49 protein-coding genes (2 of these 49 only partly in view) are annotated in these 57,671 nt (G+C 51.6%); 24 read left to right on the forward strand and 25 right to left on the reverse strand.

Annotated elements, in window-relative coordinates:
- Positions 1 to 154, forward strand: the final stretch of a protein-coding gene (locus tag J4E05_RS00265) for a bifunctional alpha/beta hydrolase/OsmC family protein (protein WP_349591574.1). It extends 1,100 nt beyond the left edge of the window; only the last 154 of its 1,254 coding nucleotides appear in the window; the start codon falls outside the window, past its left edge; it ends in the stop codon at positions 152 to 154.
- Between the two features lie 544 nt (positions 155 to 698).
- On the opposite strand, the gene J4E05_RS00270 is transcribed toward J4E05_RS00265, so the two are convergent.
- The 10 genes from J4E05_RS00270 to J4E05_RS00315 form a co-directional block, all read right to left on the reverse strand.
- Positions 699 to 1,046, reverse strand: a complete 348-nt coding sequence (locus tag J4E05_RS00270) for a RidA family protein (protein WP_349591576.1) — start codon at positions 1,044 to 1,046, stop codon at positions 699 to 701.
- A 42-nt stretch (positions 1,047 to 1,088) separates the two neighbouring features.
- Positions 1,089 to 2,378 carry a M20 family metallopeptidase gene (locus J4E05_RS00275; protein ID WP_349591578.1) on the reverse strand — a complete coding sequence of 430 codons (1,290 nt, stop codon included), beginning with the start codon at positions 2,376 to 2,378 and terminating at the stop codon, positions 1,089 to 1,091.
- An 18-nt stretch (positions 2,379 to 2,396) separates the two neighbouring features.
- The gene (locus J4E05_RS00280) at positions 2,397 to 3,533 is read right to left on the reverse strand and encodes an NAD(P)/FAD-dependent oxidoreductase (protein ID WP_349591580.1); all 1,137 of its coding nucleotides are present in this window, start codon (positions 3,531 to 3,533) and stop codon (positions 2,397 to 2,399) included.
- On the reverse strand, positions 3,530 to 4,561 hold the full coding sequence (locus tag J4E05_RS00285; protein ID WP_349591582.1) for a histone deacetylase family protein: 1,032 nt from the start codon (positions 4,559 to 4,561) through the stop codon (positions 3,530 to 3,532). Before J4E05_RS00285 ends, J4E05_RS00280 begins: the two co-directional genes overlap by 4 nt.
- Positions 4,562 to 4,620: 59 nt before the next feature.
- Entirely contained in the window at positions 4,621 to 5,550 is a 930-nt protein-coding gene (gene kce / locus J4E05_RS00290) for a 3,5-dioxohexanoate:acetyl-CoA acetone transferase (protein WP_349591584.1), read from the reverse strand.
- Complete coding sequence (locus J4E05_RS00295) at positions 5,543 to 6,934, reverse strand: aminotransferase family protein (RefSeq protein ID WP_349591586.1); 1,392 nt, start codon at positions 6,932 to 6,934, stop codon at positions 5,543 to 5,545. Before J4E05_RS00295 ends, kce begins: the two co-directional genes overlap by 8 nt.
- Before the next feature lie 27 nt (positions 6,935 to 6,961).
- On the reverse strand, positions 6,962 to 8,059 hold the full coding sequence (locus tag J4E05_RS00300; protein WP_349591588.1) for an ABC transporter ATP-binding protein: 1,098 nt from the start codon (positions 8,057 to 8,059) through the stop codon (positions 6,962 to 6,964).
- A 96-nt stretch (positions 8,060 to 8,155) separates the two neighbouring features.
- On the reverse strand, positions 8,156 to 9,310 hold the full coding sequence (locus tag J4E05_RS00305) for an extracellular solute-binding protein (protein WP_349591590.1): 1,155 nt from the start codon (positions 9,308 to 9,310) through the stop codon (positions 8,156 to 8,158).
- A 75-nt stretch (positions 9,311 to 9,385) separates the two neighbouring features.
- A complete protein-coding gene (locus J4E05_RS00310; RefSeq protein ID WP_349591592.1) occupies positions 9,386 to 10,192 on the reverse strand; it encodes an ABC transporter permease in 807 nt (268 codons plus the stop codon).
- Between the two features lie 13 nt (positions 10,193 to 10,205).
- Positions 10,206 to 11,081, reverse strand: coding sequence for an ABC transporter permease (locus J4E05_RS00315; protein ID WP_349591594.1), 876 nt, complete (start codon positions 11,079 to 11,081; stop codon positions 10,206 to 10,208).
- Positions 11,082 to 11,255: 174 nt separating this feature from the next.
- Between J4E05_RS00315 and J4E05_RS00320 the strand changes: the two genes are divergently transcribed.
- Entirely contained in the window at positions 11,256 to 12,200 is a 945-nt protein-coding gene (locus tag J4E05_RS00320; protein ID WP_349591596.1) for a LysR family transcriptional regulator, read from the forward strand.
- 71 nt (positions 12,201 to 12,271) lie between these two features.
- Positions 12,272 to 12,523, forward strand: a complete 252-nt coding sequence (gene moaD / locus J4E05_RS00325) for a molybdopterin converting factor subunit 1 (protein WP_349591598.1) — start codon at positions 12,272 to 12,274, stop codon at positions 12,521 to 12,523.
- A gap of 73 nt (positions 12,524 to 12,596) precedes the next feature.
- On the opposite strand, the gene choV is transcribed toward moaD, so the two are convergent.
- The 3 genes from choV to J4E05_RS00340 form a co-directional block, all read right to left on the reverse strand.
- On the reverse strand, positions 12,597 to 13,799 hold the full coding sequence (choV, locus tag J4E05_RS00330; RefSeq protein ID WP_349591600.1) for a choline ABC transporter ATP-binding protein: 1,203 nt from the start codon (positions 13,797 to 13,799) through the stop codon (positions 12,597 to 12,599).
- Position 13,800: 1 nt separating this feature from the next.
- On the reverse strand, positions 13,801 to 14,649 hold the full coding sequence (gene choW, locus J4E05_RS00335; protein ID WP_349591602.1) for a choline ABC transporter permease subunit: 849 nt from the start codon (positions 14,647 to 14,649) through the stop codon (positions 13,801 to 13,803).
- Positions 14,650 to 14,789: 140 nt separating this feature from the next.
- Positions 14,790 to 15,752, reverse strand: coding sequence for a choline ABC transporter substrate-binding protein (locus tag J4E05_RS00340; RefSeq protein ID WP_349591604.1), 963 nt, complete (start codon positions 15,750 to 15,752; stop codon positions 14,790 to 14,792).
- Between the two features lie 345 nt (positions 15,753 to 16,097).
- Between J4E05_RS00340 and betI the strand changes: the two genes are divergently transcribed.
- The 5 genes from betI (at position 16,098) to J4E05_RS00365 (ending at position 23,113) form a co-directional block, all read left to right on the forward strand.
- Positions 16,098 to 16,688, forward strand: coding sequence for a choline-binding transcriptional repressor BetI (betI, locus tag J4E05_RS00345; protein ID WP_349591606.1), 591 nt, complete (start codon positions 16,098 to 16,100; stop codon positions 16,686 to 16,688).
- A 57-nt stretch (positions 16,689 to 16,745) separates the two neighbouring features.
- A complete protein-coding gene (gene betB / locus J4E05_RS00350) occupies positions 16,746 to 18,203 on the forward strand; it encodes a betaine-aldehyde dehydrogenase (protein WP_349591608.1) in 1,458 nt (485 codons plus the stop codon).
- A gap of 53 nt (positions 18,204 to 18,256) precedes the next feature.
- Positions 18,257 to 19,936, forward strand: coding sequence for a choline dehydrogenase (gene betA / locus J4E05_RS00355; protein ID WP_349591609.1), 1,680 nt, complete (start codon positions 18,257 to 18,259; stop codon positions 19,934 to 19,936).
- Positions 19,937 to 20,104: 168 nt separating this feature from the next.
- Positions 20,105 to 21,715, forward strand: a complete 1,611-nt coding sequence (locus J4E05_RS00360) for an L-serine ammonia-lyase, iron-sulfur-dependent, subunit alpha (protein ID WP_349591611.1) — start codon at positions 20,105 to 20,107, stop codon at positions 21,713 to 21,715.
- Positions 21,716 to 21,799: 84 nt separating this feature from the next.
- A complete protein-coding gene (locus J4E05_RS00365; RefSeq protein ID WP_349591613.1) occupies positions 21,800 to 23,113 on the forward strand; it encodes an NAD(P)/FAD-dependent oxidoreductase in 1,314 nt (437 codons plus the stop codon).
- Here the strand turns inward: J4E05_RS00365 and J4E05_RS00370 are convergent.
- The 4 genes from J4E05_RS00370 to J4E05_RS00385 all read right to left on the reverse strand — a co-directional run bounded on the left by J4E05_RS00370 (position 23,110) and on the right by J4E05_RS00385 (position 27,817).
- Positions 23,110 to 23,802 carry a cysteine hydrolase family protein gene (locus J4E05_RS00370; RefSeq protein WP_349591615.1) on the reverse strand — a complete coding sequence of 231 codons (693 nt, stop codon included), beginning with the start codon at positions 23,800 to 23,802 and terminating at the stop codon, positions 23,110 to 23,112. The genes J4E05_RS00365 and J4E05_RS00370 overlap by 4 nt on opposite strands.
- A gap of 371 nt (positions 23,803 to 24,173) precedes the next feature.
- Positions 24,174 to 24,683: a group III truncated hemoglobin gene (locus tag J4E05_RS00375; protein ID WP_349591617.1), complete on the reverse strand. Its 510-nt coding sequence runs from the start codon at positions 24,681 to 24,683 to the stop codon at positions 24,174 to 24,176.
- Positions 24,684 to 24,826: 143 nt separating this feature from the next.
- Positions 24,827 to 26,194 (reverse strand): NAD(P)/FAD-dependent oxidoreductase, encoded by a 1,368-nt coding sequence (locus J4E05_RS00380; protein WP_349591619.1) that lies wholly within the window; start codon positions 26,192 to 26,194, stop codon positions 24,827 to 24,829.
- Positions 26,195 to 26,446: 252 nt separating this feature from the next.
- Positions 26,447 to 27,817 carry an aspartate aminotransferase family protein gene (locus tag J4E05_RS00385; protein WP_349591621.1) on the reverse strand — a complete coding sequence of 457 codons (1,371 nt, stop codon included), beginning with the start codon at positions 27,815 to 27,817 and terminating at the stop codon, positions 26,447 to 26,449.
- Positions 27,818 to 28,122: 305 nt separating this feature from the next.
- Between J4E05_RS00385 and J4E05_RS00390 the strand changes: the two genes are divergently transcribed.
- The 7 genes from J4E05_RS00390 (at position 28,123) to pgi (ending at position 36,192) form a co-directional block, all read left to right on the forward strand.
- Entirely contained in the window at positions 28,123 to 29,502 is a 1,380-nt protein-coding gene (locus J4E05_RS00390; protein ID WP_085592021.1) for a glutamine synthetase family protein, read from the forward strand.
- A gap of 32 nt (positions 29,503 to 29,534) precedes the next feature.
- Complete coding sequence (locus J4E05_RS00395) at positions 29,535 to 30,083, forward strand: cupin domain-containing protein (RefSeq protein WP_349591623.1); 549 nt, start codon at positions 29,535 to 29,537, stop codon at positions 30,081 to 30,083.
- 65 nt (positions 30,084 to 30,148) lie between these two features.
- Positions 30,149 to 31,654 (forward strand): aldehyde dehydrogenase, encoded by a 1,506-nt coding sequence (locus J4E05_RS00400; RefSeq protein WP_085592023.1) that lies wholly within the window; start codon positions 30,149 to 30,151, stop codon positions 31,652 to 31,654.
- 21 nt (positions 31,655 to 31,675) lie between these two features.
- On the forward strand, positions 31,676 to 32,641 hold the full coding sequence (gene speB, locus J4E05_RS00405) for an agmatinase (RefSeq protein WP_085592025.1): 966 nt from the start codon (positions 31,676 to 31,678) through the stop codon (positions 32,639 to 32,641).
- Positions 32,642 to 32,732: 91 nt separating this feature from the next.
- A complete protein-coding gene (locus J4E05_RS00410; protein WP_349591625.1) occupies positions 32,733 to 33,314 on the forward strand; it encodes a tyrosine phosphatase family protein in 582 nt (193 codons plus the stop codon).
- A gap of 143 nt (positions 33,315 to 33,457) precedes the next feature.
- On the forward strand, positions 33,458 to 34,417 hold the full coding sequence (locus tag J4E05_RS00415; protein ID WP_085592029.1) for a PfkB family carbohydrate kinase: 960 nt from the start codon (positions 33,458 to 33,460) through the stop codon (positions 34,415 to 34,417).
- Positions 34,418 to 34,545: 128 nt separating this feature from the next.
- Entirely contained in the window at positions 34,546 to 36,192 is a 1,647-nt protein-coding gene (pgi, locus tag J4E05_RS00420) for a glucose-6-phosphate isomerase (RefSeq protein ID WP_349591628.1), read from the forward strand.
- A 235-nt stretch (positions 36,193 to 36,427) separates the two neighbouring features.
- Here pgi and J4E05_RS00425 read toward each other — a convergent pair whose 3' ends face one another.
- Entirely contained in the window at positions 36,428 to 37,501 is a 1,074-nt protein-coding gene (locus J4E05_RS00425) for an NAD(P)/FAD-dependent oxidoreductase (protein ID WP_349591629.1), read from the reverse strand.
- A gap of 175 nt (positions 37,502 to 37,676) precedes the next feature.
- Here J4E05_RS00425 and J4E05_RS00430 point away from each other — a divergent pair, with 175 nt between their 5' ends.
- The 3 genes from J4E05_RS00430 (at position 37,677) to J4E05_RS00440 (ending at position 41,727) form a co-directional block, all read left to right on the forward strand.
- Positions 37,677 to 39,278 (forward strand): choice-of-anchor I family protein, encoded by a 1,602-nt coding sequence (locus J4E05_RS00430; protein ID WP_349591631.1) that lies wholly within the window; start codon positions 37,677 to 37,679, stop codon positions 39,276 to 39,278.
- Between the two features lie 193 nt (positions 39,279 to 39,471).
- Positions 39,472 to 40,197, forward strand: coding sequence for a response regulator (locus tag J4E05_RS00435; RefSeq protein ID WP_085592034.1), 726 nt, complete (start codon positions 39,472 to 39,474; stop codon positions 40,195 to 40,197).
- Between the two features lie 15 nt (positions 40,198 to 40,212).
- Positions 40,213 to 41,727, forward strand: a complete 1,515-nt coding sequence (locus tag J4E05_RS00440) for an ATP-binding protein (protein WP_246832967.1) — start codon at positions 40,213 to 40,215, stop codon at positions 41,725 to 41,727.
- A gap of 32 nt (positions 41,728 to 41,759) precedes the next feature.
- On the opposite strand, the gene J4E05_RS00445 is transcribed toward J4E05_RS00440, so the two are convergent.
- The 6 genes from J4E05_RS00445 to J4E05_RS00470 form a co-directional block, all read right to left on the reverse strand.
- Entirely contained in the window at positions 41,760 to 44,621 is a 2,862-nt protein-coding gene (locus tag J4E05_RS00445) for a methyl-accepting chemotaxis protein (RefSeq protein WP_349591633.1), read from the reverse strand.
- Positions 44,622 to 44,768: 147 nt separating this feature from the next.
- On the reverse strand, positions 44,769 to 45,884 hold the full coding sequence (locus J4E05_RS00450; RefSeq protein WP_349591635.1) for an ABC transporter ATP-binding protein: 1,116 nt from the start codon (positions 45,882 to 45,884) through the stop codon (positions 44,769 to 44,771).
- A gap of 4 nt (positions 45,885 to 45,888) precedes the next feature.
- Positions 45,889 to 46,776 carry a carbohydrate ABC transporter permease gene (locus tag J4E05_RS00455; protein ID WP_085592040.1) on the reverse strand — a complete coding sequence of 296 codons (888 nt, stop codon included), beginning with the start codon at positions 46,774 to 46,776 and terminating at the stop codon, positions 45,889 to 45,891.
- Positions 46,769 to 47,677: a carbohydrate ABC transporter permease gene (locus J4E05_RS00460; protein WP_085592042.1), complete on the reverse strand. Its 909-nt coding sequence runs from the start codon at positions 47,675 to 47,677 to the stop codon at positions 46,769 to 46,771. Before J4E05_RS00460 ends, J4E05_RS00455 begins: the two co-directional genes overlap by 8 nt.
- Before the next feature lie 105 nt (positions 47,678 to 47,782).
- Complete coding sequence (locus J4E05_RS00465) at positions 47,783 to 49,051, reverse strand: ABC transporter substrate-binding protein (protein ID WP_349591636.1); 1,269 nt, start codon at positions 49,049 to 49,051, stop codon at positions 47,783 to 47,785.
- Positions 49,052 to 49,405: 354 nt separating this feature from the next.
- Positions 49,406 to 50,683: an ABC transporter substrate-binding protein gene (locus J4E05_RS00470; RefSeq protein ID WP_349591638.1), complete on the reverse strand. Its 1,278-nt coding sequence runs from the start codon at positions 50,681 to 50,683 to the stop codon at positions 49,406 to 49,408.
- A gap of 578 nt (positions 50,684 to 51,261) precedes the next feature.
- Between J4E05_RS00470 and J4E05_RS00475 the strand changes: the two genes are divergently transcribed.
- The 6 genes from J4E05_RS00475 to J4E05_RS00500 all read left to right on the forward strand — a co-directional run bounded on the left by J4E05_RS00475 (position 51,262) and on the right by J4E05_RS00500 (position 56,552).
- A complete protein-coding gene (locus tag J4E05_RS00475) occupies positions 51,262 to 51,426 on the forward strand; it encodes a DUF1127 domain-containing protein (RefSeq protein WP_085592048.1) in 165 nt (54 codons plus the stop codon).
- Between the two features lie 474 nt (positions 51,427 to 51,900).
- Positions 51,901 to 52,377, forward strand: coding sequence for a bacterioferritin (bfr, locus tag J4E05_RS00480; protein WP_349591640.1), 477 nt, complete (start codon positions 51,901 to 51,903; stop codon positions 52,375 to 52,377).
- Positions 52,378 to 52,397: 20 nt separating this feature from the next.
- Positions 52,398 to 52,889: a bacterioferritin gene (gene bfr / locus J4E05_RS00485; protein WP_085592052.1), complete on the forward strand. Its 492-nt coding sequence runs from the start codon at positions 52,398 to 52,400 to the stop codon at positions 52,887 to 52,889.
- Between the two features lie 276 nt (positions 52,890 to 53,165).
- Complete coding sequence (locus tag J4E05_RS00490) at positions 53,166 to 55,607, forward strand: heavy metal translocating P-type ATPase (protein WP_349591643.1); 2,442 nt, start codon at positions 53,166 to 53,168, stop codon at positions 55,605 to 55,607.
- Positions 55,604 to 55,996 carry a Cu(I)-responsive transcriptional regulator gene (cueR, locus tag J4E05_RS00495; RefSeq protein ID WP_349591644.1) on the forward strand — a complete coding sequence of 131 codons (393 nt, stop codon included), beginning with the start codon at positions 55,604 to 55,606 and terminating at the stop codon, positions 55,994 to 55,996. Before J4E05_RS00490 ends, cueR begins: the two co-directional genes overlap by 4 nt.
- A 73-nt stretch (positions 55,997 to 56,069) precedes the next feature.
- Positions 56,070 to 56,552 carry a c-type cytochrome gene (locus J4E05_RS00500; protein WP_349591645.1) on the forward strand — a complete coding sequence of 161 codons (483 nt, stop codon included), beginning with the start codon at positions 56,070 to 56,072 and terminating at the stop codon, positions 56,550 to 56,552.
- A gap of 50 nt (positions 56,553 to 56,602) precedes the next feature.
- Here J4E05_RS00500 and J4E05_RS00505 read toward each other — a convergent pair whose 3' ends face one another.
- On the reverse strand, positions 56,603 to 57,671 hold the 3' portion of the coding sequence (locus J4E05_RS00505) for a PAS domain-containing sensor histidine kinase (RefSeq protein ID WP_349591647.1). It continues 59 nt past the right edge of the window; 1,069 of the gene's 1,128 nt are visible here — the last part of the coding sequence; its start codon lies beyond the right edge, outside the window — the gene reads right to left on this strand; it ends in the stop codon at positions 56,603 to 56,605.

Raw genomic sequence — 57,671 nt, forward strand, 5'->3', positions numbered from 1 at the left:
CAAAATAGACCGTTTTGAGCGCGTGATCACCCTGCATGGCGATTTAAGCGACGATGTGCGCCAGCGGTTGATTGAAATTGCCAATAAATGCCCGGTGCATCGCACCCTGGAAGGGAAGGCCGTTATTGTTACCCGCGATAGTCGTGATCAATAATGGCTCAGGCTCATATTTGAATATGGCGTAATGCGCAAGGTACGTCGCCGCTTTTGAACCGCTGTTAAATGGTGATGTGGCACTGTCGGATTGTATTTGATCCGGGCAGCTTTCGATGTTGTGCAACAGGTATTCATCTGGTTTGATCGCTTTTCCCGGCTTAAAGCGGTCTTATAAAAATCGGTAATGGCCGATAGCATGGCGCCGATGTTATCGGTACATGCCTGATCAAGGCGACGACGTTCGTGTTGCAGGACCAGAATGTTAAAACTCAGCCGGACTTTTGTGAAACCTACCTTTGGCTGTTTATGGCCTGCCAGGCGGACAAGCTGCGGCCTGAAGGTTCGGCATGTTAGCTGAATTAATGGGGGGAAATTGGATGGGGCCTTGCCGTGACTGCAAGGTTCGCTGAAACGAAAATCTTTTGACGTTGTTCATCATGCATGGGCCGTTTGTGTGTTTTATGCTGCCCCCAACGCCTGAATTGCCGCCCGTATCGGGGCGATAAAAAACCGGGCGACACGAATGCCGCCCGGAAGAAAGCCTAGTTTTTAGCAGCGGTAATGATGAATTCCACTTTATATTCCGGGGTCGCCAGTTTGGCTTCGCCACAGGCCCGGGCCGGGGTATGCCCCTGCGGAACCCAGGCATCCCAAACAGCATTCATTTCTGCAAAATCACCCATGTCGGCTAGCCAGATAACGGCTTGCAGGATGTTTTCCTTTTTCGAACCGCATTCGGCCAGAAGGGCATCAACCTGTTCCAGGCATTTTGTGGTCTGTGCGGTAACCGATGCACCCGGCTCGCCAACCTGACCAGCCAGATATACGGTGTCACCATGGACAACTGCCTGGCTCATCCGCGGGCCGGTATGGAAACGTTCGATGCTCATTTTATGCTCCGTTTTTCTTTGGTTTAAAATGTGGTGTAAAAATCAGGCCTGCGGGTTGCTACCGCACCAGTCGGCAATAAACAGGGCCAGAACTTCGGTCACTTCCATCACCGACGAAATTGAAACCCGTTCATCAATGCCGTGAATGCGTTCCGCCTTTGGCCCGTAACAGGTGGCCGGGATATTGCCATAAATCTGGAAAAAACGTGCATCCGTTGTTGCCGTAGATGCATAATTTTTTATCATGTTTCCCGTAACTTCGCGGTGCAAATCACCAATCATTGTCATCATCGGGTGGGTTTCATCCATCACACACCCTTCAGCTTGAAAACCCCGATATTCTATGGTGAATGTGGCCCCTTTGCAGGCGGGATGATTATCAATTGCCGATTTTGCAACGTCGTTGATCATTGATTGAATTTCGCCCATATCCATGCCGGGATAAAACCCGATGCGAATGTCGGCATCACAGGTTGGCGGCACGGTAGATGCCCATTCGCCACCCGAAATTTTACCCAGATTGAAATTAACTGGATGGCTATGTGCACCATAGGCTTCGTGCCGGTGTCCGGGGTGATTCCACAGATCCTCGACTTCCTTTAGCGTTTCAAAAAAGCCATAGGCGGCCTCAATGGCGTTGCTGCCTGCCGATGTATCAAGCACATGGGCGGGGCTGCCGGTAACATGAAGCTGAAACCACATCACACCAAGCTGGGCTGTCATCAGGGTTTGATTGAACGGTTCGGGGATAATGGCGCAATCGGCGCGATACCCGGCATGCAGGCAGGCAAGCGCACCGTTGCCGGTGCATTCTTCCTCGACGACGGACTGTAAAATGACCGGCGCGGCGGGTTCAAGTCCAATATCATGCAAGGCTGAAAGGGCATGGCAACTGGCAATGAGGCCGGCTTTCATATCACCGGCCCCACGGCCATACAGCCAGTCACCGATGACATGCGGGGTAAAGGGCGGTTGTTGCCACAGCTCTGCCGGACCGGTGGGGACGACATCGATATGGCCGTTCAGGATCAGGCTTCGGCCTGTTGTTGTGGCCGGGGTGTGAATGCCCACAACATTTTCACGCCCGTCATAATTATCGATTACCGGTGGGGAAAAGCCCGGTTTGTCGCGCAGGGCCGCTATGTCGATGGCAACGGTTTCAACATCCAGCCCCATCGTGCGGTATTTGCCCGCCATCCAGTTTTGGGCTGATTGTTCCTGCCCAAGCAGGCTGGGCAATGCCACCAGTTCCGACAAATCGGCAATGATTTGGTCCTGCCGGGCGCGAACGGCCTGGCGCAACGCCGTTCTGTCGGCTTTTGGGTGTGACATGGCCGAAAACTTTCGCGATTAGGACAATGAGGGTCGGGTGGGCGACAATGCGGTCCGGGTGATGCCCAGTTTTTGCATTGCAGCGGGCACGTCTTCGCCGCAAATTGTGCTGGCGGCATATTCACCCATTGCCGGTGCAGTTTGAATACCGTATCCGCCTTGTCCGGCCAGCCAGTAAAAACCGGTATGATCGGGGTCAAAACCCGAAACCGGGTCGCCATCGGCAAAGAAACTGCGCAGCCCGGCCCAGCTTTCGCCCGGGCGATTAACCGTTAATGTGGTGGCAGTGATCAGCCGGTCAATTGTAATGGCAATATCGAGTTCTTCGGGCTGTGCATCTTGCGGGGTGGTGGGGGTGGCATCGGCGGGCGATACCAGCAAACGCCCTGCATCGGGTTTGAAATACAAGCCTTCGTCGACGGTGCAGACCATATGCCAATGATCGGCTTCTATCCCGGCGGGCAGGTCGACCATGACAGCCGTGCGCCGTTTCGGGGTTAGGCCAAGCGGTTTGACCTGTGCCTGTTTTGCAATTTCGTCGGCCCATGCCCCTGCGGCATTCACAACAATGGTGCCGTTATACACCTCGCCCGTGCCGATGGTCACTTGCCAGCCATCATTTGTTTTTTTAACAGCGCTGACATCAGCGCGGGTGATAACAGTGCCGCCCATTTTTTTAAACTGTGTGATAAAGCCCCAATGCAGGGCATGAACATCTATATCCATGGCATCGGTTTCAAGCGCGCCGCCGATCAGCAATTCCGGCTTCACAATTGGCACCAGTTCGGTAATTTGCTCGGGGCTAAGCGCAATCACATTTGCTCCGTTGGCACGGCCTTCTGTCAAAAGCTCGTCCAATTTGGCTTCTTCGCCCGGCATTGCGGTTATAATAACACCGCGCGGGGTCAGGATCGGGTGGGATGTGAAACCATCGGGCGGGGTCAGGAAAAACGACTTGCTGGCAGTCGACATTTTGCGGATGATTTTGGGGCCGTATGTTTCACTATACAGGGCGGCCGAACGCCCGGTGCTGTGATAGCCCGGTTGATCTTCACGTTCCAGCACCACAACCTTTTTGCCCTTTTGCGCCAGAAAATATGCCGCAGACATCCCGGCAATACCGCCACCAATAATGATAATGTCGGTTGTGGTCATGATCGTGCCTCCGCAAAACTTTCTAAAAACTGCACCAGGTTATTCGCCAGTGTCGGGCTGACATAGCCCCCCTCCTGAACTATCACGGTGGGCAGGCCGATCAAGCTGATTTTACGGGCAATTTTACCAAACCCGTCGGTGCTGACGGTTAAGCCGCCAAACGGATCATCGCATGAGGCATCGAGCCCGCAGGCCAGAACCAAAGCATCGGGTGCGTAATGATTAATGATGCCATTTGCACGATCCAGAGCTGCTAAAAACACATCATCGCCACTGCCAAGGGGCAGGGGGAAGTTGTGGTTATATCCCAATCCCTGGCCTGTGCCGCGTTCATGGGCGTGGCCCCAGTAAAACGGGTAAAATTGCGCCGGGTCGGCATGAATCGATAGGGTTAAAACATCATCGCAATCATAAAAAATATGTTGTGTGCCGTTGCCATGATGCAGGTCGATATCAAGGATGGCGATACGGCCAAACCGTTCGCGCAGTTGCCGTGCCGCAATGGCGGAATTGTTAAGATAACAAAACCCCCCGGCAATCTCGCGGCTGGCATGGTGGCCAGGCGGGCGGCACAGCGCATAGGCGCAACTGGCATCATCATCGCGCACATGGCGGGCGGCAGCCACAGCGCAATTCGCACTGCTGCGCGCCGATTGCCATGTGGTGGCCGAAACCGGGCAGGATGTATCGCCCAAATGAAAACCGGCCTGTGCAGCGGGTGTTTGTGGATAAGGACCGGTACGATCAAACGGGTGAATATGGGGCACCACAATTTCAGCCCCGCCTGCCGCACGCCAGTCACGATGAATGTTTTCCAAAAACCGTAAATATTCCGGCGAATGAACCTGTGCTATCGGTTCCAGCCCGAAATCGGCCGGGTTTTGTGGCGTAATAGCCAGTTTTGCCAAGGCAGAATTAAGGATTTCGGCGCGTTCGGGCACCTCGGGAATGGGCTTGCGTTCGCCACCCACCATAAAAGTTTGGCCGTGGTGCAACATTTGATCGGGTGAGAAATAGGCATGCATCATCCTGCCGCCCTTTCATTGCTGGTGGTGGTGGCGTTATGGAGTGATCAGAACCGGATAAGTTAAAACGAGACGTTATCCGCCCCCTTTAGGCCCAGCATGGCACGGGCTTCATCCGGGGTGGCAATTTCAAGGTTCAATCCGGTCAGGATATCGCGAATTTTAGAAACCTGTTCGGCATTGTTTTGCGCCAGTTGGCCCTTGCGGATGTAAAGGTTATCCTCAAGCCCGACGCGGACATGCCCGCCCATACTGGCCGACATGGTGGCAAACGGAATTTGATGGCGCCCGGCCCCCAGGACGGAAAACCGGTATTGATCGCCAAAAAGCCGGTCGGCAGTGGCCTTCATGTGGATCAGGTTTTCAGGGTCGGCACCAATGCCACCTAAAATACCCAGCACGAATTGTAAAAAAATCGGTCCTTTGACCAGGCCGCGATCCACATAATGGGCCAGGGTATAAAGATGACCAACATCGTAACATTCAAATTCAAATCGGGTGCCGTTGGCGTCGCCCAATTGGGTCAGCATTATTTCGATATCCGAGAACGTATTTTTAAATACGAAATCACGGCTGCTTTCCAAAAATTCCGGTTCCCAGGCATGTTGCCATTCTGTTTTGCGATTAAGGGCAGGGAACAGGCCGAAATTCATGGTGCCGAGGTTAAGCGATGCCATTTCGGGTGCGGCTTGTTGTGCCGCCTGTATGCGTTGTTCCACTGTCATGGTCATGCCGCCGCCCGTTGAAATGTTGATAACGGCGTTGGTGGCATCTTTGATGCGCGGTAGAAACTGCATAAACAAAGCAGGGTTTGGGGCAGGGAAACCGGTTTTGGGGTCCCGGGCGTGCAAATGTAAAATTGCCGCCCCGGCATTGGCCGCGGCAATTGCCTGATCGGCAATTTCGTCAGGGGTGATTGGCAAATGGGGGCTCATGGACGGGGTATGAACCGACCCAGTAATTGCACAGGTGATGATAACTTTATCAGCCATGGTTTAATGCTCCCGCCTGTTTTAATTCTTCAGCCAGTTCGGCCAGGGCTTCGTTTAGCGGGATCAGAATATCGTCAAACTGGTCTGGCGTGATGGTTAGCGGGGGGCAAATCATAACATGGTCGCCGCGATAACCGCCCCGCGTGCGCCGCCAGTAAATGATTAATCCCTTGTCATAGGCAATATCCACCAGGCGAGCGGCGGCCATATGTTGGGGGGCAATCGGTGCCATGGTGTCGCGATTTGCCACCAGTTCAATCGCCAGCATCAGACCCAGGCCGCGCACATCGCCGATCATGGCATGTTGGGCCATCAGTTTGTATAATTCAGCTTTTAAAGCCGCGCCAGATTGTGCGGCATTTGCCAACAGGCCATCTTGTTCAATGACGTCAAGTACGGCATTGCCCGCCGCACAGGCAATCGGGTTGCCAGCATAGGTATAGCCATGAATAAAGCCACCATGGTCCAGAACCGGGCCAACAATGCGATCAGGTGCGATCATGGCGCCAAGCGGCACATAGCCTGCCGCCAGCCCTTTGGACACGGCCAGAATATCGGGTACGATGTTCCAGTGTTCGGCGGCAAAATAGGTGCCTGTACGCCCGGCACCGGTCATGACTTCATCATAAATCAGCAAAATGCCGTATTGGTCGCAAATTTCGCGAATCCGGCCATAATAACTGTCGGGTGCTACAAGGGCCCCGGTGGCCGCCCCGCCGACCGGTTCCATGATAAAGGCCAATATTGTTTCCGGGCCTTGACGTAAAATTTCGGCTTCCAGCATGTTGGCGTATTTCAGGCCACGGTCGTGATCACTAAGGTCGTCGCGATCAAGGTAGCAGGTTGGTGCCGGGATTTTGGGTTGATCAACCATCATGGGGGCAAAGGGCGCGTGCATGGGGGTATAGCCCGTAATGGCCAGCGCGCCGAGTGTTGAGCCATGATAGCTGGGAAAGCGCGAAATAACCTTGAACCGCTGTGATTCGCCAATGGCAAGGGCGTATTGGCGGGCCAGTTTCAGGCAGCTTTCAACGGCTTCGGACCCGCCAGAAACAAAAAACACCCGTTCCAGATCGCCCGGTGCACGTTCGGCCAAACGCCACGCCAGATTTTCGGCGGCCTCGTTTTCAAAATGCAGGCGATAGGCGAAGGTCGCCTTTTGCATTTGGTCCTGCATGGCGGCAATCACGCGCGGGTCGCTATGGCCAATATTGCTGACCATGGCACCACTGGACGCATCGATATAGCGTTTGCCATCCACATCCCACATGTAAACGCCCCTGGCGTGGTCAATTAGGGGGCGGCGAGACCGGCTTTGATAAAACAGGCGGGAGTCCCGGTTATGTCCGGGTTTTGTCTGGTCAGCTGTCATTTTGGGCGTCATTTCGGGGGGCTTTCCTGAACCGGTCAATCAGTCTGTGTGACCGGGTAACAACACACAATTACGTGCGGCGATATGCATGAAAATATCGGCCCCTTCGCCAAAGGGCCGGTGGTCAATGGGGTTAATAACCTGCCAGTCGCGTCCGTTGGCGGTCACAAAATAGCGGGCCATTTGCCCCAGATAATCAACGGTTTTAACTTTGCCGGGAATGGCAACAACATCGGCACTGCTGTTATTCTGGTCCGACAGGGAAATTTTTTCGGCGCGGATAACGGCACGAACCTGTTGCTGGTTGTTTACCCGGTTTACCTGATGGGCGGTGGTCAGCAAGGTTTGTCCGCCGTCTAATTCAACCGGGGTTACATCGCCGTCATTACTGCGTAGCGTACCGGCGATAATGTTGGAGTGCCCCAGAAAATCGGCGACAAAGGCGGAAACCGGGTTGTTATATACATCTTCGGGCGCGCCTTCCTGTTCGACCACACCATTGTTCATCACCACCAGTTTGTCCGACATTGCCAGGGCTTCGGACTGGTCATGGGTGACAAAAACGGTGGCGACGCCCAGTTCGCGCTGGATGCGTTTTAATTCGACCCGCATTTCTTCGCGCAGGTTGGCATCAAGGGCGGATAAAGGCTCATCAAGCAATAAAACATCGGGCTGAATAACAATGGCGCGGGCCAAAGCAATACGCTGTTGCTGCCCGCCTGAAAGCTGGTTGGGGTAGCGGTCGGCGACGCTGGGCAATTGCACCAGATCCAGCGCATTTTTTACTTTTTGGGCAATGTCTGCCTTGGCGACCTTGCGGTATTTCAGGCCAAAGGCAATGTTGTCGAAAATGGTTTTATGGGGGAACAGGGCATAATTTTGAAACACCAGCCCCAGATTGCGTTTGTGAATGGGCAGTTCGTTGACCCGTTTGTCACGTATCACAAGGTCGCCTTCGGTGATGTCGGTTAACCCGGCGATCATGCGCAGCGTGGTGGTTTTCCCACAGCCAGACGGCCCCAAAAATGTGACAAAGCTATTGTCGGGGACGGTTAAGTCCATCCGTTTGACCGCAGTAAATTCGCCATATCGTTTAACGACATTGCGCATTTCAACAGCATTCTGGCGTCCGCCCATTCTTTCATACCTTCGTTCGTCGCAGTTAAAACAACCCGGCCCCGCAACAGGGAGAGGCCACCGGCGCCGGGTTGCGATCATAGGCTTGATGCGGTGTTAGTATCCGCGCTGTACCCGCGAAAATTTCTTTGACCAGTCAGCTTCGTTTTTGTTCCAGTAAGCCGGATCAAAGAAGCTAAGTCCGTCAAGTGTGCCGCTGGGGTCAAACGCGGGCAGGGTGGGAATAACTTTGCCCAGTTCAACTTTTTGCGGATCAAGTGCCGGCGGATAGGACTGTCCTTCGGCAACGGCGATGGCGACATCTGGCTCCAGCATGAAGTTCAACAGTTCTTCGCAGGCTGCCATCGGGCTTCCTTTAAGAACAAAAATGCATTCCTGCCAGCCGAGCCCGCCTTTGGGGTCGTAATAGCCAATATCGTGGCCCTGATCCTGCAAGGCGCGAATACGACCTGACCAGCCTTCGGTGACATAAATTTCTTCTTCAGCCAGAAGACTCATCAGTTCGGCACCTGATGTCCAGTATTTCAGGGCCAGGTCGCGATGCTTGCGGATCATGTCCCAAACAGCTTCGATATCCTGAATATTGTTGGGGTCCTGATCTGATTGCAAGGCACCGTACCAGATACGGGTTTTCCATTCGGCCCAGCCGCCGATTTTGCCTTTATAGGCTTCATCGACCATTAGCTTGGCACCTTTGGCTTTGGCTTCATCATCGCTGATATGTTTGCGATTATAGGCAATGCCCGTCGTGCCATAGTCATAGGGGACGGCAGAAAGTTTGCCGTTTGATATTTTGCGAAGGGGCGTGATCAGATTGGTGATCACGGTTTTCAAATTCGGGATGTTGTCTTCGTTCAACTCGGAGCTCAGCTCCAGGTTATGATAACGGGCATAGTCAAACACGCCGGAAAGATGGGCGAGGTTAAATTCGCCCGGCTGGCTGGATTTAACCCGTGCCAGATATTCATCAGCCCCGCCAAAAGTACCGGAAACAACATTGATGCCGGTTTTTTTGGTGTAGGGGGCAAAGGCATATTTTTCAAAGGCTTCTGAAACCACGCCGCCCCAGCCATCGAACCGGACCTGTTCGGGTGTTGCCGCCCTGGCCGAATTAACCAGCATGCCCATTGGCCCGCCCACAATACCGGCGGTGGCACCGGCAGCACCCAGTACGGTTAAAAAGGTGCGGCGGCTGATTTCGCCGTTCTTAAAACGGGTTAACAGGCGTTCATAACGTTTTGTGTCATCCATCGGGTAGCCTCCTGATAAAGGTTTTGATGTTTTTGTATTTTGTTTGGACAATTGGCGACGGGTTTTCCCGTTTCGTTAATTTTGTGTTTTTGCTTTCATCCGTTGTGCCGACATATGCCGGGCAATGCCGGTGGCGACAAGGGGCAAGGCAACGGTGAAAATTACCATGACCGCGCCCAACGCATTTATTTCCGGGCTGATGGAATTGCGCAGCATGGCGAAAATCTGGGTGGGGACGGTTTCAACACCGCCCGGTTTCCAAAACAGGGTGCCGGTAATGTCGTCAAACGAAATGGTGAAGGAAAACAGCATCCCCGCCATCACCGCAGGCAGCATTAGCGGCAAGGTAATTTCAAAGAAAGTTTGAATCGGTGTGGCACCCAGGCTCATGGCGGCTTCTTCAACGTCGCGGCGGATCGATACCAGCCGCGCCTGTACCACCAGCAATACGAATGGCAGGGTAAACACCACATGGCCCATTAGCAGCAGGCCGAAACTTTTGGGCAGCGCCAGAAACTGTAAAAACAGCAGCAATGCCACGGCCAAAACCACTTCGGGGATCAGAATGGGGGCGATCAACAGGCTTGAAATCGCCTTTTTCCCTGGGAAATCATAACGCACCATGGCAACGGCAGCCATTGTGCCGATGGTTGTGGAAATGGCACTGGTAAGGACGCCAAGCAGCAGTGATGTTTTAAATGCCCGGACAATAGCATCGTTATGCAAAAGGGAGTCAAACCAGCGTAGCGAAAACCCTTCAATCGGGAAGCTGCCAAACTGGTTGGCGTTAAACGCCAGCAAAATGACGACCGCTACCGGGGCGAACAAAAACAGATAAACCACAATGGTGGCGATGCGGATCCAGGACCAGCCTGTTGTCATGACCATTTCCCCCTTACCGGAAACTTTTGGCGATTTGATCAACGCCAAGATAACGGGTGTAAATCACAACCAGTGCACCCAGCAGGGCAAGTAGCACCAAAGACAGGGCTGATCCCAGCGGCCAGTTAAGTTGTGTAATGATGGCTTCAAATACAAGGTTGGCAAACATCGCATCGCGCGGGCCCCCCAGAATAAGCGGGGTGATGTATGTGCCCGATGCCAGCACAAAGCATAATAAAGAACCCGCAGCCAGGCCCGGAAAAGATAATGGTAACGTGACTTCGCGAAAGGCCTGAAATCCGTTGCAACCAAGGCTTTCGGCGGCTTCGGTCAGGTTTTTGTCAATGCCGTCAAGGCTGACATAGACATTCAAAATCATGAAAGGCAGTAAATAATGCACCAGACCCAGCACAACTGTCGTCTGGTTATAAAGCATATTCAAGGGACTATCGATGATACCGGCCCATAATAGAAGCCCGTTCAAGGCACCTGATGTGCCGAGAATGTTAATCCACGACATGGTGCGGATGATGTAGCTGATCCAGAAGGGCAGCATTAACATCAGCAACAGTAAGGTTTTGGACCGCATCCGCGTGTTGGCAACGAAATAGGCCGGAATATAGCCGACAAAGGCGCAAATTACGGTGGTGTATAAAGCGATTTTCAGGGTCTGAAACAGGATGTCGCGATAAAAAACGTCGCTGAGAACTTCCTGCCAGTTATCAAGATAAAACCCGACCTGATCCGCCCCTGTGGCTGTGCGTAGCCAGAACGAATACACCACGATAAACATCATGGGGATGACAAGCAGAAATCCGATCGTCGTCAAAGACGGCGATAGCAGTATCCATGGGGCGCGTTTTTGCACCCTCGCGACACCTGCGGCCATATGGGCCTCCCGTTTTTGCGGCTGGAACGGATTATTATTGTTACCCTGGAATCCGTTTTCGCCGGGCAGCCTGCGCTGCCGATTATGACTGTTTCACCCATTTCACCTTATGCTTGCCTATAGCGCAAATAGATAAGTAGAATGTATTGCATAGCCATTCGCTATGGGGGCAGTATGGACGATATTTTAAAACGCCGGTTTGACTGGAATTTGCTGCATACGTTTACAGTGATTGTAGAAGAGCGGTCGATTACGGGGGCGGCCAATCGCCTGTTATTGCGCCAGCCCAGTGTCAGCAATGCGTTAAAACGACTGGAAGAGCAGATCGGCGCACGCCTTATTGACAGGGAGCGGGGCCGGTTTGAAGTGACCGAGCAGGGATTGGCACTTTATCACGAATGTCGCGAAATTTGCGGGGCGATTGGTCGTCTGTCAGATGTGATGCAAGATAGTGGCGGGCAATTAACTGGCCACTTGCATTTATGGATGGCAAGCCATGTGGTGTTTCCCCCGCTTGACGCGGCCCTGTTTGAATTTAACCGGGGCCATCCGCGCGTGACTTACGAAATTAATGTGGCAACATCGGCCCATGTTGTCAGCCAGGTATTATCCCAGCAGGCCAGTTTTGGCATTTGCCTGGTGAATGAACAGCATCCCAAACTGGAATATCGCCGGTTATATCGCGAGCATTTCGGCTTTTTTTGTGGCCCGACGCACCATTTGTTTGGCCGCACCGATTTAACCCTGGCTGATTTACGCCATGAGGCATTTGTTTCGTTTTCCACCGACCAGTTGTCGGACGCCCTGGCCCCGGTGGCCGTTTTGCGTGCGCGTGAAGGCATGAAAGGCAAGGTTATCGCCACGAGCCCGCATCTTGAAGAAGTGCGCCGGTTAATTAATGCCGGGCTTGGTATTGGGCCCTTGCCAATCCATGTGGTCAAAAACGCAAGAGACCGGGGTATTTTGTGGCAATTGCCCCCCTATGACGTGCCACCGGCCATTGATATTTATCTGGTAACCAACCCGCGCATGTCGCTGGGGCGGGCGGAACGCTTTTTCATCGATAATCTGACATCGCGGCTGGAAGGTGCCCCAGACGGATTTTTTATCTATTCGTGAGGATTGCAGGCTTGTGCCAGCTATGCCTTTGCGCCAGCATGCGCTAAACGTTATCAAACATCGGAAACATCATGAAAATTGTTTATTTTGCCTGGGTCAAGGACCGTATCGGTATTGCCGAGGAAACACTGGACCTGCCAACTGATGTTAAAACTGTCGCCGATTTATTGGCATGGATGCCAACACGCGGGGCGAATTATGCCGATGCCATGAAAGATCCGGAATTGATCCGTGTGGCGCTGGATCAGGAATTTGCCCAGCCCGATGCCGTAATTGGTGAAACACACGAAATTGCATTGTTTCCACCTGTTACTGGCGGGTAAGGTCAGCATATAAAAAGGCGGCCCTGTGATACAGGCCGCCTTTTGAGAAGGTATCAGCGTTGCAATTGTTGGGTCAGTCCGCCACAGACGCCGTTTGGGTCAAGCTGGCGAAAAATTCGCGGCGACCCAAAGTGCCAGACAAGCGGCCTTCATGGGTCAAAATTACCGGGTTTTGCGTAATTTTGCGAATTTTGATCAGATTTTTCAGCAAGGTTGTATCCTCCGTGACAAAAATGATCGAATTATCCGTCGGGTCCAGATCGGCGGGCAGGGTACCGTTATAGGTGATCAGTTTCAAATTGCCATTTTCATTGCTTTGAACCGATTTGACCACCCCGTTTTCCATTGTAATTTCGATGTCTTCATCCTCGATCGGGTAAACACCGGTGCCGTGGCGTTGTTCCTTGTTTGCACGTTGCATGATGGCACGGGCGCGCAGAATGTTCACCGGGTTCATGTGGGCGACAAAGTCGGCAACATAACCATTGGCAGGGCGCAGGGCGATGTCTTCGGGGGTGCCATGTTGCACCACATATCCGCCTTCCATGATGGCAATGGAATTGCCCAGTTTCATCGCTTCATCCAGATCATGGCTGACAAACAGGATGGTTTTGTTCAGCTTTTCCTGTAAATCCAGCAGTTCATCCTGCAAGCGGTTACGAATAAGCGGGTCCAGTGCCGAAAATGGTTCGTCCATTAACAAAATTGGTGCATCGGTGGCAAAGGCACGGGCCAGCCCCACACGTTGCTGCATTCCGCCCGATAATTCGTGGGCATATTTGGATGCCCATTCATCAAGGCCAACAAGTGCCAGTTTTTCGCGAACCACTTCGTTGCGTTCTTTTGCATTCATGCCGCGCAGTTCCAACCCGAAACCGACATTTTCGGCAACGGTGCGCCAGGGCAAAAGTGCAAACTGCTGAAAAACCATGGCGACATGTTCACGGCGCAACGTCCGCAGGGTTTGGGCATCGCAGCTTGTTACATCGGTGACGCCGTGCCCATCGCCGTGCCGAACCCGTAACGACCCGCGTGAAACCTTGTTCAGGCCATTTACGCAGCGCAGCAATGAGGATTTGCCAGAGCCGGATAGCCCCATTAATACGCAAATTTCACCTTGCGGCACATTAAAACTTACATCGGCCACACCAAGGATATTGTTGGTTGCGGCCTGAATTTCGGACCGGTTTTTGCCTTGGTCCAGCAACGACAGGGCTTCGGCCTGGCGGTCGCCAAAAATGACATCGATATTATCGAATTCAACGGCATTGGTCATGTTATTGCCCCGTATTTTCGCTGTTGTCGCGGCGGCAGATGCGGTCAAGCACAATGGCCAGAATAACAATGGCCAAACCGGCCTCGAAACCCTGTGCGATATTGACGGTGTTAAGGGCGCGGACCACGGGTTTGCCAAGGCCATCGGCACCGACAAGGGCTGAAATAACCACCATCGAAAGCGATAGCATGATGCATTGGGTAAGACCGGCCATGATCGATGGCATTGCAGATGGGAGTTCGACCTTGAACAAAAGCTGGCGCGGGGTGCAGCCAAAACTTTGCCCGGCTTCAATTAACGCCTTGGGAGTGGAGGCAATGCCAAGCTGTGTAAGGCGGACCGGAGCGGCGATAGAGAAAATGACGGTTGATATCAGACCCGGTACCACGCCCAGCCCAAACAGAATCAGGGTTGGAATCAGATAAACAAATGTGGGAATGGTTTGCATCAGATCAAGCACCGGGCGCAAGGCATGATAAAGCCATGGCCGATGGGCCGATGCCACACCCAGCGGAATGCCGATAACCATACAAATCAGCGTGGCGTAAAACACCATTGCCAATGTTTCCATGGTGGCTTCCCAATAACCCAGATTGACGACCAAAAGCAGGGACAACACGGTAAATGCCGTAAGTTTCCATGATTTATGTAGCCAGATCGCCAGACCGGCAAAAAATGCGATAATAACCAGCGGGTGCAGCCAGACAAGTGCATCAACAGTATGGTCAATTACAAAGCCCAGAGCATCCGAAATGGCGTAAAATACAAAATCGGCATGCTCATTAAGGGCATCCATCAGGGATGCAATCCAGCTTCCCAGCGGAATTTTGATTTCCGTGAGCCATTCCATAGGGTTAATTCCATCAATTATGATTGGGTATTTACAAGTTCACGCGCAATAGGGCGGTTATTGGCGCCGTTACATGCGTTGTATGCACGAACCCTGCCCGCAGTTGAAAACCGGGGCAGGGTGCAGGTAAGTGGGCCGAATTAAAGGCCGAGACTGTCTTTTAGTGCGGCTTTTGCATCGCCACCATCAACGGTGGTAACACCATCAAGCCAGCCATAAGCAGTGTCGGCATTATCTTTTAGCCATGTTTTGGCGGCTTTTTCAGGGTCTTCGTTGCCATTGAGGATGGAATCCATGATCTGGTTTTCCATCGCCAGGCTGAATTTCAGGTTATCGACGAATTTGCCGGCATTCGGGCAATCGGCAAGGTAACCTTTGCGGACATTGGTATAAACAGTTGCCCCGCCATAATTCGGACCAAATACATCGTCGCCACCATCCAGATATTTCATATCGTATTTGGCATTCATCGGGTGCGGTTCCCAGCCAAGGAAAACGATAAACTTATCGCGTGATGTCTTGCGTTTGACCTGTGCCAGCATTCCCTGCTCGGATGATTCAACCAGTTCAAATTCCCCCAGACCAAACTGGTTCTTGTCGATCATGTCCTGGATCAGGCGGTTACCGTCATTGCCTGGTTCAATACCGTAAATCTCGCCATCAAGCTGGTCTTTGAATTTTGCAATATCCTGAAAACTTTTAAGGCCGGCGTCATATGCCGCCTTGCTAACGGCAAGAGTGTATTTCGCCCCTTCAAGATTGGCTTTCAGCTTTTCGACCGATCCGTCATCAAGATAAGGTTTGATGTCGGCAGACATGGTTGGCATCCAGTTGCCCAGAAACACATCAACATCGCCGTTTTTAAGGCTGGTATAGGTGACTGGTACCGAAAGAAGTTCGATTTTGGTGTTGTATCCCAGCGCATCAAGCATCACCGATGCGGTCGCTGTGGTGGCGGTAATATCGGTCCAGCCAACATCGGAAAAGGTAACGGTTTTGCAGGCGTCGGAAACTTCTGCCTGTGCGGTGGATGCACCAAACAGAACGGCACCGGTGATCATGGTGCTGCATAAAAGACGGTTGATGGTTTTATGAAGGTTCATTTTTTCTGGTTCTCCCTTGTGTGGACCTAGCGGTTACTGTCGGCAAACGTTGCAACAGACGTGCGGTTCCGGAAGCCAGACGAACATCAGCGGGTTTTAGCGCTAACACCCGTCCAGAACCACAACGCAACAGGGCGTTATGGGCCGGAATAAATATAAACAAACACGGGCGAATACCGGGAGAGGCGCAATTCTGCGCCATAATATGGATGACAGCCCTGTCTGTTTTTATTGATTGAATGTTCAATTAAAGTACAGCATATTCCTCGCAGGTCAATTGCGAACGGCAAAAAACCTGAAATGGGTTTTTGCTTTTGTTCGGATCGCAAGGTTTTGGATAGTAGAATGCCCAAGGTTGGAATGCAGCCTGTACGTCGCAGGCAATTGATAGACGCGACGATTACGACCATTCATCAATATGGTTTTGCCGATGCGACAATTAGCCGTATTGCCGGTGCTGCCGGAATGTCATCGGGAATTATTTCGCATTATTTCGGCGGTAAAAATGCCCTGCTTGAAGCAACCATGCTGTTTTTGTTGCAGGAATTGCGTGCCGACTTTTTAAGGCGGGTGGCACAATGCACAACGCCCATGCAGCGTCTTGAAGCCATTGTGAACACCAATTTTAACGAAGAACAATGCACACCCCCGGTGACCGTTGCATGGCTGTCCTTTTGGGCACAGGTGCCCTTTTCCGAAGGGCTACGGCGGTTGAATACTGTGTATTTTCGTCGGTTGGCCTCAAACCTGCGTCACGAATTGCGCATTCTGACCGATGATGAAAAGGCCAATGAAATCGCCACTGTGATGGCCGCAATGATTGACGGCATCTGGGTGCGGTCCGGTTTGTCGCCAGGGCAGGCGGATGTGACGGCTGCGCGCAAGATGGTGCTTGATACGCTGCATTTGCGATTGAACGCGGCCTTGGCCTCTTAATAGAAATTACCCCAAAGCGCGTTGCACCTTTCGCGATGCTTGCAGGAGTTTATGAATATGACCCTTTATCAGATTAGAAATTTTATCGACGGTAAATTACAGCCAGGCAACGGTGTTGCCATGACAACCCTGAACCCCGCCAATAATGAAATCCTTGCATCGGGCTTTGAAAGCATAGCGGGCGATGTTGATGCCGCCGTAAAAGCCGCGCGTAAAGGCCTGGCGGTTTGGAAAGCTACTCCGGCCGCCGAACGCGCCCGAGTGCTGTTTAAGGCTGCACAAATCTTGCGTGACCGGAATGATGAATTGGCGTTGGTTGAAACCCGCGATACCGGTCGTGCCATTCAGGAAACTGAAATTGTTGATGTGGTTTCAGGGGTGGAATGCCTGGAATATTTTGCCGGCGTGGCGGGTAGTATCACGGGCGAGCATATCGACCTTGCCGGGAATTTTGCCTATACAAGGCGCGAACCTGTCGGGGTTTGTGCCGCCATTGGCGCATGGAATTACCCGATTCAAATTGCATGTTGGAAAGCCGCCCCGGCATTGGCATGTGGTAATGCCGTTGTTTACAAACCATCCGAGGTAACGCCGCTATCAGCCATTGCTGTGGCGCAGGCCTTGCAGGAAGCCGGGTTGCCCGATGGGGTTTATAACGTGGTGCAGGGCGCGCGCGAATGCGGGGCTGCGTTGGTCGAACATCCTGGCGTGGACAAGGTTTCATTGACCGGTTCAGCGCAGACCGGTGCAAAGGTAGCATCGGTTGCAGCGGGCGGCATGAAAGCCGTAACCATGGAACTGGGCGGTAAATCGCCGATGATTGTATTTGAAGATGCTGATCTGGATAATGCGGTTTCGGGTGCGCAGATGGCGAATTTTTATTCATCCGGGCAGATTTGTTCAAACGGAACGCGGGTTTTTGTTCATGAAAGCGTGAAGGAGGCTTTTCTTGAAAAGCTGGTGGCGCGCAGCAAAAACCTTGTTTTGGGTGATCCGGAAAAGCCTGACACCCAGGTTGGGCCAATTGTCAGTAAAGCGCAATTCGACAAGATCATGTCCTATATCGCAATCGGTAAAAAAGAAGGCGCACAGGTTGTGCTGGGTGGGGACGCGGTGACAGAAAACATGCCCAAGGGCGGTTTTTATGTGGCACCCACGATATTTGCCGATTGCACAGATGACATGACCATTGTGCGTGAAGAAATTTTTGGCCCGGTAATGTCGGTTTTAACCTTTAAAACCGAGGAAGAAGCCATCCGCCGGGCTAATGATACGGAATATGGCCTGGCCGCCGGGGTTTTCACCCGTGACCTTTCGCGCGGGCACCGCGTTGTGGCACAGCTTGAAGCAGGAACCTGCTGGATCAATACCTATAATATCACGCCAATTGAAATGCCGTTTGGCGGCGTTAAAAAATCGGGCGTTGGCCGTGAAAACAGCCGGGCTGCGATTGACCATTATACCCGGGTTAAATCCGTTTATGTCGAAACCGGGGACGTGGAAGCGCCCTATTAAAAGTGGCGCAGCCAAATGATTTGTCCCCGTATTGCCAGACACAAGGATTGAAGATGAATAGTTCGTTGTCTACAAGCAATTACGATTACGTCATTGTCGGTTCCGGGTCGGCCGGTGCTGTCCTGGCCAACCGATTAACCGAAGACCGCAATGTAAATGTATTGGTGATCGAGGCCGGGCCCGTTGACCATGGTTGGGACTGGCGCATTCATATGCCTACCGCCCTGTCATATCCCATGCAGTCCGAACGTTATAATTGGGCCTACTGGACCACGCCGCAAAAAAATCTGAACAATCGCCGTATGGAAACCCCGCGTGGCCGGGTATATGGCGGGTCCAGTTCGATTAATGGCATGGCGTATGTGCGTGGTCATGCGCTGGATTATAATCGTTGGGCCTCAGACCCGGGATTGGCAAACTGGGATTACGCCCATTGCCTGCCATATTTTCGCAAGGCCAATACCCGGAATGAAGATAGTAATGGCGACGATTATCATGGGGGCAACGGGCCGCAACATGTAACCACCGGGGCGTGCAAAAACCCGCTTTACAAGGCGTGGATCAAGGCGGGCGAGCAGGCGGGTTATCCGGTGACAACAGACCAGAATGGGTATCGCCAGGAAGGTGTCGGCACGATGGATATGACGGTTTATAAAGGCCGTCGCTGGTCCACCAGCCGGGCTTATTTACGCCCGGCAATGAAAAGGCCAAATCTGACTGTGCGTCACAAGGCGTTGGCATTGCGGATTGTGTTTGATGGCAAGCGCGCGGTGGGAGTGGATTATCAGCATGAAGGTGGTGTTAAACGTGCCACGGTAGACCGGGAAGTCATTGTTTCGGGCGGGTCCATCAATTCACCCAAATTGTTGATGCTTTCAGGTATTGGCCCGGCGGCCCACCTTAAGGAACATGATATTGCGGTGGTGCAGGATTTGCCCGGTGTTGGCGAAAACCTGCAAGACCATCTGGAACTTTACGTACAGCAGGAATGCACCCAGCCGATTAGCCTGCATCGGGTTTTGAACCCGTGGGGCAAGTTGAAAGTCGGGCTGGAATGGTATTTGTTTAAAACCGGGTTGGGGGCATCCAACCATTTTGAGGCTGGCGGTTTTATCCGGTCGCGTGCCGGCGTGCAGCATCCTGATATTCAATATCATTTTTTGCCGGCAGCCATGAATTATAATGGTTCGGGTGCGGCGGAAAATGATGGTTTTCAGGCCCATGTTGGCCCGATGCGGTCAAAATCGCGCGGGACAATTCGTTTGGCATCGGCCAACCCGGCAGACCGCCCCATTGTTGACCCTAATTATATGAGCCACCCGGAAGACTGGGAAGAAATGCGGGCATCGGTGCGATTAACCCGGGAAATATTTGCTCAAAATGCCTTTGATGATTTGCGTGGTGGCGAAATTTCACCGGGTAAGGATGTGCAAACCGATGCTGAAATTGATGCCTGGGTCGCCCAACATACCGAAAGTGCCTATCATCCGTCCTGTTCGTGTAAAATGGGCAGCGATGATATGTCGGTCGTGGATGGGGATACCAAAGTGCATGGTATTGAAGGTTTGCGGGTTGTTGACAGTTCGATCATGCCGACTATTTCATCAGGCAATTTGAACGCACCAACGATTATGATTGGTGAAAAAGCCGCTGATATTATTCGTGGTCAATCCTTGCCACCATCAGATGCGCCCTTTTGGGTAAACCCCGAATGGGAAACGCAGCAGCGATAATACTTGTTACGATTCCATGTTGTGCAGGCCGGGTATCACAATAGCAGATACCCGGTCTTTTGCTTTTGGGGTTTTCTGGTGTCATCGATGTGCCGCCTGCATTGCTTTTTCGCATCATTGCAGCAATGATTGCGAATATTTTATGCAATTAATTATAGGCGAGGGACCATGCAGGAAATCAGCCTGTTAAATTCCGTAATCGGGCCGGTAATGCGCGGGCCGTCAAGTTCGCATTGTGCCGCACCCTATATGATGGCGCGGCTGGTGCGTCAGCTTTCAACATCGAATGGCGAAGTGCTAACGCGTGCCGAAATCCGTTTTGATCCGCGTGGGTCGTTTGCGCCGGTTTATCAGGCGCAAAGTTCGGACGAGAATTTTGCCGCCGGGCTTGCAGATGTGGCTCTGACCGATCCGGGGTTTCGCGATGTCCTGGGGAAAGTTATCAAGGGCGAAGGCTTTGCCTTTACCGTGTCTATTACAGAACTGGACCGGAATAACCACCCCAACCGGGTTGATTTGGAATTACAGGTACAGCAGGCTGATGGCACAGTACGAACGGACGTGTATCAGGGCGCGTCTGTTGGCGGTGGCATGTTTTATATCGATCAGATGAACGGGCAGGATGTTTATCTGACCGGGAAAACGGCGAGTGTCTTTGTATATGGTCCGGAAACGGGCGCATTGGCACAGGACATTGTTGCGCTGTTTGCACAGAACAACCAGTTTCTGGGGAGCAATATAGCGACCATCGTAACGACGGGGGGCGCGGCGACGGAACGGCTGGAAATATCGTTACAGCGCGTACCGGATAGTGACGTTATTGCAAAATTGCGCGCTACCGCCGGGATCGATACGGTGTTGGTGGCAGATGCGGCGCAATATCCCGTTTGTGCCACGGATGATCTGTTTTCAACAACAGACGGTGTGCTTGATGTTGTGAAAGACCATCACGGATCGCTGGCAGAAACAGCATTGGCACTGGAGGCGCAACGTCTGGGCCTGGGGCGTGATGAAACCCGGCAATTATTTGTCGACCGCGCGCAATTGATGTTGCGCGTTGTTGATGAAGGGTTTGCCGCCCGCGAAGCTGACAATGTGATGCGGTTTTTGACCTTGCGCGCACGGCGGGTGCGTGATGCCAATTTACCTGCCGGGTTGGGGGGCTCTGTATTGCAGGATGCGATTGCCGGGGCCCTGGCCGCGATGGAGCGTGATTCAAACCGGGGTTTGGTAGTAGCAGCGCCAACGGCTGGCAGTGCCGGGGTGGTGCCAGGGACATTGTATGGGCTGGTGCGCCACGGCATTGACATTGATGGTGCGACGGATGCCCTGCAGGTGATGGCGTTGATTGGTGCGGTTTTTGCCGCACGTGGCACATTCGCCGCTGAATGCGGCGGATGTTCGGTGGAAACCGGGGCGTCGGCGGCCATGGCGGCGGCCGGGGTTGTGCAGGCTTATGGCGGCAGTGCGGAACAATGTTTTGATGCGGCCAGCATGTGCCTGATGAACACATTGGGACTGGTTTGCGACCCGGTGGGTGGAGATGTTGAAATTCCCTGTCATGCGCGCAATGTTGCGGGGGTATCGCACGCCTATTCATCTGCGATGGCGGTGATTGCCGGGTTTGATGCGGTTTTGGGATATGACGAACTGGTCGATCAAACTGTTAAAATTGGCAGCATGATGCACCCTGATTTACGCTGCACGGCACGCGGGGGCTGTGCCGCAACAAAGACAGCGCAAAAAATGGTTGAACAATTAACCGCTAAGGTGCAGTGAATGCGCAAATAATTGACCTGCCCCCTTGGCCTTTCAGCACGAATGGCGCACACTTGGGCATGCTCCATAACACCGAGGCAAATTGTGTTTACCCCCAATTTTTTAACGGCGAACGACAAGGCCGGTGCTTATCCGGCATCCTATTATGCTGCATCGGCAAATCCCATTTATGGTTTTGATACGTTTGATGGGGACGTCACATGTGATGTTGTGGTGATTGGGGGCGGGTTTACCGGTTTGTCGTCGGCACTGCATTTGGCGGAACAGGGCTATGATGTGGTGTTGCTTGAAGCTCACAAGGTTGGCTGGGGTGCGTCCGGGCGCAATGGCGGGCAGGTTGGGTCCGGCCAGCGGCGCGAACAGGACGAGCTTGAAAAAATGCTGGGTGTGGATGATGCCCGCAAATTGTGGGATATCGCCGAGCAATCCAAGGATATTGTAAAAAGCCTGATTGAAAAACACGGCATTAATTGCGACTGGAAACCGGGCATTTTACATGCCGACCATAGAGAACGGTTTGTAAAAGGCACCCACGAATATGCCGACAAATTGCGCGATGAATATGGCTATGACCAGATTAGCAAGGTGAATCGCGATGAGATACGCGCAATGGTCGGGTCTGAATTTTATCATGGTGGATCGCTTGATATGGGGGCTGGGCACCTGCACCCGTTAAATTTCGCCCTTGGCCTGGCTGTGGCGGCGCGTCAGGCGGGGGTGCGCATCTATGAAAATGCCATGGTGAGCGAATATACCACGGGTGAAAATGTTAATGTAAAGGTGCGCGGTGGCCCGAATGTTACGGGCCAAATGCTGATTTTGGGCTGTAACGGATATCTTGACAGTTTGGATGACCGGGTGGCCCGGCGCGTGATGCCGATTAATAATTTTATTATTGCAACCGAACCACTGGACGATGATGTCGCCCGTGAACTTATCCGCGATGATGTTGCGGTGGCGGACTCAAAATTCGTGATCAACTATTATCGGTTAAGTGCCGATAACCGCATGTTGTTTGGCGGCGGCGAAACCTATAGCTATCATTTTCCCAAAGACATCAAAAGTTTCGTTCAACCCTATATGCTGGAAGTTTATCCGCAATTACGCGATACCCGGATTGATTATGGCTGGGGGGGGACACTGGCGATTACCATGAACCGGATGCCGTATTTTCGCCGGGTTGAAAACCGGGTGTTTTCCGCCAGCGGTTATTCCGGGCACGGGGTTGCCATGGCAACACTTGCCGGGCAAATCATGGCCGAAGCTGTTTCGGGAACAATGGAGCGGTTCGACATAATGGCTAAAGTGCCTGTTCCGACATTTCCCGGAGGTAAAAGCCTGCGATACCCGTTGCTGGTGCTGGCGATGACATGGTTTTCATTGCGTGACCGGCTTTAAGCCGATTTTTGCGATGTAACTTCCGATGGGGCCGGGGTGTTTTTTATCTGGTCGTCAGCGCCCCGTGCCATGAGACGGGATTTTGTTGCCTGCCACGATGCCGGTTTGATAGCCAGTGTGGTTGCGTCGCTAAAGGCGACCTTATAACCGCGGTTCAGGGCGGCTGTGACTGTAGCATTTACACAATAATTGCCATCAAGCCCGACAATGATCAGATTGCCAACTTTTTGCCGTTCAAGAACAGCTTCCAGTTTTGGTTCACGAAAGGCATCTGCGTGCGATTTAACGATATCATGGTCGATATCTCCATCCAGTCGGGCGTCAATATCCAATCCACCGGATTTGGGGCCGCCCCGTCCTTTGTTAAGGAACCTGACCAGCAAATTGACGTACCACCCGGCAAATGTTTGCCGGATGGAAATAACGGGGTGCCCGTTTTCATTGGCAAACATCACAAGATCATTGATTGCGGTAATAACCTTGTTAACCAGGTCTGGATCGTAACTGTGTCGCCCGGTTGCGTTGGTAAAATCTTCCTGAAGATCGATAATCAGAAGTGCGCTATTGGGGCGGGATTTCAGGTCTATTTTTGTTCCGGTGGTTGTCATCAGGTGACGGCGATGTCCATAAATGGTGTAGCCGATCAAGCCGATTATCAGAAGGGCGGCAAGAAGGATTACAAGCCACATATTGTCTTTCTCCGCGTCGGGTAGGTCAGGGGGCGAGTATTTTGAAACAGGAACAGCGAACTGGCTGTATGTTCAAGTGCATCGCACACGCATTTCAAGCGTTGAAAGTAACGGTAAATTAGAATAATCAAAATTGCCGGAATATTAGAAATATTTTTGGTATTCGTCAGATTTTGAAAAGTATTCCGTTTTGATGTTGCGTTCTGCGACAGGGATCGTGCCTTTAGACGGACACGATTGCGTATTTCCTTTGTTAGGTTACGCTGATTTTCCATATTTGTATTAGGCGGGATACGCAAATCATTGTCAACCCGGTTGGCAACGCTGATCGGGTTATGTGTATGATGATATTTTGGTCTGTTCAGGCAATGTTATTTCGGTTGCCAGTTGGAAACCGGATCGTATCGTTCGCCTTTGGAAAGGATAACGCCGTTATGGGCGGCGATGCCAACTTCAAAACTTTGTGCAATTCGAAGGGCACGTTCCATGAAATGGCGGGCGGCAACCGGGGGGCAAAGTTCGGCCAGCGTTTCAGCAAACAGGGCCAGCCACTGATCGAAATGGTGGCGGTCAATGGGAAGGGGCATGTGTTTTTGCATGGGGCGCCCGTAATAAGCGCCACTGGCCAGAGCCACCGACGACCAGAATTGACACATATTTTGCAAATGCCCATCCCAATCGCTAATGCGGGCATCAAAAATAGGGCCTAAAAACGGATCTGCGCGGACTTTGGTATAAAATCCATGGACAACGTCATGGATCATTTGCTGGTCAATTCCCGTTTCATCCATGATTTTGCGCGTTGCCCGTTCGCGGCGTTCCTGATGGCTAAGGCCGTCGTTATCGCCGTTATCATCGATGGAATGGGGTTGATCCGTCATGATAGTAATATTATCCCTTGGTCAGAAGTGCCCATGTACGCAACCGGCGTACAGGCAAATTTTTGGGTGCTTATAAAACGTGATTTTTGATCTTAACATGACATATGTCATAAAATGACGGCGGCAAGTCAGCGAAAGTGCCATTATAGAAACCGGTCGCGCAAACCATAGGCAGCATAGGCCATCCACCGATATTGGCGGCGTAATCCGGCGAAGGGAAACCTTTTTGGCGGGGTACCCATAATCGGGCCAATATCACCAGTGGTGACTTTGCCCGTTATATGCTGTGCAAGCAAATCACCGCAATAGCTGGCCATGGCCACACCATTGCCGTGATAAGCCAGCGATGCCCATACTCGTTGCTGGCTGGTGATTTTTCCGACAAACGGCCGATAGGATTGTGACAGACAGGCAAGACCATTCCAGTGGTGGGTGATTTCTATATTGCGCCATGTTGGAAACATGGTGTGAAATTCACGAATTAATGTGGCACGAGCCTTTTTCTGCCCGTCTGGTGTGGCGTTAAGGCCGCCGCGGCCGCCAAACATGAAACGCCCGTCAGGCAATTTACGAAAATAATGCAGCAAAACCCGTGTATCATAGGCCATCATATCGCTGGTCCAGCCTTGCGCGCGCCATTCGTTGTCGCTTAGCGGGCGGGTAACCAGAATGCCCGATATGACAGGTAATAACCGCCCGGCCAGCCATTGGGGCAGGTTTTCAGCACTGTATCCGTTGGTGGCAATGATGGCGTGGTCAGCGGTGATGCGGCAATCCCCGCATTGCAGGATGACGTTTGCGGGGGTTTCATCAATGTCTTGAATTTCCGCCTGTTCGAAAATCTGAACACCTGCGGCAAGGCAGGCCTTGTGCAACGCAGCAAGATATTTGAATGGATGAAGGCCAAATCCTGCTTTTACATGCAACCCTCCCGCAACACCATTGGCATTCATACCCATTTCGCGTAACGAATCTGCAGTGTGAAATGTACTTTTGATATCGGTGAAATGGCTTAATTCGCGCGCTTCTTCGTGCAAGTCTTCAATACGGCTGGCTTTGTGGGCCAAGACCATTTCGCCGTCAGAATGGCGATCGACATTTGCCTGCCAATTTGAAATGCGGTGGGCAACCAGGTCAATCGCGGCGCGCTGGTGGGTCGCAAACTGGCGGCTGGCGTCCTCGCCAAATTGTTTTGCCAATATACCAAATGAATGAATTGACCCACCCAGACAGCAAAACCCGCCATTGCGGCCAGATGCACCCCAGCCCGGGCGACCGGCGTCAAATACCGATACTGATCGCCCTGATTGTGCAAGGCGCAAAGCCGCCGATAACCCGGTATAACCACCCCCAATGATAGCGATGTCGGTTTTCAGGGTATCGGCGGTGGGGGCTGCCTGACAAGCGGGAAGGGCACCTACGCTATCTGCCCAAAAGCTGCGGGGAAGCGTGGTTGTTTGGTAAGCGTCTGGTTCATACAGACGGCGAAGGGGCGATGCAGTTTGGGGCATATCTGGTTTTCACCATTATTGGCAAATATGAATGACGCGGCGCAGGATAAGGCAGTTTTGATAATGGGCGTCGCTATTTTTCGTAATTGGCATGATTTTGGCGGCGCGGGACGTATAATCATTTGAGCATAAAGCAAACAGATTAATCCTTCCCATGGCACCGGAATATGAGCCTGATTGTTGTGACAAAATAAAACACCCGGCACAATCATGATCATGCCGGGTGTTCGCAATAGCGCCAATCGGTAAAGTTTACATCACGCCAATCTTTTTGGCCGTAGCGTCAAAGGCAGCACGGGCACGTTTGACAACTTCGTCAACTTCATCCTGGCTGATAATCAGCGGTGGTGATAGCACCATGCGGTCACCACAGGCCCGCATGATAACGCCATTCGCAACACAGAAATCACGGCAGATGGTGCCAACAGTGCCGGGTTTATCAAAACCTTTGCGGGTTTTCTTGTCGGCCACCAGTGGCATACCGGCAATTAACCCGACACTTTCAACGGCACCAACCAACGGGTGGTCTTCCAGTGTCGCCAGTTGTTTACGGAAATACGGGCCAATATCATCGCGTACCCGCTCGATCATTTTTTCGTCGCGAATGATGCGAATATTTTCAAGCGCGACTGCTGCTGATGCCGGGTGCCCCGAATAGGTAAAGCCGTGGGTGAATTCTCCGCATTCATTGATCAGAACATCGGCAACACGGTCACCAACCATAACAGCCGAAATCGGCAAATAGCCTGACGACATGCCCTTTGCCATCGGCATCAGGTCGGGTTTGATATCAAAAGTATCGGACCCAAACCAGTTGCCGGTACGACCAAAGCCGCAAATGACTTCGTCAGCAATCAGCAAAATATCGTATTTCTGGCAAATACGCTGAATTTCGGGCCAATAGGTTGATGGTGGAATAATGACGCCGCCCGCGCCCTGGATCGGTTCGCCGATAAAGGCACCGACATTTTCCGCGCCAAGTTCCTCGATTTTCGCTTCCAGCTTTTGTGCTGAGATCAAACCGAATTCTTCGGGGGTGTAATCACCACCTTCGCCGTACCAGTACGGCTGATCGATATGCACTACATTGGGCAGCATCGGGCCGCCCTGTGCATGCATTCCGGCCATTCCGCCAAGGGATGCCCCTGCTACGGTCGATCCGTGATAGGCATTTTTGCGGCTGACAATATAGTTTTTGTCCGGCTTGCCTTTCAGGTTCCAGTATTGGCGGACCATCCGAACAACGGTATCATTCGCTTCGGACCCTGAATTGGCATAAAAAACATGGTTCATATGCGCAGGCGTAATTTCAGCCAGAACCTTTGAAAGCTCGATCACCGGTTCATGCGCGCATTGGAAAAAGTTGTTGTAGTACGGCAGTTCAAGCATTTGCTTATAGGCTGCTTCTGCCAGTTCCTTGCGACCATAGCCGATATTGACGCACCACAGACCTGCCATGCCATCAAGGTATTTGTTACCGTCGCTGTCTTCAATAAAGACACCTGATGCTGATTTGATAATGCGCGCGCCGCGTTTGTTCAGATCGGCCGTGTCGGTAAACGGATGGATATGGTGTTGTTGGTCAAGATTTTGCCAATAGGCAGTTTTTTCGGGCTTGTTCATGACTTCTCCTGACGGCGTAACAGGGCTTTCTTGTCCAAAATGTCGAACGTTTGAACCAAGTGTTCGTTTTTTTGAACACCTTTGCAAGTGATAAATTTATTCGCACGTCATAAGAATTAGTGGCGGGTTTTCGCCGATATGGTTTGATATAGCCTTGTTGTCGGGTGTGGTTCTGTATTTCAGGTAACACTGTAATTTGGGTAACTTGAACGATATATCGAACGAAGGCTTGACCGTTTTGATGCGGCGCGGCACGATGACAATGTTATGACATAAATGAACAGCCGTGCAGGGAGTATTAGACGATGAACACGTCGTTCGTCGAAGACAGTAGGGCGGAAGCCCAGCGGTTTTTTGAGGCAAATCCTGATATTGAACTGGTTGAGTTGTTGCTCCCGGATATCAATGGGGTTTTTCGTGGCAAGCGTGTCACGAAAAACAAGTTCCTCAAAAGCTACGGCGAAGGCATTAATATGCCGGGGTCGATCTGTCTGGTCGATATTACCGGGGATAACCCGGAAGGAACCGGTCTTTTGTGGTCCAGTGGAGACCGTGACAGTGTTGCCAAACCGATTACGGGCACACTTCATCGTGTTCCCTATGGGGAACAGGCGCTGGCACAGGTTATGGTCTCGCTTTACGATCTGGATGGAGAGCCATTTTTCGCTGATCCGCGTAATGTGTTGCAATCTGTCGTAAATCGTCTGGCCGCAGACGGGTTTTACCCGACTGTGGCGCTGGAACTGGAATTTTATCTGGCTGATCAGAACGAAACCGGGCGGCCCATTCCACCCGCACCACTTGATGGCAGTTATGCATCCGACGGTATTCAGGTTTATGGCCTTCAGGAAATTGAAAATTTTGACCGGGTTTTGCACGATGCTGTAAGCGAGTTAAACCGGCAGGGTATTCCTGCCGATACGATTGTTGCAGAAGCAGGCCCCGGCCAGTTTGAGATTAATCTGGGCCATGTCAGTGACCCGATGGAAGCTGCGGATCACGCCATGCAGCTTAAACGCGTTGTCAAAGGCATCGCCTGGGACAACAAGGTGACAGCAACCTTCATGGCAAAACCGTATTCTGATCAGGCGGGCAACGGGCTGCATATTCATGTCAGCTTGCGTGATGCCGAAGGAAACAATGTTTTCAGCCCGGTTGGTGACGAAGAAGTTTCCGATCTGTTGAAAAATGCCATTGGTGGCTTGCAGGCATCCATGTTTGAAAGCATGGCTGTTTTTGCCCCCAATCCGAATTCCTATCGCCGGTTTCAGAATAAGGCCTATGCGCCGATGTCGCCGAACTGGGGCCTGAACAACCGGACTGTGGCGTTGCGTGTCCCTGCGGGCAATGCCAAGGCCGCACGGGTAGAACACCGGGTTTCAGGGGCCGATGCAAACCCGTATCTGGTGTTGGCATGTGTGTTGGCCGGTGTTCATTATGGTTTGAAAAACAAGCTTGACCCTGGTGAACCGGTTGAAGGCAATGGCTACGAGCAAAACAATGGCCTGGTTGTGCCGCGCAGCATGATTTCGGCATTGGACCATTTTGTGAATGGCAAGATCATGCGCGATTATTTGGGTGAACAGTTTGTCGAGGTGTTCGATGTTTGCCGCCGTGCCGAGTATGACGAGTTTTTTGCCGAGGTCACACCGCTGGAACATCGTTGGTATCTGGACGCCGTTTGAGTGTCGGGATTGCCGGTGCCGAGGATAAAAAGATGAGCCACAAGGTCGGAGATCGTCTGAAGGCAATCCGGAATATGTATGGTCTGTCGCAACGTGAACTGGCACGACGTGCCGGGGTGACAAACAGTACGATTTCCACCATCGAGCAAAACCGGGTTAGCCCGTCGGTAGACTCGCTGGCAAAGGTGTTGCAGGGCATACCGATTACGATGATAGATTTCTTCAGCATTGATATCGACAATGGTGAAGAAATTTTCTTTAAACGCGATGATCTGGTTGAACTGTCCGACGGCACAATGTCGATGCGTTTGGTCGGGGCAACCCGCAAGGATCGGCAGTTGCGGGTTTTGCACGAAATTTACCCGGTCGGTGGTGATACCGGCAGTAAACTGATTGTGCAAAAAGGCGAAGAGGCCGGTGTTGTGGTGCGAGGCAAACTTGAAGTAACGGTTGGCGATCGGGTGCAGATATTAAGTGCCGGAGATGCCTATTATTTTAATGCCGAAATTCCGCATCGGTTTCGCAATTCGGGTGATGTTGAATGCGAAGTGGTCAGTGCCGCAACACCACCGTCATACTGAATTCACAATTATGCGCAAGCAAGGTGCGGCACACTAAAGGCCAGCCCTGCGAAAGGAGTTATCCCATGACAAGCCCCCTTAGTTTTGAAGCCCTTAAATCGCAGGCCAGCAGCCTGAGTTTCCGTAACAAGGCGTTTATCAACGGTGATTATGTTGATGCGCTGTCGGGCAAGACATTTGATTGCATCAGCCCGCGTGATGGCGCGGTTCTGACCAAAATTGCCGAATGCGACCTGGCCGACGTGGATCGTGCGGTTGTGGCGGCACGGGCCGTGTTTGAAAAAGGTAGCTGGTCGGAAGCATCGCCTGGCACGCGCAAGGCGGTGATGATGCGCTTTGCCGACCTGATGGAAAAACATGCAAGCGAACTGGCCCTGCTGGAAAGCCTTGATATGGGCAAGCCGATTACGTTGGCCGTGCGTGATGATATTCCTTTGTCCTATAAATGCATTCGCTGGTACGCCGAAGCAATCGACAAGATTTACGACGAAATTTCGCCATCTGACCCGCATTCGATCGGCATGATTACGCGCGAACCATTGGGCGTTGTTGCTGCTGTGGTGCCATGGAATTTTCCGTTGATGATGGCGGTGTGGAAATTGGGCCCGGCCTTGGCGATGGGGAATTCGATTATCCTTAAACCGGCAGAGCAATCGTCCTTGACCGCACTTCGCGTGGCTGAACTGGCGGTTGAAGCCGGTTTGCCCGAAGGTGTTTTGAATGTGGTGCCTGGGTTTGGCCCGACCGCGGGCAAGGCCCTTGGCCTGCATGAAGATGTGGACTGTATTGCCTTTACCGGGTCGGGCGAAGTGGGCAAGCTGTTTTTGCAATATGCGGGGCAGTCCAACATGAAGCGGGTGTGGCTGGAATGTGGGGGCAAAAGCCCCAATATTGTTCTGGCTGATTGCCCGGACCTGGACGCGGCAGCAGAAGCAGCGGCAGGCGGTATCTTTTATAATCAGGGTGAAGTCTGTACGGCAGGGTCACGTTTGATTGTCGAAGAATCCATCAGGGATGAACTGATTGAAAAAGTGATTGCGGCTGGCAAAGCCATGCAGCCGGGCGACCCGTTGGACCCTGCCAGCGAAATGGGCGCTATTGTGGATGAAACCCAGATGAACCGGGTTTTGGGTTATATTGAAAAGGGCCAGTCCGAAGGGGCGCGCTTGTCTATGGGGGGCAAGCAGGTGCGTACCGAAACGGGTGGTTATTACGTTGAACCCACGGTGTTTGACGGCGTTAACAATGATATGACCATTGCGCGGGAAGAAATTTTTGGCCCGGTCCTTTCGGTGATTTCAGTTGCCGATTGGAAAGAAGCCGTTAAAACCGCCAACGATACGCCATACGGGCTTGCTGCAGCGGTCTGGACCAGCGACATCAACAAGGCGCATCTGGCAGCGCGTAAATTGCGGGCCGGGCTGGTTTGGGTCAATTGCTGGGATGGCGGGTCGATGACGATGCCGTTTGGCGGTTATAAACAGTCTGGCACCGGTCGTGACCGGTCGCTTCATGCACTGGACAAATATTGCGAAATCAAGTCGACCTGGATTGCACTGGGCGACGCCTGAGATTGAAAGGGCGGATTAAAAATGAGCAGTACCGGCGTCATTGACACCAAAGGCGGCGATAACGCCTTTACCGCAAAATCGGTGCATCAAAACACCAGCGAGCCGATGTATTCCGGTGCGTTGTCTTTTATGCGCCGCCGTTATAGCCGCGACCTCAATGGTATTGATGTGGCGGTAACGGGTGTACCCTATGATTTGGCAACATCAAGCCGCCCGGGCACACGTCTTGGGCCCCAGGGCGTGCGCCGTGCGTCGGCGAACCTTGCATGGGCACCGCACTTTCCCTCGGGCCGCGATATTTTTGCCGAACTGGCCGTGATCGATTACGGCGATATGGTGATTGACCCTGGTCATCCGGAAAAACTGCCGGAAATGATCGAGGATCATGCACGTGATATCGTGCAGTCGGGGGCCAAAATGCTGACGATTGGTGGTGATCATTTCATCAGCTATCCGATCCTCAAGGCCCATGCAGAAAAATATGGTGATGGCATTTCGCTTATTCAGTTCGATGCCCATTCCGATACCTGGGAAGATGACGGCGACCGGATTGACCATGGCACGATGTTCTGGCACGCGGCACAGAAAGGCATTGTTGACCCGTCAAAATCAATCCAGGTGGGTATCCGTACCCATAATGAATCAACGCACGGGTACAACATTTTGTACGGCCCCGATGTGCAGGCGATGTCGATTGCGGAAATTGTTACCCGTATCAAGGAAACAGTTGGCGATCGCCCGACCTATATCACCTTTGACATCGACGGACTGGACCCGTGCTATGCGCCAGGTACCGGAACACCGGTTCTGGGCGGATTAACCAGCCACCAGGCGGTGTCGATTTTGCGCGGGCTTGAAGGCATCAATCTGATCGGTAGCGACGTGGTTGAAGTGTCTCCTCCGTTTGATGTGTCCGACATTACCTCGCTTGCCGGGGCGACAATGGCGTGGGAAATGCTGAATTTGCACGCGGCAAATAAGAAATAATCGCTAAACCTTCTGTTGGTGCGTTTAAAAATGGCCGGTGTCCGGGTAGGATGCCGGTCGTTTCTTTTTTACGCCACAACAGGATGATGCCATGCAATCGGTTTCGATTTCGCTGCTGACGATCTGCGGTATTGAAGAACTTCCCAGCCATGCTGAACGCAAAGTAACCCATATTTTGTCGGTGCTGGACCCGGAAACCCCGGACCCGGAAGCCTTTCAGAACTTTGCGCCGCATGAACGCACGATTTTGCGGTTCCATGATATTATCGAGGACCGACCGGGCATGGAAATGCCCCGGCGCGACCATGTGGAAAAAGTGCTGGCCTTTGGCGATGAACTGGCGAAATCCTGCGATTTGCGCGAAGACGGGCATTTACTGGTGCATTGCCATATGGGGGTTTCACGATCAACGGCATCAATGGCAATGTTGATGGCACAGGCCCAGCCTGAAATTTCCGAGGATGACCTGTTTGAACAGATCGTTTCCATTCGCCCCCAAGCTTGGCCCAATTCCGTTATGATTGACTATGCCGACGATATCCTGGGCCGTGAAGGCCGTTTTAGTGCAGCACTTCGTCGTCATTATGGCCGCCAGATCAAACGCGATCCGCATTTTGTAACCTGGATGACCGAAATTGGCCGCAAACGCGAAGTCGATATGGCGACCGATTGAAATTTGTGCTGATTGATCAAGCCGTTGTCTGGTGCAGCGGCTTTTTCTTTGCGCGGCGGATTGAATCGATTAAAAGAAGGCAGTCCCACACCGGTAACGTTACAGGTCGGTTTTATACCGGCGAAAAAAAGCGGAGAATATAGATGACGGCAAAAGCAGTTTGCCTTGGCGAGTTGTTGATTGATTTTGTGCCGACAGTCACCGGCACAGGACTTGCCGACGCGCCAGCCTTTGCCAAGGCTGCCGGTGGGGCGCCGGGCAACGTAGCTGTGGGTTTGCAACGGCTGGGCATTGAAACCGGCTTTATTGGCAAGTTGGGTGATGATGCCTTTGGGCATTTTCTGGTGGATACGTTGAAAGCCGACAATGTTGATACATCGGGCATTGTTTTGACCAAGGAAGCCTTAACCGGGCTGGCGTTTGTGTCGTTGCGTGCGGATGGGGAACGCGAATTTTCGTTCTATCGTTCGCCCTCGGCCGATATGCTGTTGTCACCGGCTGACCTTGATACCGGAATGCTGACCGGGTGCGAGCTGTTTCATTACGGCACATTGTGCATGATTGATGATGACCCGCGTGCTGCAACCTTGCGCGCCATTGAAATTGCCCGTGAAGGCGGCGCGATTATTTCGTGTGATCCCAACTTGCGTTTGCCACTGTGGCCCAACGAGGACAAGGCACGCGAAATTTTACGCCTGGCGATTTCAAAAGCCGATATTGTTAAAATTTCGGATGATGAAGTGACATTCCTGACCGGTGAAGAAGACTTTGAAGCCGGGGTCAAGCAGCTGTGGTGTGATCACTGGAAACTGGTTATCGTGACCATGGGGTCAAAAGGCAGCCGGTTTTATACCACCCGGTGGAATGGTTTTGCCGAACCCTTTTCAGTAACATCGGTCGATGCGACAGGGGCGGGCGATGGTTTTACAGCCGGGTTTTTGTCACGTTTGTTAAAAAACAGCGAATTGTTATCGTCGGCGGAACAGGTTAAGGCTGCGTGTCGTTTTGCCAATGCGGTTGGGGCGCTAACTGCGACCAAGCGCGGGGCCATTAACGCCTTGCCGACGGAAAGCGAAGTTTTGACATTTATGGCTGCGGTCTGATTTCGTTATTTAATCAAAATATTCAATATAGGGCGATTGTTCACAGGATCGCCCTATATTGTCTTTAGACTGTCCCACACAGTATTGCACCGGCCACACGGCCCAACGACCTGTAAATCGAGGATAGCATGTCGACAGACCATTTAAGCGAATGCTGGGAAAACCTGAAACAGATTGGTGAAGATGTTTCCGCCAATCTGAACCTGCGTGAAGCCTTTGCCGAAGATCCGGCGCGTTTTTTGCGCTATCATTCCACACTGGATGATTTATTTGTCGATTATTCCAAAAATCTGATCACCGACAATGTGTTAAATGGCCTTCTTGAGCTGGCAAAAGAGGCGGGCGTTATTGATTGGCGCGACCGGATGTTTGCGGGCGAACGTATCAACATTACCGAACACCGTGCCGTATTGCACACCGCCTTGCGCAACCTGGATGGCGATGCCATTGCGGTGGATGGCGAAGATATTATGCCCGGCATCAAGGAGGTTTTGGTCCGCTTAAAGGACTTTGCCAGCCGTGTTCATAATGGACAATGGCAGGGACACACGGGTAAAAAAATTACCGATGTGGTCAATATTGGTATTGGCGGGTCCGACCTTGGCCCGGTGATGGTGAATGAGGCCCTGAGGCCCTATCATATTGACGGGATTACCTGCCATTTTGTTTCCAATGTCGACGGGGCCCATATTGTTGATACGCTAAAGGGCCTGGATGCGGAAACAACCCTGTTTATCATCGCTTCAAAAACCTTCACTACCGATGAAACCCTGACCAATGCCTATTCTGCGCGGTCATGGCTGGTGAATGCGCTTGGCGATGATGCGGCAGTGGCAAAGCATTTTGTTGCGGTTTCTACAGCGCTGGACAAAGTTGCCGAATTTGGCATTGATACTGAAAATGCCTTTGGTTTCTGGGACTGGGTTGGTGGCCGTTACAGCCTGTGGTCGGCTATTGGTTTGCCGATTATATTGGCTGTTGGTTATGACCGGTTTGAAGAAATGCTACGCGGCGGTGCCGCAATGGACGAGCATTTCAAAACGGCTCCGCTGGCGGAAAATATTCCGGTTATTCTGGGGTTGATCGGGGTGTGGTATCGCAACATTCTGGGGGCATCCAGCCACGCTATTTTGCCCTATGACCAGCATTTATCGCGTTTGCCGGCTTATTTGCAGCAAGCCGATATGGAAAGTAATGGTAAATCTGTTACCCGCGATGGCAAGCCGGTACAAACTTCTACCGGGCCGGTGATCTGGGGCGAACCTGGTACGAATGGGCAGCATGCCTTTTATCAGTTGATCCATCAGGGAACCGAACTTATCCCGGTTGATTTTTTGATTGCGGCAAAACCGCTTCATGACTTGCAAAATCACCATGACAAACTGGTGGCCAATTGTTTTGCCCAGGCAGAAGCCCTGATGGTTGGTAAAACCGAAACAGAAGTGCGCCAGGAGCTTGATTTACAAGGTATAGCTGCCGATGAAATCGATGTTTTGGCACCGCATAAGGTTTTTGCCGGGAATAAACCCAGCACCATGATCCTGTATCGCCAGTTGGACCCGTTCACGCTGGGGCGGTTGATTGCCATGTATGAACACAAGATTTTTGTTCAGGGTGTTGTTTGGAATGTAAATTCCTATGACCAGTGGGGTGTTGAACTTGGCAAACAGTTGGCAAAGGAGCTGTTGCCGATGGTGCAAGGGGCTGAAAGTGCAGACCAGCGCGATGCCTCGACCGCAGGCCTGATTGCAGAATTGCGAACGTTGCAATCCTGATCTTTCCGGGTTTTCTTGGATTTTACAAAGGCAGCGCCGTACGTGGCGCTGCCTTTCTGTTTGGGCTGCAGTCGCACAAGTTTTAATACGAAGACGCACTTATCGGTCATTGGATCGGTGCGTTGGCGTCGGGCGGCCCGTGCGGCGAAAGGCAAGGGCTTTGTCGAGCCCGCACGCCGATTGAGGGGCTTGTTGGCCGGTTTTGATCAACAAGCTTTGGTATAGCAGGCACGGACTATTTACAAACCGCCATGATTGCACGGGCGGCTGATTCGCCGCTTTGAAACGCAGCTTCGATCCTTGCGCCCATGCACCAGTCGCCAGCGGCAACGATCCGGCCATCAAGCGATGACAGGTGGCTTTGGCCCAGTGGCTTGATTGTGCGGGCATAACGCCAGCGATGGGCTTGCCGCATAACAATTGGCGGGGTGGTGATGTTCATGTCTTTAAACAATGATTGCAGGCGGGTTTCTATCAGATGGCCGACTGTTTCGGCGTCATCTTCCAGATGGTCGTATGACCATTGTGGGGATGCGTGAATTGTCCAGCGGTCAAACATATTGTCTGGTGCTGCGGAAGGCGCGTTATTCGGGTTACGTCCGATCCATGCAATATCGGGATGGGCATCGGGTAAAACATCAAAACCCGTTGCTGCCTTGTTTTGGAATGCGATCATGACAGCCCAGCAAGGTGCCATTGTAACATCGCCAATGCCATCAAACCTGGGCGACAATGGCATGAGAATTTCGGCGCATTGCGGTGCGGGTATGGCAACGATAACGCCGTCAAAGATGCCATGAGACTGTGGTTTTATACGGTGCCCGGAACGTGGTCCTTCCTGACTGAACAGTTCGAACTGTTCATTATCCAGTGGGCGGATTGCGGAGATGCGGGTGTTTTTGTTGATGGTAAAACCACAATCAAGAGGTGCCACCAGATTGTTCATTGCTGGCGTGCCACGGAACCAGCCAGCATTGCTATCTTGATGGTTTTGCCTGTCGAGCGAGCCACCAGGTATGGAACGGGTGTTATTGTTTTGCTGTGGCACATGGGGTGTAGGAACCCATTGTTCTGCGGCACCTTTTTGTTGGGCCATTTTCACGTATTTGATAAAATCGGGGTGGTGGGCTGTGGCAAATTGCGCACCATGATTAAATATTCCAAAATCGCTGCGCCGTGTTGCCAGTCGTCCACCAAGGCCCCGGCTTTTTTCAAAAACATGCACGTCCAGACCTGCCAGGTGAAGAATGCAGGCTGCGTTTAACCCGGTAATACCCGCGCCGATCACTGCAATTTTTTGTAAGGTCATGGTAAATGCGTTTCCTGTTGAAAATGCTACCTTTCTAATACGGTTCAGTGGCGTGAATGGCGCACAGCATTTGCAAAGATATTTATCAAAGCATCATATTACGGTCATGAAACTGTTACGCCCTTGTCCCATTGTGCGTGGCTTAACAAATTTTATTAATACAAAGGGCCAAGTCATGCGTCGTTCCATATTGCTGGCAGGTGTTGCCATTTCGGGCTTTTTATTGGCCAGCACAGGTAATGCTGCACAAATGAAAAACAGCATTTCATTGCGTAGCGCCAACAGCCCGCTACGTTCGCTGTCGATTACGCCGCTGGGTGAATATCGGACACAATTGTTTGATGAAGGTGGTGCTGAAATTGTTACGTTTGATGGGGCCAGCAAACGGGCATTTGTTGTCAATGGTGGCGATAAGGGAATTGATATTCTTGATTTGGCCGACCCGCTGCATGTGCGCAAAATTTCGACAATCGACCTGGCAAAATGGGGTAAGGCAGCCAACAGTGTTTCGGTACATGATGGGCTGGTTGTTGCAGCAGTTGAAAACACCGACAAGCAAGCACCTGGAAAGGCCGTTTTTTTTGACGTTGATGGTCACTTCAAAGCAGCCGTAACGGTTGGTGCACTGCCAGACATGATCAAATTTACCCATGACGGTAAATATGTGCTGGTAGCCAATGAAGGTGAACCGAATGATGCGTTTGATAACGACCCGGAAGGAAGCGTTGCCGTTATTTCTGTGCCGTCGGATATTTCTAAAATTACAGATGAAAATGTCAGATTTGCCACCTTTGAGGGGCTAAATAATAGTGATTTGCCGGTTGGCATGCGCACGGCAAATCCCGGTACATCCAGCGTCGCCCAGGATGTGGAACCGGAATATATTGCGGTTAGCGCCGATGGCAGCAAAGCCTATGTGACATTGCAGGAAAACAACGCTATCGCGATTGTTGATATTGCAACCGCACGGGTGACGGATGTTGTTGGCCTTGGTTTTAAAAACCATTCTGTAAATGCCCTTGATGCCAGCAACAAGGATGATGCCATCAATATAAAGCCGTGGCCGGTGTTTGGCATGTATATGCCTGACACTATTGATGGTATTGAAATTGATGGGAAAAACTATTTTATTATCGCCAATGAAGGCGATTCTCGTGATTATGCCGGGTATAGCGAAGAGGCTCGCATTGGCGATTTAAAGTTGGACCCGACGGCGTTTCCTGATGCGAAAACATTGCAGGAAAAGAAAAATCTTGGCCGCCTGAAAGTCACAACGGCACAGGGTGACCTGGATGGGGACGGTGATTTTGACCAGCTTTATACCTTCGGCGGGCGGTCATTTTCGGTGCTGAACGAGCAGGCCGGGATGATTTTTGACAGCGGGGACCAGTTCGAACAATATCTGTCTGTGCATTTTGCGAAGAATTTTAATTCTGACAGCAGTGAAAATGGCAGTTTTGATGATCGTTCGGATGATAAAGGCCCGGAACCGGAAGGGGTTACCAGTGGCTATGTCAACGGTACACCCTATGCATTTATCGGTTTGGAACGTCAGGGCGGTTTTATGGTTTATGACCTTACCAACCCTGCAAACCCGCAATTTGTGACTTATCATACCGACCGCAAATTTGATGGGGATCCCAAAAATGACAGTGCAGGTGAACTGGCCCCCGAAGGTATGTTGTTTATTGATGCTGATAACAGCCCAACCGGTAATGCGATGTTGGTGATAGCCTCGGAGGTTTCGGGTAGTACCAAGGTTTATGACCTTAAATAAAATTCCGCCCGGCCCATAAGTGCTGTACGGATAGAAGTGTTTTAATGGCGGGCCAGATTTTAATTTGGCTCGTCATTTTTGCCTGTGAAGTGAAATTGGCAGGGGACACACGCAGAATGCTTCAAATTGTTACAAAAACCGACTACACTCCGCCGCAATCGGCCAAAGCCATTGATTTTACAGGAGACAGAGCCTGAATTCCCGTCGTGAACCCCATATTCTTGTTGTCGATGATGACCAGGAAATACAGAAACTGTTGAAAAAGTTTCTGATGCAGCACGGATATCGTATGACCACGGTTTCCGACGGGACGGAAATGCGCAAGGCATTGCGGGACTGGAATATTGATCTTTTGATCCTCGATATCATGCTGCCCGGCGAGGATGGCTTTGCCCTGTGCCGGGATGTGCGTCGCACCTCGAAAATTCCGATTATTATGCTGACCGCTGTTGGCGAGGATACCGACCGGATTTTGGGGCTGGAACTGGGCGCAGATGATTATTTGACCAAACCGTTTAACCCGCGTGAATTGCTGGCGCGCATTCGTGCCATTTTCCGTCGGGCCGAGACCGGCACGACGGAAATTGTTGAAAACAGTTCCGAAAAAGTTCGTTTTGGTAATTGGGTTCTGAATTTGGGATCGCGGGAATTGCGCGATGCCGATGACGTGGTCGTTCATTTATCAACCGGTGAATTTTCTCTGCTGCGTGCCCTGGTAAAGCATAACAAACGTCCGTTATCGCGCGACCAGTTGGTTGATATTGTTCGTGGGCAAAGTTCGATCCCGTTTGATCGCAGTATTGATATTCAGATCAGCCGGTTGCGGCGTAAAATTGAAAAAGATGCCAAAAACCCGAAACTGATAAAAACTGTGCGCGGTATTGGTTATCAGTTTTGCGCCGACGTTTCCCCGCTTTAGGCCGGAGGGCAGGCGGTGCAGGGTGTATTGGAAAAATCCCGCAGGTTTAAACCGCGCACTTTGGGCGGTCGTATTTTTCTGATCATGATGATTGGCGGGCTGATTATTGCCGGGCTTGCCAGCATGGCATCAATTTACGTTATTGACCGCTCGGAACGCATCAGCAAAGCCTATACGCTGGGTTTTACCATTCGTGAGCTGGTACTGATTGCGGAAAACCCCGAATTGCGCGGCAACGCCCGCAATGTTGGTGCGCAGGATGGCCTTCATGTGGAATTGTTGCCAGTACAGGAAGTCGAAAGCCTGCTTTTGTATTCGCGCCCGGCCCAGCATATTGCCATGCCTGTGCGGTTGGGGGATGCAGGATGGCCCAGTGCGGTGAAAGTTCATTTTCGACACGGAAGGCTTAGTGTTGAACAGCGCGACGTGATTGAACAAGCCAAAAGCCCCAGTCTGTTTTTTGCCCAGTTATCCCGCGAAATTGCCCGGTTGGGGTTAAAGGCCCAGATCGAGCTTACTCTGCCATCGGGGCGCCGTATGATGCTGTCTCATGCCCGGTTATGGAACGATTATGCGTCGCCCTCGGTTGTATTTATTATGTTTTTGGTGGGCGTTATTGCCGTTTTGGCAGTATTTGCCGCATTGGCCGATTTGTTGGCGGGACCATTTAAAACACTGGCAAGTGCCATTCGCAAAAATGGTGACGAGGTTGAAGGCGAACCAGTTGAAGAACGTGGCCCAACCGAAGCGCGATCAATGGCGGAAGCCTATAATGCCCTACGTCAGCGCATAGCCCGGATGCTGGAAGATCGCACCCGGATGCTGGCTGCCATCTCGCATGATTTGCGGACACCCAGCACAAGGTTGCGGTTGCGGGCCGAATTTATTGATAATGATGAATTACGTGAAACCGTGTTGCGTGACCTTGATGAAATGGATGAACTTCTAAGTGACGCACTGGATTTTCTGGGTGACTGGATTCATAAGGAAGAGGAACGGACTGTCGATTTTACATCTGTTCTTGAAGCCATTTGTGATGACTACGCCGATTTGGGGCGCCCGGTGATGTTTGAAGGACCGAAGCCGCTAACATTTAATCTGGTGAACACCGTGTTTGGCAGCAAAAATGATGAAGCCCATTCGTTTGGAGACAAACGCAGTATCCGCCTGACCTGCCGGGCGGGCACATTGAAGCGGGCCTTTACCAACCTGATTAACAATGCGCTGAAATATGGTCATCGGGCCTATGTTAGCCTGGATGCCACCGCAGATGACGTTATTGTGGTTATTCATGATGAAGGACCGGGCATCCCCGAAGACGAACAGGACAAGGTGTTTTTGCCGTTTTACCGGGTTGAAGGATCGCGTGCGCGCAGCACTGGCGGGAGCGGGTTGGGACTATCGATTGTGAAAACAGTCATTGATGCACATGAGGGGCATATTACCCTTGGCAATATGCCCCGTCGCGGGTTGAAGGTCACGATAAGGCTGCCCCGCAAAGTACAAATGCAGGCACCGTCTGGCAGTTAGATTACCAGACGGTTACGGTATGATGGGCCTGCTCACGAATTTCGGACATCGCGTAAAAAGGCATCGACTTCACGTTGAATGTGCGCGGCGCGTTCACTTAGATCGCGGGCAGATCCCAAAACGTCCTTTGATATTTCACCCGTTTCCAAAACAACCTGGTTGGCCTGGCCGACATCATCGGCGGCGCGCCGGGTGGTGGAATTGGCAGCTTGGGCATTTTGTGAAATTTCGCGTGTGGCCGATGCCTGCTGTTCGATGGCATCCGACAAATTGGCCGTGATTGCATCTAGCGCACCGATGGTATCGCTGATTGCCTTTATTTCGCCGCGGGTTTCTTGTGTTGCGGTTTGAACCGCTTTAACACGGGTTTCTATATCCGCTGTTGCCCTTGCTGTCTGGTCCGCCAGATGTTTGACCTCATTGGCAACAACGGCAAAACCTTTACCGGCGTCGCCAGCGCGGGCTGCTTCGATGGTGGCATTCAAGGCCAGCATATTTGTTTGGGTGGCGATATCGGAAATCAGGGTAATAACATCGCCAATTTCAATGGCAAGCTGGTTAAGCTGATCCATGCTTTGGGCGGAATCTTCGGCCCGGGCCGAGGTTGATTTGGCAATATGGGTGGATTCACTTGTTTGACGGCGAATTTCACCAATAGAGGCCATCAGCTGTTCGGCAGCGGCCGCAACTGTTTGTACGGATGATGCCGTTTCCTGCGTTGCGCGTGCCGCACTATCGGAACGTTCGGCACTTAATGTGCTGTGTTTGCCCAGACTTTCAGCTGACTGGTGCATGGTTTGGGCGGCAACGCCAATATCACTGGCAAGCGATTTGATCCGTTTTTCAAAATTGTCTGCCATGGCATTAAGTGCGTTTTTGCGTTCCTGTGTTGCCTGTACACGCTGGTTTTCCTCGCGATCGTTGGCAACACGAATTTCAGCGGCATTATTACGGAAAACCTCTAATGTACGGTTCATGGCCGAAATTTCGTCAGAACCTTTGTCTTCAATGGTGATGTCGGTATTGCCATGGGCAATTTCATTCATGGCGTTGCGCATGCCTTCCAGCCGTGCAATCAGGCCGCGCCCAACATACAGCCACGCAAGCAACCCGGCAAAAACCAGTGATGCAATGCCAATGGCGATTAAAGCCCACCGTCCCTGAATGATAACCCTGGTTGATTGTTCTCCCACTGCACGGGCCTGCTTTCCGGCAGCGGTTGCAACTCCCTGAACTCCCATTGTTTCAACGGTTTCACGCACATTCTTCAGTTCGTTTCCAGCCGTTTGGCGGGCTTCAATTGCTGTGTGTTGCGGGCCGATGATAACATCGGGTGCGCCCAGTTTTTGTGTTGCTGATATTAAATCAGCCTGGTTTTTAAGGGTGTTTGATAATTGGTTGGTGGTTTTGCCAATGTCGCCGAGGCGGTTTGAAAGTTCGTTAAGGACGGCCATGTCGGAGGTGGCTGCCGCCTGATTTTGATAGCCGATGGCTAGATTGCCAACGGATTCAAGCCTGGCCATTGTAATGAGGGCCGTCAAGTCGTGGTTTAATAACCCGCCCAGATCAGACTGGGTTTGTTGCTGGATGCTGGCTGTCTTGGTGCGCAAACTTTCATCGGCCGCATTTACCACAGGTAAAATGGCGTCGCGAAAAGCGGTTTGTGTGGCCAATAATCCGGTTTTGCGGTCATTGGCAAGTCGCGACCAGGTTGTTGTCGCCCGTTCGATGGCATCAAGTTCCTGTTTGCGCAAGTCAAACAACCCGCCGCGTGTGCTTCCCAGTTTGAAAAAATCACCAATCGGCTTTTTAAGGGTGGGCGCAATTGTTTCGGGGATTTTACGATTGTCGCGGTAAAATTTCAGAAACTGTTTTTTGAATTCTTTGGCCTGGTCTGCGGTTTGGGATGCGGTTCCGGCAACCATCAGGGCATAGGCCTCGGCGACCAGTGCGTTTAAATGAAACCGTTCAGCATCAGGTAGGGAAAGACCATTGATCGATTGATTAAGGCTGCCGAAGGTTTCGTGTAATTTGGCTTCCAGTCCTTCGCGGGCATTGCGAAAAACAGCGCTGGATTGCGTTGTTGCCGTGATTTCGTTTTGGCGAATGGCGAAGATATTGTTGTTACCCTGCCCAAACCCGATCAGGGTTTCCGTAATCTGTTGCAGGTCCGGCGAGCCTGAGGCGCCGCCTAATTCTTGCAATTGCTGACTGGCGGCGTCAAATTTGGTTTGTAGTTCGTTTAACAGGGCAGGGCTTGCGGCATTTGCAGCCTCGATGAGCAAGCCCACCACCCGGTTTCCTTCTGCTTGCAAGGTCAGGGTCGTGCGTAGCGTACCAACTTCGTTGGAAATAAGTTGGTCAAGGTTTTTGCTGGCAGTTGCAATGACGTTATTGCTGTTATTAACCAGGTTGGCATTTGCCGCATCAATATGCTGGCTAACCTGTTTGCGAAACTCGTCGTGCTGATTGCGCAGCGCGGAGATGTTTTGTGTGACCTGATTATCATTTTTCTGCCGGGTTTGTGCCGCCGTGATCAGGGATGATAAATGTGGGCGCAATTGCCCGGCATCTTTCTCAAGGTCGGTGCCGGTTGTTGCTTCTTCCAGCTTTTCCATCCGGCTGATAGCCCGTGTCGATAGACTTTGAATATCAGCCTGGGGGTTGGTTGCCATTTCCGATGCCAGAACAGCAATCGCGTTGCTTTCGTCGGCCGCTTTTAAGGCCGATGTCACAGATGATGTGTGAGTAACTTCATTTAGCGAAGAGGCAATCCGCTCGATTGATATAATGCCAACGATTGCGGCAATTGCAGTCAGTGCTGCCATTGCGCCAAAAGATGCCCCCAATTTAAAACGTATTCCTGCACCTTTGGTGCGGTTCGGGGTGGTCATATGTCGTTCCTCCCTAAAAGAACGTATTTTTTATGTGTTATTTATACGCACGATAAATGCCGGTTCTAATTGACCAGCTTGCTTATCAGCGGATTCACAATAGCAAAAATAATGGCGGGTGGCCCCCAGAACCACCCGCCATTCAGATCAGATCCGAAGTTCCGTTGTTGGATCAAACAGACTGATCTGATTCATATCCGCAGAGAATGTCATCATTTCTCCGGGGTTTGTCGCGCGGTCCGGTCTGACGCGGGCGACGATTTCCTTTCCACCAAGATTGATCACCGTCATGGTGTCGGCACCGGTGGGTTCAATGACTTCGACTTTGGCATCGAAATTGACATATTGGCTGCCGGGGTTATCCGACCCTGTGCGTTTGTGGGTCAGCCCTTCGGGGCGAATACCAAAAACAACATCCTTGCCAACCCACGACTTATAGCTTTCCGGGCTGTTTTCAAGCAGCGGCAAAACAACTTTTTGGCCGTTATTGTCAAACGTCACGGCAATTTTACCGTTATCGTCAACCAGTTTGGCTTCAATGAAATTCATCGATGGCGAGCCGATGAAACCGGCAACAAACATGTTGTTCGGTTTTTCATAGATATGTTGCGGCGTATCGAACTGTTGCAGGATGCCGCCTTTCATCACGGCAATGCGTGATGCCAGGGTCATGGCTTCGATCTGGTCGTGGGTCACATAAACGATGGTGGACCCAAGACGATGATGAAGTTTTTTGATTTCGGTACGCATATCAACGCGCAGCTTGGCATCCAGGTTTGACAATGGTTCGTCAAACAGGAAAATGTCCGGGTTCCGCACCAGTGCGCGGCCCATGGCAACACGCTGACGCTGACCACCGGAAAGCTGGGATGGTTTGCGGTCCAGCAGGTTTTCGATTTGCAGCAGGCGGGCGACATCATCGACGGCCTTGTCACGTTCGGATGCCGAAACACCGCGAATTTCAAGACCAAAGGTGATGTTTTTGCGAACTGTCATGTTGGGATAAAGCGCATAGGACTGGAACACCATGGCGATGTTACGATCCTTGGGATGCACGTTATTGATAACGCGATCACCAATGCGAATTTCACCGTCAGACGATGTTTCCAGACCGGCTATCAGGTTAAGCAGGGTCGATTTGCCGCAGCCAGATGGGCCAACAAGAACGAGAAACTCGCCGTCTTCAATCGCCAGATTGATTTCTTTGAGGACCTCGACAGATCCGAAAGTCTTGCGGACTTTATCAAGGGTGAGTGATGCCATTTCTTTATCCCTTCACCGAACCGGCGGTCAGGCCACGGACGAAATATTTACCTGCCAGCACATAGACAAGCAGTGTCGGAAGCCCGGTCAGCAATGCTGAGGCCATATCAACGTTGTATTGCTTAACGCCCGTCGTGGTGTTGACGATATTATTGAGGGCGACAGTCATTGGTGCACTGCCACCAGAACTAAACGAAGCGCCGAACAGGAAGTCATTCCAGATCTGGGTAAACTGCCAGATGATGGAAACAACAATGATCGGGCCGGAAATCGGCAGGATGATCCGCCAGAAAATGGTAAAGAAACCGGCACCGTCGATGGTTGCCGCTTTGACCAGTTCATCCGGAATCGATACGTAGTAATTGCGGAAGAACAACGTGGTAAAGCACAGGCCATATACCACATGGACCAGAACCAGCCCCATGGTTGAATTGGCGATACCAAGTTTGCCCAAGGTCACTGACATTGGTAAAAGCACAACCTGAAAAGGCACAAAGCAGCCAAACAACAACATGGCAAAGACGATGTTCGCGCCCTTGAACCGGAATTTGGTCAGAGCATAGCCGTTTAACGCCCCAAGGATGGTCGAGATCAAAACCGCGGGAATGGCCATCTGGACCGAGTTCCAGAAGAAGGTTTTGATGCCTGAGCATTCAACACCGACGCAGGCTTCGTTCCAGGCATAATTCCAGGCGTCGAAGGTAACTACACGGGGTAGGGAGATGAGCGATCCTTCGCGAATTTCCGTTAGTGATTTCAGCGATGTCGTAATCATCACAAATAACGGAAACAGGTAATAGATCGAAAACAGGATCAGAACCAGATAGAGCAGGCCGCGCAAGAGGGTATGTTTCAACCCTGAATCCTGACCGTAGGTTTGGAGATCAGCCATTTTTCTTGCCTCCGCGCAGTTCGGAATACAGATATGGCACAATGATCGCCATCACGGTTGCCAGCATCATCATGGCACTGGCGGCACTGATGCCCAGCTGGTTACGCTGGAAGGCCATTGTGTACATGAAGGTTGCCGGAAGATCGGATGAATAACCTGGTCCACCGCCGGTAAGGGCAATCACCAGGTCGAAACTTTTTACTGCCAGATGGGCAAGAACGACGATTGCGCTTAGAAATACCGGGCGGATCGAGGGAATGATAATGCCGAAATAAATACGTGGCAGGCTTGCACCATCCATATAGGCAGCACGGATAATGTCCTGATCTACGCCGCGCAGGGCGGCAAGGAACATGGCCATGATAAAGCCCGATGCCTGCCAGACGGCGGCAATGACAACTGTGTAAATCGCAAAATCGGAATTCACCAGCCAGTCAAACTTGAAACTTGCCCATCCCAGATCATGCATCATCTTTTCAAGACCAAGACCGGGATTGAGGATCCATTTCCATGTGGTGCCGGTCACAATGAAGGACAGCGCCATCGGGTAAAGGAATATGGTTCGCAGAACGCCTTCTGCCCGGATGCGCTGGTCAAGCAAAACAGCCAGCAGGCAGCCCAGGAAAAGGCAGATAACGATAAAAAGACCGCCGAAAATCAGCAGGTTTTCGATGGCAACATGCCAGCGTTCCATTTGCCACAGGCGTTCATATTGCCGCAGCCCGGCCCAGTCATAGACCGGCATCATGCGCGATTTGGAAAACGCCATCCAGGCGGTCCAAATAATGAAGCCGTAGACGAAAAACAGGGACGCCGCAAAGGATGGTGCCACAACGATCTTGGACAGATTGCGTTGCAGGCTGGCCATCAGGTTGCTTTCGGTGCTTGAAGAAGCCCCCATGCCCTTTGCCTCAAAATAATTAAAAGATAAGGGAAGCTGGCCCCGAAACCGTGTTTCGGGGCCAGTGATTATTGCCAGATCGGCAATGCGGATGCGATCTTATGATCAGTCTTTGGCAAGCTCGATTGCTTCAGCAAGGCGGTTGACCGCTTCGTCCGAAGACATATCAGAGTTGAAGTGTGCCGTTACGACGTCAACAATGGCGCCCGAGAGATGACCGGGCAGTGCCATGCCATGTGCCATTGACGGCAGGAAACCACCGGTTTTTTCGTCAGCAGCCATGTCGGCAGCCGATTTTTTGGCGCAATCGTCAAAATCATCCAGTGATACACCGGTACGTGCCGGGATCGAACCCTTGAGAAGGTTGAAGGTTTTCTGGAATTTTTTGCCTACGATCAGCTCGGCCAGAAGTTTTTGACCTTCGATTTTGTCTTCGCCGTCAACTTTGAACATTGCAAAGCTGTCAGTGTTAAACAGGAAGCCATTGCCATTATCAGCCGGGGTTGCAGAGCAAAGGAAGTCTTTGCCCGGGACTTTACCCGCTGCAAGGAATTCGCCTTTTGCCCAGTCGCCCATGATTTGCATGGCGGCTTTGCCATTCATAACCATGGCCGTTGCCAGGTTCCAGTCACGACCCGGGAAGTCCGGATCAACATAACCGCGGATCTGACGCATTTCGTCGAACACTTTTTTCATGGTGTCAGATTTGAGTGCGTCTTCGTCGAGGTCTACCAGAGCTTTCTGGAAGAATTCCGGACCACCCATGCCAAGGACGACGGTTTCAAAAATCGTCGCGTCCTGCCACGGCTGACCACCGTGCGCCAGCGGCGTAATGCCGGCAGCTTTCAGTTTGTCTGCCAAGGTGTTGAATTCTGCCCAGGTTTTCGGTCCTTCCTTCGCACCGACTTTTGCCAGCAGTTCCGGGTTTGACCAAATCCAGTTGACCCGGTGAATGTTCACCGGAACGGCGACATAGTCGCCTTCATATTTCATGATGTCCTGGATACGCTTGGGAATGACTTCATCCCAATTTTCTTTTTTTGCGACATCATCCAGGTTTGCCAGTGCGCCCTGTTCGGCCCATTCCTGAATGGACGGGCCTTTAAGCTGTACGGCACTTGGGGCATCGCCGGAAAGAACGCGTGACCGCAGAACAGTCATTGCAGCATCACCAGCGCCGCCCGCTACCGGGCTGTCCTGCCATTTGCCACCGTGTTCCTCGAAATCCTTTTTCAGGGCTGCAACAGCTTTTGCTTCTCCGCCCGAAGTCCACCAATGCAGGACTTCGGCGGTCGGTTCTGCATGTGCCAACGATGCAGAAGCAAGTGCGGCAATACCGACACTGGCAGCGAGAATGGATTTGCTAAGTTTCATTTAGGGTTTCCTCCCTGGTTTTAAACCAATTGCAGCGACACCATGCTGCGAGAGGGCCTTTATTGCATCCACAAAACTGTAACAGGTCGTTTCTGGATATGGATTTGAAATGTATTGTTACAAAAAATACAATTTCATCATGATTATAATGGGATTCAGGCAATGTTGATTAGTGCATTTTACAGAATGGTAGTTTGCACGTGTGGGAATAAATGCGGCAGGTGCCGGTTTTCTGTTGTTATCGTGCAATGAGCCGAAGCGGGTAGGCGTTTTACACTACATATAACAGAGTGGTTCGCCGGTCAGGGCTTCCTCGCAAATTTAAGGGCCCTTACGGCGAACCAACATCACATTTTATTCTTTTGCCAGTTCAAGAGACTGAACCAGTTTGTCGACAGCATCTTGCGACGACATTTCAGAATTAAAGTGCGCTGTAACGGTATCGACAATGGCGCCTGTCAGGTTGCCCGGCAGCGCCATGTCTACACCGACCGAGGGTAAAAAGCCGTCAGATGCCTGCGAAGCCTGCATGTCTTTTTCCGATTGCAGGGCGCATTCGTCGAATTTATCCATCGGCACGCCAAGGCGCGCCGGAATGGAGCCTTTAAGCAGGTTAAAGGTTTCCTGGAATTTTTGACCCAGAATTAAACTGGCAAGCAGGTTTTGCCCCTCGACCTTATCCGCGCCTTCGACATGGAACATGGCGAAGCTGTCGGTATTAAACAGATAGCCATGGTTTGACGGTGTGGCCGTACAGAGGAAATCTTTACCAGGGACTTTCCCTGCTGCCATGAATTCGCCTTTCGCCCAATCTCCCATGACTTGCATGGCGGCTTTGCCGTTCATGACCATGGCCGTTGCCAGGTTCCAGTCACGACCGGAAAAGTCATTATCGACAAAACCGCGTAGAATGCGCATTTCGTCGAACACCTTTTTCATGGTGTCAGACTTCAGAGCGTCTTCGTCTTGTTCAATAAGGGCCTTTTGATAGAAGCCGGTACCACCAATACCTAAAACGACATTTTCAAACAGAATGGTTTCCTGCCATGGTTGCCCGCCAAGAGCCAGCGGGACAATGCCTTGCGCCTGCAGCTTTTCGGCCAGTTTGTTGAAGTCCTCCCAGTTTGAGGGAACTTCGGATGTCCCGGCTTTGGCCAGAACTTCGGGATTGGCCCATATCATATCTGTGCGGTGAATATTGACCGGCACGGCGACATAATGCCCGTCATATTTCATAAGGGTGCTAAGGCGTTTAGGCAGGATTTCGTCCCATTTTTCTTTTTGGGCGACGTCATCGAGATTAGCAAGGGCCCCTTGTTCAGCCCATTCCATGATCGCAGGGCTTTTTAATTGTACAGCGGTTGGGGCATCCCCTGATAAAACCCGGGAACGCAATACTGTCATGGCGGCAGATCCGCCACCACCAGCCACGGGGCTATCGATCCATTTGCCGCCATGGGCTTCAAAGTCGTTTTTTAGGGCAACGGCGGCTTTGGCCTCTCCACCCGAGGTCCAGTAGTGCAAAACTTCGACTGTTGGTTCGGCCTGGGCGAGGGCCGGGGTGACCAGCGCTGTTGCACAAAGAATAGCGCCAAGTGTTTTCGTGTTGAACCGTGATTTAAGCGAATACATTTTTTCCTCCCGTTTTTTATGATGTAGCGACCATGCGACGGGAAGTCGGGTTTTGCATCCCGAATGGTGTAACAGAATATTGCCAGACGCCATTTTGAAACGAACTGTTACAATAAATGATAGCGCTAACATTTTATCTGTGATGATGGAGCATTCTTTGCGCTGTCAGATGAACTTCACTTGTTCACTGATCCAAAGTTGCAAGCGCCTTGTTGCCGACTTTGGGGAGCAGGCAAGTTTCCACTTTGACGAGGTCACGGGAGGGGAAAGAGGGCTTTTTATTTCATTGTACAAGGGGCGACGACGGAATGAAGCGAATGTGGGTGCAGTGCGATATAATTGCGCAGAAGCAAAAAAGGCTTGTTTTTCTGTTGTTTATGGACGGAAAGGTAGTTCAAAATCTAATTGAACCCATTCAATTATGACTATTTGGAACAGATGATATGCAATCTTGGTGGATTGAGATGTTTGATCAATTTCGTCATATTGCAACGCAGAAGAACGGAGCAGAGCGCATCCGGCAACACAATGAAGCCGAGATTTGAGCGCTCATCAGTTTGAAACACAGGAGGTTCAACATGTTCTTGTCCAGTATCATCGTTGCTGTTCGTCGTTGGGCCTATGCACGGTCAGTCGCGAACGAACTTTACGATCTCGACAGCCGTGATTTGGATGATGTCGGGATTTCCCGCTGGCAGATCAAAGACGTTGCACGCAAAGCTGCACGTGACGCGATCGCTTAAGCAGGCGGAAATAGATCGACAGCGTCTAACTAGTAGGCTGCTGTATGCAGAAGCCGGGCCATTGTGACCCGGCTTTTTGTATGTCTGGTCACCTTCGGCGCGCCAGCACCATATATAAATGACGATATCGGTACCGTCCGTTTCAGATTTTCATCCATCCATATATTTTAATCGGTATTGACCACAATTGACCTTATCTTTCCTGCAAGCCCACCCCCGGAGGGGCTGTCAGATGATACTTCCGATTCGCATCGCCAGTTAAACAGATGTATCGATGAAATAATCCTCAAACTGCGTAACGATAATTGTTTGCACGATGTTTGTTAAGATTGATTTTTACTTCGACAAATTCTTTACCATGTTTTGCAAAAAATCGTTAAGTTATTGATAGTGGTAATCAATGACGTCGTTTTCCCTTGAATTAATTGGTGCTACTTCCCAGAATAGGCGTTAGCCAAATGGAGGAGACCCAATATGAAAGGTGATCGGCAGATCATTGGTTACCTTAATCGCATCCTCACGAACCAGTTGACCGCGATTAATCAATATTTTTTGCACGCCCGCATGCTCAAAAACTGGGGTGTCGCGGAAATGGGCGAATATGAATTCAAATTGTCCATCAAGGAAATGAAGCGCGCCGACGATTTGATCGAGCGCATTTTGTTTCTTGACGGGCTGCCGAACTTGCAGAATCTCAACAAATTGCTGATTGGCGAGAATGTTGGCGAGATCGTTGAATGTGACATGAAGTACGAGCTGTCTGCGTTGCCATTGCTGCGTGAAGCTATTTCTGCCTGCGAAAAGGCAGAAGACTTTGTTACCCGCGATTTGCTTGTTTCTTTTCTGGAAGATCAGGAAGAGCATGTCGACTGGCTCGAAACCGAGCAGTGGCAGCTTGATAATGTCGGTGTTCAGAATTACATCCAGAGCCGTTCAGGCGACGGCGACTAATCATTCAGGGAGCGTGCGCCATGAAAGGCAGCCAGAAGGTTATTGATATTCTTAATCGGCAATTAACCGCCGAATTGTCCGCTGCGGACCAATATAACACCCATGCGGAAATGTATCTCGATTGGGGGCTTCATGCCCTGTATGAGCGGATGCATCATGAAAAAGACGAAGAACTTGATCACGCCAAGCGTTTGATCGAGCGTATTTTGTTTCTGGAAGGGGTGCCCGATACGGCATCGCGTACGCCGATTAGCGTTGGCCAGACCGTCCCGGAAATGATGAAAAACGATCTTGATCATGAATATATGGTGATCAAGTATCTTAAAGAATCCATCAAGGTTTGCGAAGCCGAGGGTGACTATCAGACCCGTAATGTTCTGACTCAGCTTCTTGACGATAGCGAGGAAGATCATGCGCACTGGATCGAACAGCAGATTCGCCTGATCGATATGATGGGTCTTCAAAATTACATTCAGTTCCGCGCTGTAGGTGAACCTTCGCCGCATGGCTAAGGCTTACACTTAAGTCTAAGGCTGACGGTTAAATAACGTGTCGAGGAAAGGGCTGCCAGATTTGGCGGCCCTTTCTGTTTTTGGGTGCAAATTTTTGTAAACGTACAATATGAAGCCCGCCTTTGATTGGGGCCGTTTTACGGACACAAAGGGCATTTGTGATCGGAGGTGGTGGTTCAGGCCCGCCGCGGCGAATTTACTTTAACAGAATGCTTGACCTTCCTGTCGCTGGAAACTTTATGCTGTCATACATATTGAAAAAGCGAGGTGTTCGCGATGACAGCAATGACAAAGCCACAGAGTGAAGGCAGCGATGTGACGTTACAGGTGGACGGCATGAGCTGTGCATCGTGTGCGGGGCGCGTGGAGAAGGCGATCAACAAGATCGATGGTATTGGCGAGGTGGATGTCAACCTGGCCATGAATACCGCCCATGTTCGGTTTGACGAAAATGGCAAGGCTGGAATTCGCGATGTCGCATCCGCCATTCGTAACGCGGGCTATAGTGTTTCAGAACAGAAGCTGGCCTATGATATTGATGGCATGACTTGTGCCAGCTGTTCCGGACGGGTGGAAAAGGCGCTGGGTAAACTGCCCGGTGTGACCGAAGCAACGGTTAATCTGGCGATGGAACGGGCCGATATTTCAGTGATTTCTGGAATGGTAAGTGACCGTCAGGTGATTGCGGCGGTTGAGAAAGCTGGCTATCACGCAGTTTCCCGTAATCAAAAACTGTCTAATGACAATAAGGCCGAAAAAACCTCCGATCATGCTTTGTGGTGGTTGGCTGCGTCGATCATATTATCGGCGCCGTTAATCGGACAAATGATATGGATGTATCTTGGGGTTGATTTTCGTCTGTCCGCCTGGGTTGAGCTTGCCTTGGCAACACCGGTGCAGTTTGTCATTGGCTGGCGGTTTTACCGCGGGGCGTGGTTGGCATTGCGCAACCGGGCAGCCAATATGGATGTGTTGGTCGCACTGGGTACGTCGGCAGCCTATTTTCTGAGCCTTTATAATATGGTGCAATCTGGCATAAGCGGGGCAGGGCACCTGTATTTTGAGGCATCAGCCACGATCATTACCCTGATCCTGGGGGGTAAGATTATGGAAGAACGCGCCAAGCGTGGGGCGTCGGCCGCCATTCGTGAATTGATGGCGCTACGCCCACGCAAGGCGCGCAGGCTGGATGTTGAAACGGGTGCAGAAACCGAGGTTTCTGTTGATGATTTGAACGTTGACGACGTCGTACGCGTGCGTCCTGGTGAAAAACTGCCTATTGATGGTGAGGTGGTTGCCGGGGAAAGCGAAATTGATGAATCATTGATTACCGGCGAAACACGGCCTGTATTACGCAGCACAGGTGACGTGGTTGTTGGCGGCGCTGTTAACGGGACAGGGCGCATTGACATCCGGGTAAATGCGGTTGGCGAAGATACGACTTTGTCGCGGATTATCCGGCTGGTAGAGCAGGCCCAAACGGGCAAAGCCCCGGTGCAGCAAATGGTTGACAAGGTAGCTGCTGTTTTTGTGCCCGTCATTATTGTGATTGCCTTGTTAACACTTGCCGGGTGGTTGATCGCGGGGTTTGGCCTTGAGGCAGCGATTGTTGCATCTGTGTCGGTGTTGGTAATTGCCTGTCCGTGTGCCTTGGGCCTGGCAACGCCAACGGCTTTGGTTGCTGGAACAGGGGCGGCAGCAAAGGCTGGTATTCTGATCCGCAATTTTGAAGCGCTTGAACAGGCCCATAATGTCGATGCCGTGATTTTTGATAAAACAGGTACGCTTACTGAAGGGGTGCCGACGGTTCATGATGTTGTTCCAGCCCATGATTTTGGCAACAAAACTGAACTGCTGCGTCTGGCGGCGTCGCTTCAGCGAGCAAGTGAACATCCATTGGCCCACGCCGTGGTGCAGGCCGCAAATGACGATGATTTGAAACTGGCCAATGTCGATAATTTTAAAAGTACGACGGGTGCCGGTGTTAGCGGTACAGTCGATGGTCGACCGGTTCTGATTGGGACGGAAGCCTTGTTACGCGATAATAACGCAACATTGCCCGAGGCCGATATAGCCAGGGCTATTGGCGATGCAGAACACAAGGGCAGAACAGTTGTACTGGTGGCTGTGGACGGCAAGTTTGCCGGATATCTGACCCTGGAAGATAAAATTCGCGAAAGTGCCATTGCCGCCGTTAAACACCTCAAGCAGCGCGGTATTGTCAGCATTATGTTGTCGGGCGATGCCGAAGACGTTGCCGCCCATGTTGGACAGGAAATTGGCATGGATAGCTGGCGTGGGCGCATTCGTCCGCAAGACAAGGCCCGTGAAGTTGAAAAACTGCGCAAGGAAGGCCGTCATGTTGCGATGGTGGGTGATGGTATTAATGACGCCCCCGCATTGGCCGCGGCAGATGTCGGCATTGCGATGGGGGGCGGCACTGACGTTGCCATGGAAACGGCCGGCATTACCCTGATGCGATCAGACCCGGCATTGGTGGCCGGGGCGATTGATATTTCCATCGCTACCCGACGCAAGATTACACAAAACCTGTTCTGGGCATTTGGTTACAACGTGATCGGGGTACCGCTTGCAGCATTTGGTATTTTAAGCCCGGCGATTGCAGGGGCAGCGATGGCGTTAAGTTCGGTGTCGGTTGTGACCAATTCATTGATGTTGCGACGCTGGCATGTGCGCAATGAGGGAGGGCAAAAATGAATATTTCCGATGCCGCACAGGACAGTGGCCTGCCTGCGAAAACCATTCGCTATTACGAAGAAATCGGGTTGGTTCACCCGGGGCGCCTTGCCAACGGATATCGTGATTACAGTGATCAGGATTTGCATAAATTGCGGTTTTTGCAGCGATCGCGCGGTTTGGGCTTTTCGATAGAGGATTGCAGGACGCTGTTGTCCTTATATGAGGATCACAATCGCGCATCTGCTGATGTACGCCAGATTGCAAAAGCGCATCTCGACGATATTGACCGTAAAATTGCAGAACTAAAGAGCCTTCAGACGACATTGCGTCATCTGGTGCATCAATGTCATGGCGATGACCGGCCTGATTGCCCGATTATCGAGGATTTGGCCGGTCCGTCAGTATGATATGGCAACGGGGCCATACCCGTTAATGCCCGGTGTAAACTGGAACTATCTAAAATAGAGAGAGAAACAACCTGTGAAGAACAAATGGGGTTACAGTGCAATCGCGCTGGGCGTAGTCGTGCTTGCTATTGTCGGGTATCAGTATTTCAAACCCGGTCAATCACAGTCGCCAGCTGCAAATATTGATGCATCAGACCTGCATCTGGTGGCGGCAGGCAAAAAAATTTACGATGCCAATTGCGCATCCTGCCATGGCGATAAGCTGGAAGGCGAGGCAAATTGGCAAAAACGCAGACCTGATGGTTTGTTACCGGCTCCGCCCCATGATGCCAGCGGCCATACATGGCATCACCCTGATGATATGCTGTTTGATCTGACCAAATACGGTCCGGCTAAAATGGTTGGAAATGGCTATCAAAGCACGATGCCGGCATTTGAAGGTACATTGTCGGATGACGATATTGTTGATGTGCTGTCCTATATTAAAAGCCGTTGGCCCGATGAAATTCGCAAACGGAATGATCAAATGAATGCAGCCGCACAGGCTGAAAAATAAAACCTGATTTTGCCCTATGGAAAACCTGCTACCCGGCAGATTTCAGGGGCTTACCCGGCGTGCGGCATTGGCAGGCATATTTTAACGGCAGTGCCGTAGCCGGGCTTGCTTTCAATGATAAAGCGTCCACCATGCAGTTCTGTAAGCATTTTTGCCAGTGGCAACCCAAGTCCTGTTCCGGCGCTTTCCTTGATGCCTTTGGGATGGAGCTGCGAAAAACGGGTCAGGGCGCGAGGTATATCCTGTGGGGCAATACCGACACCGGTATCGGTAATGGTAAAAATGGCTTCGTTCGCAGTTGTACGCAGTTCAAGGGAAATTTCACCGCCATCCGGGGTGTATTTTCCGGCATTGGTTAAAATATTGATCAGGATCTGCTTTAATTTCAAACGGTCACAGTTAATGGCAATGGTTTGATCGGGCAGGTTTAATGTTAAAACATGTCGGCGACGGTTGAAATCGTCAGCTACCAATTTGATGGCTTCACGTGCAATCGTCACGGCATTGTTTGACTCAGGTTTGATTGTCATCGCCCCGTCGTTCATTTTTGCCGTGTCAAGAACATCGTTGACCAACGATAGCAAATGGGTTCCGGCTTCGTGAATATCTTGCCCGCATTCGCGGTAGGTTTGCGTTATATCGCCCAATATAGCCTCGGCGATCAGCTCGGAATTGCCGATAATCGCATTTAACGGGGTGCGCAATTCATGACCCATATTGGCCAGAAAGTCGGTTTTGGTGGCGTTTACGTCGTTCCGGTCCTGATTATGGGCTAGCAGGTTTTGTTCTGCGATGCGGTTGTTGCTGTTTTCCATCAATGTAAGCAAAACCGCTGGTACACTTTGATTTTCCGCTATCCATTCAAGTGCTGAAATCGTTAGCCGACAAGGAACGTTTTGGTGTGCTGCATTCACAACCGTGATGTCGCCACACCAAAACCGGCCGGATGCAAAGATATGTTCCAGGTCATCTACGATGCCTTGCGACAGAAATGATGCCTTGTGATGAAGAAGGTCTTCGGCGCTGATGCCCAGAATTTGCCCAAGTGCATTGTTGGCTTGAAGGACTTTACCATCGCGCAGGCAAATTGCGGCCCCATATGGCAGTGCCAGCAGCAGG

The organism is Thalassospira sp. NFXS8, assembly GCF_040148805.1.
In the GTDB taxonomy this organism is placed as follows: Bacteria; Pseudomonadota; Alphaproteobacteria; order Rhodospirillales; family Thalassospiraceae; genus Thalassospira.

What these genes read in the sequence shown, in the direction of transcription:
- J4E05_RS00270 (WP_349591576.1), bottom strand. Translation starts at nt 1,046, where the DNA reads ATGAGCATCGAACGTTTCCATACCGGCCCGCGGATGAGCCAGGCAGTT.
- J4E05_RS00275 (WP_349591578.1), bottom strand. Translation starts at nt 2,378, where the DNA reads ATGTCACACCCAAAAGCCGACAGAACGGCGTTGCGCCAGGCCGTTCGC.
- J4E05_RS00280 (WP_349591580.1), bottom strand. Translation starts at nt 3,533, where the DNA reads ATGACCACAACCGACATTATCATTATTGGTGGCGGTATTGCCGGGATG.
- J4E05_RS00285 (WP_349591582.1), bottom strand. Translation starts at nt 4,561, where the DNA reads ATGATGCATGCCTATTTCTCACCCGATCAAATGTTGCACCACGGCCAA.
- kce (WP_349591584.1), bottom strand. Translation starts at nt 5,550, where the DNA reads ATGGCTGATAAAGTTATCATCACCTGTGCAATTACTGGGTCGGTTCAT.
- J4E05_RS00295 (WP_349591586.1), bottom strand. Translation starts at nt 6,934, where the DNA reads ATGACGCCCAAAATGACAGCTGACCAGACAAAACCCGGACATAACCGG.
- J4E05_RS00300 (WP_349591588.1), bottom strand. Translation starts at nt 8,059, where the DNA reads ATGGGCGGACGCCAGAATGCTGTTGAAATGCGCAATGTCGTTAAACGA.
- J4E05_RS00305 (WP_349591590.1), bottom strand. Translation starts at nt 9,310, where the DNA reads ATGGATGACACAAAACGTTATGAACGCCTGTTAACCCGTTTTAAGAAC.
- J4E05_RS00310 (WP_349591592.1), bottom strand. Translation starts at nt 10,192, where the DNA reads ATGACAACAGGCTGGTCCTGGATCCGCATCGCCACCATTGTGGTTTAT.
- J4E05_RS00315 (WP_349591594.1), bottom strand. Translation starts at nt 11,081, where the DNA reads ATGGCCGCAGGTGTCGCGAGGGTGCAAAAACGCGCCCCATGGATACTG.
- J4E05_RS00320 (WP_349591596.1), top strand. Translation starts at nt 11,256, where the DNA reads ATGGACGATATTTTAAAACGCCGGTTTGACTGGAATTTGCTGCATACG.
- moaD (WP_349591598.1), top strand. Translation starts at nt 12,272, where the DNA reads ATGAAAATTGTTTATTTTGCCTGGGTCAAGGACCGTATCGGTATTGCC.
- choV (WP_349591600.1), bottom strand. Translation starts at nt 13,799, where the DNA reads ATGACCAATGCCGTTGAATTCGATAATATCGATGTCATTTTTGGCGAC.
- choW (WP_349591602.1), bottom strand. Translation starts at nt 14,649, where the DNA reads ATGGAATGGCTCACGGAAATCAAAATTCCGCTGGGAAGCTGGATTGCA.
- J4E05_RS00340 (WP_349591604.1), bottom strand. Translation starts at nt 15,752, where the DNA reads ATGAACCTTCATAAAACCATCAACCGTCTTTTATGCAGCACCATGATC.
- betI (WP_349591606.1), top strand. Translation starts at nt 16,098, where the DNA reads ATGCCCAAGGTTGGAATGCAGCCTGTACGTCGCAGGCAATTGATAGAC.
- betB (WP_349591608.1), top strand. Translation starts at nt 16,746, where the DNA reads ATGACCCTTTATCAGATTAGAAATTTTATCGACGGTAAATTACAGCCA.
- betA (WP_349591609.1), top strand. Translation starts at nt 18,257, where the DNA reads ATGAATAGTTCGTTGTCTACAAGCAATTACGATTACGTCATTGTCGGT.
- J4E05_RS00360 (WP_349591611.1), top strand. Translation starts at nt 20,105, where the DNA reads ATGCAGGAAATCAGCCTGTTAAATTCCGTAATCGGGCCGGTAATGCGC.
- J4E05_RS00370 (WP_349591615.1), bottom strand. Translation starts at nt 23,802, where the DNA reads ATGTGGCTTGTAATCCTTCTTGCCGCCCTTCTGATAATCGGCTTGATC.
- J4E05_RS00375 (WP_349591617.1), bottom strand. Translation starts at nt 24,683, where the DNA reads ATGACGGATCAACCCCATTCCATCGATGATAACGGCGATAACGACGGC.
- J4E05_RS00380 (WP_349591619.1), bottom strand. Translation starts at nt 26,194, where the DNA reads ATGCCCCAAACTGCATCGCCCCTTCGCCGTCTGTATGAACCAGACGCT.
- J4E05_RS00385 (WP_349591621.1), bottom strand. Translation starts at nt 27,817, where the DNA reads ATGAACAAGCCCGAAAAAACTGCCTATTGGCAAAATCTTGACCAACAA.
- J4E05_RS00390 (WP_085592021.1), top strand. Translation starts at nt 28,123, where the DNA reads ATGAACACGTCGTTCGTCGAAGACAGTAGGGCGGAAGCCCAGCGGTTT.
- J4E05_RS00395 (WP_349591623.1), top strand. Translation starts at nt 29,535, where the DNA reads ATGAGCCACAAGGTCGGAGATCGTCTGAAGGCAATCCGGAATATGTAT.
- J4E05_RS00400 (WP_085592023.1), top strand. Translation starts at nt 30,149, where the DNA reads ATGACAAGCCCCCTTAGTTTTGAAGCCCTTAAATCGCAGGCCAGCAGC.
- speB (WP_085592025.1), top strand. Translation starts at nt 31,676, where the DNA reads ATGAGCAGTACCGGCGTCATTGACACCAAAGGCGGCGATAACGCCTTT.
- J4E05_RS00410 (WP_349591625.1), top strand. Translation starts at nt 32,733, where the DNA reads ATGCAATCGGTTTCGATTTCGCTGCTGACGATCTGCGGTATTGAAGAA.
- J4E05_RS00415 (WP_085592029.1), top strand. Translation starts at nt 33,458, where the DNA reads ATGACGGCAAAAGCAGTTTGCCTTGGCGAGTTGTTGATTGATTTTGTG.
- pgi (WP_349591628.1), top strand. Translation starts at nt 34,546, where the DNA reads ATGTCGACAGACCATTTAAGCGAATGCTGGGAAAACCTGAAACAGATT.
- J4E05_RS00425 (WP_349591629.1), bottom strand. Translation starts at nt 37,501, where the DNA reads ATGACCTTACAAAAAATTGCAGTGATCGGCGCGGGTATTACCGGGTTA.
- J4E05_RS00430 (WP_349591631.1), top strand. Translation starts at nt 37,677, where the DNA reads ATGCGTCGTTCCATATTGCTGGCAGGTGTTGCCATTTCGGGCTTTTTA.
- J4E05_RS00445 (WP_349591633.1), bottom strand. Translation starts at nt 44,621, where the DNA reads ATGACCACCCCGAACCGCACCAAAGGTGCAGGAATACGTTTTAAATTG.
- J4E05_RS00450 (WP_349591635.1), bottom strand. Translation starts at nt 45,884, where the DNA reads ATGGCATCACTCACCCTTGATAAAGTCCGCAAGACTTTCGGATCTGTC.
- J4E05_RS00455 (WP_085592040.1), bottom strand. Translation starts at nt 46,776, where the DNA reads ATGGCTGATCTCCAAACCTACGGTCAGGATTCAGGGTTGAAACATACC.
- J4E05_RS00460 (WP_085592042.1), bottom strand. Translation starts at nt 47,677, where the DNA reads ATGGGGGCTTCTTCAAGCACCGAAAGCAACCTGATGGCCAGCCTGCAA.
- J4E05_RS00465 (WP_349591636.1), bottom strand. Translation starts at nt 49,051, where the DNA reads ATGAAACTTAGCAAATCCATTCTCGCTGCCAGTGTCGGTATTGCCGCA.
- J4E05_RS00470 (WP_349591638.1), bottom strand. Translation starts at nt 50,683, where the DNA reads ATGTATTCGCTTAAATCACGGTTCAACACGAAAACACTTGGCGCTATT.
- J4E05_RS00475 (WP_085592048.1), top strand. Translation starts at nt 51,262, where the DNA reads ATGTTCTTGTCCAGTATCATCGTTGCTGTTCGTCGTTGGGCCTATGCA.
- bfr (WP_349591640.1), top strand. Translation starts at nt 51,901, where the DNA reads ATGAAAGGTGATCGGCAGATCATTGGTTACCTTAATCGCATCCTCACG.
- bfr (WP_085592052.1), top strand. Translation starts at nt 52,398, where the DNA reads ATGAAAGGCAGCCAGAAGGTTATTGATATTCTTAATCGGCAATTAACC.
- J4E05_RS00490 (WP_349591643.1), top strand. Translation starts at nt 53,166, where the DNA reads ATGACAGCAATGACAAAGCCACAGAGTGAAGGCAGCGATGTGACGTTA.
- cueR (WP_349591644.1), top strand. Translation starts at nt 55,604, where the DNA reads ATGAATATTTCCGATGCCGCACAGGACAGTGGCCTGCCTGCGAAAACC.